Annotated in this window: 53 protein-coding genes, 6 tRNA genes, 1 other RNA gene and 2 pseudogenes (2 of these 62 only partly in view); 25 read left to right on the top strand and 37 right to left on the bottom strand. The window is 53.7% G+C overall.

Translation table 11 applies throughout. From position 1 onward, the window contains the following. The 9 genes and pseudogenes from RAC90_RS10895 to RAC90_RS10935 all read right to left on the bottom strand — a co-directional run. On the bottom strand, nt 1-820 hold the 5' portion of the coding sequence (locus tag RAC90_RS10895; protein WP_283788840.1) for a VasL domain-containing protein. It extends 536 nt beyond the left edge of the window; 820 of the gene's 1,356 nt are visible here — the first part of the coding sequence; its start codon is at nt 818-820; its stop codon lies beyond the left edge, outside the window. A gap of 9 nt (nt 821-829) precedes the next feature. Further along, nucleotides 830-1,360: pseudogene (gene tssK, locus RAC90_RS10900) on the bottom strand (type VI secretion system baseplate subunit TssK); the annotation flags it as partial. Nucleotides 1,361-1,378: 18 nt separating this feature from the next. Continuing rightward, nucleotides 1,379-2,923, bottom strand: a complete 1,545-nt coding sequence (gene tssC, locus RAC90_RS10905) for a type VI secretion system contractile sheath large subunit (RefSeq protein WP_283786070.1) — start codon at nt 2,921-2,923, stop codon at nt 1,379-1,381. A 43-nt stretch (nt 2,924-2,966) separates the two neighbouring features. Next, nucleotides 2,967-3,467, bottom strand: coding sequence for a type VI secretion system contractile sheath small subunit (gene tssB / locus RAC90_RS10910; protein WP_375124335.1), 501 nt, complete (start codon nt 3,465-3,467; stop codon nt 2,967-2,969). 996 nt (nt 3,468-4,463) lie between these two features. After that, nucleotides 4,464-5,165 carry a glycerophosphodiester phosphodiesterase gene (gene ugpQ / locus RAC90_RS10915; RefSeq protein WP_006120339.1) on the bottom strand — a complete coding sequence of 234 codons (702 nt, stop codon included), beginning with the start codon at nt 5,163-5,165 and terminating at the stop codon, nt 4,464-4,466. 19 nt (nt 5,166-5,184) lie between these two features. Then, complete coding sequence (locus RAC90_RS10920) at nt 5,185-6,291, bottom strand: ABC transporter ATP-binding protein (protein ID WP_006120340.1); 1,107 nt, start codon at nt 6,289-6,291, stop codon at nt 5,185-5,187. A gap of 5 nt (nt 6,292-6,296) precedes the next feature. Next, entirely contained in the window at nt 6,297-7,361 is a 1,065-nt protein-coding gene (locus RAC90_RS10925; protein ID WP_172912887.1) for a carbohydrate ABC transporter permease, read from the bottom strand. Continuing rightward, nucleotides 7,361-8,272: a carbohydrate ABC transporter permease gene (locus RAC90_RS10930; protein ID WP_033740753.1), complete on the bottom strand. Its 912-nt coding sequence runs from the start codon at nt 8,270-8,272 to the stop codon at nt 7,361-7,363. The genes RAC90_RS10925 and RAC90_RS10930 overlap by 1 nt, the downstream gene beginning before the upstream one ends. Nucleotides 8,273-8,317: 45 nt before the next feature. Continuing rightward, a complete protein-coding gene (locus RAC90_RS10935; RefSeq protein ID WP_058701253.1) occupies nt 8,318-9,694 on the bottom strand; it encodes an ABC transporter substrate-binding protein in 1,377 nt (458 codons plus the stop codon). Nucleotides 9,695-9,787: 93 nt separating this feature from the next. On the opposite strand from RAC90_RS10935, the gene RAC90_RS10940 reads away from it, so the two are divergent. Then, nucleotides 9,788-10,945, top strand: a complete 1,158-nt coding sequence (locus tag RAC90_RS10940) for an ROK family transcriptional regulator (protein ID WP_172912886.1) — start codon at nt 9,788-9,790, stop codon at nt 10,943-10,945. Nucleotides 10,946-11,116: 171 nt separating this feature from the next. Here RAC90_RS10940 and RAC90_RS10945 read toward each other — a convergent pair whose 3' ends face one another. The 3 genes from RAC90_RS10945 to RAC90_RS10955 all read right to left on the bottom strand — a co-directional run bounded on the left by RAC90_RS10945 (nt 11,117) and on the right by RAC90_RS10955 (nt 13,064). Continuing rightward, entirely contained in the window at nt 11,117-11,647 is a 531-nt protein-coding gene (locus RAC90_RS10945) for an RES family NAD+ phosphorylase (RefSeq protein WP_283786067.1), read from the bottom strand. A gap of 515 nt (nt 11,648-12,162) precedes the next feature. Further along, nucleotides 12,163-12,492, bottom strand: coding sequence for an STN domain-containing protein (locus tag RAC90_RS10950; protein ID WP_033740761.1), 330 nt, complete (start codon nt 12,490-12,492; stop codon nt 12,163-12,165). Between the two features lie 332 nt (nt 12,493-12,824). Further along, nucleotides 12,825-13,064, bottom strand: a complete 240-nt coding sequence (locus RAC90_RS10955; RefSeq protein ID WP_006120349.1) for a hypothetical protein — start codon at nt 13,062-13,064, stop codon at nt 12,825-12,827. A gap of 266 nt (nt 13,065-13,330) precedes the next feature. Here RAC90_RS10955 and RAC90_RS10960 point away from each other — a divergent pair, with 266 nt between their 5' ends. Further along, complete coding sequence (locus RAC90_RS10960; RefSeq protein WP_263757728.1) at nt 13,331-14,551, top strand: MFS transporter; 1,221 nt, start codon at nt 13,331-13,333, stop codon at nt 14,549-14,551. Nucleotides 14,552-14,584: 33 nt separating this feature from the next. Here the strand turns inward: RAC90_RS10960 and RAC90_RS10965 are convergent, their stop codons facing one another. The 5 genes from RAC90_RS10965 to RAC90_RS10985 form a co-directional block, all read right to left on the bottom strand. Then, nucleotides 14,585-15,460 (bottom strand): SMP-30/gluconolactonase/LRE family protein, encoded by an 876-nt coding sequence (locus tag RAC90_RS10965; RefSeq protein ID WP_110268161.1) that lies wholly within the window; start codon nt 15,458-15,460, stop codon nt 14,585-14,587. Nucleotides 15,461-15,919: 459 nt separating this feature from the next. Next, nucleotides 15,920-16,201: a hypothetical protein gene (locus RAC90_RS10970; RefSeq protein ID WP_006120355.1), complete on the bottom strand. Its 282-nt coding sequence runs from the start codon at nt 16,199-16,201 to the stop codon at nt 15,920-15,922. 244 nt (nt 16,202-16,445) lie between these two features. Beyond that, nucleotides 16,446-17,255, bottom strand: coding sequence for a hypothetical protein (locus RAC90_RS10975; protein ID WP_033740770.1), 810 nt, complete (start codon nt 17,253-17,255; stop codon nt 16,446-16,448). Nucleotides 17,256-17,264: 9 nt separating this feature from the next. Next, the gene (locus RAC90_RS10980) at nt 17,265-17,717 is read right to left on the bottom strand and encodes a universal stress protein (protein WP_006120358.1); all 453 of its coding nucleotides are present in this window, start codon (nt 17,715-17,717) and stop codon (nt 17,265-17,267) included. Nucleotides 17,718-17,724: 7 nt separating this feature from the next. Further along, the gene (locus RAC90_RS10985; protein ID WP_033740772.1) at nt 17,725-18,510 is read right to left on the bottom strand and encodes an IclR family transcriptional regulator; all 786 of its coding nucleotides are present in this window, start codon (nt 18,508-18,510) and stop codon (nt 17,725-17,727) included. A gap of 153 nt (nt 18,511-18,663) precedes the next feature. On the opposite strand from RAC90_RS10985, the gene RAC90_RS10990 reads away from it, so the two are divergent. From RAC90_RS10990 to ypdK, 3 genes are all read left to right on the top strand, one after another. After that, nucleotides 18,664-20,265 carry an MFS transporter gene (locus tag RAC90_RS10990; protein WP_033740774.1) on the top strand — a complete coding sequence of 534 codons (1,602 nt, stop codon included), beginning with the start codon at nt 18,664-18,666 and terminating at the stop codon, nt 20,263-20,265. 6 nt (nt 20,266-20,271) lie between these two features. Then, the gene (locus RAC90_RS10995) at nt 20,272-21,300 is read left to right on the top strand and encodes an HlyD family secretion protein (RefSeq protein WP_039339837.1); all 1,029 of its coding nucleotides are present in this window, start codon (nt 20,272-20,274) and stop codon (nt 21,298-21,300) included. Between the two features lie 196 nt (nt 21,301-21,496). Further along, nucleotides 21,497-21,568: a membrane protein YpdK gene (gene ypdK / locus RAC90_RS11000; RefSeq protein WP_006120362.1), complete on the top strand. Its 72-nt coding sequence runs from the start codon at nt 21,497-21,499 to the stop codon at nt 21,566-21,568. 49 nt (nt 21,569-21,617) lie between these two features. Here the strand turns inward: ypdK and alaC are convergent, their stop codons facing one another. Both alaC and RAC90_RS11010 read right to left on the bottom strand, forming a co-directional pair. After that, nucleotides 21,618-22,853 carry an alanine transaminase gene (gene alaC / locus RAC90_RS11005; RefSeq protein WP_006120363.1) on the bottom strand — a complete coding sequence of 412 codons (1,236 nt, stop codon included), beginning with the start codon at nt 22,851-22,853 and terminating at the stop codon, nt 21,618-21,620. 116 nt (nt 22,854-22,969) lie between these two features. Next, on the bottom strand, nt 22,970-23,494 hold the full coding sequence (locus RAC90_RS11010) for a GNAT family N-acetyltransferase (RefSeq protein ID WP_039339839.1): 525 nt from the start codon (nt 23,492-23,494) through the stop codon (nt 22,970-22,972). A 250-nt stretch (nt 23,495-23,744) separates the two neighbouring features. Here RAC90_RS11010 and RAC90_RS11015 point away from each other — a divergent pair, with 250 nt between their 5' ends. Both RAC90_RS11015 and RAC90_RS11020 read left to right on the top strand, forming a co-directional pair. Continuing rightward, nucleotides 23,745-25,415 carry a sensor histidine kinase gene (locus tag RAC90_RS11015; protein ID WP_039340149.1) on the top strand — a complete coding sequence of 557 codons (1,671 nt, stop codon included), beginning with the start codon at nt 23,745-23,747 and terminating at the stop codon, nt 25,413-25,415. Continuing rightward, the gene (locus RAC90_RS11020; protein WP_033740780.1) at nt 25,412-26,140 is read left to right on the top strand and encodes a LytTR family DNA-binding domain-containing protein; all 729 of its coding nucleotides are present in this window, start codon (nt 25,412-25,414) and stop codon (nt 26,138-26,140) included. The genes RAC90_RS11015 and RAC90_RS11020 overlap by 4 nt, the downstream gene beginning before the upstream one ends. A 49-nt stretch (nt 26,141-26,189) precedes the next feature. Here the strand turns inward: RAC90_RS11020 and glk are convergent, their stop codons facing one another. Together glk and RAC90_RS11030 are read right to left on the bottom strand one after the other, a co-directional pair. After that, nucleotides 26,190-27,155: a glucokinase gene (gene glk, locus RAC90_RS11025; protein WP_039339845.1), complete on the bottom strand. Its 966-nt coding sequence runs from the start codon at nt 27,153-27,155 to the stop codon at nt 26,190-26,192. Nucleotides 27,156-27,317: 162 nt separating this feature from the next. Next, entirely contained in the window at nt 27,318-28,970 is a 1,653-nt protein-coding gene (locus tag RAC90_RS11030; RefSeq protein ID WP_375124336.1) for a thiamine pyrophosphate-binding protein, read from the bottom strand. Between the two features lie 217 nt (nt 28,971-29,187). Here RAC90_RS11030 and mgrA point away from each other — a divergent pair, with 217 nt between their 5' ends. Continuing rightward, nucleotides 29,188-30,177 (top strand): L-glyceraldehyde 3-phosphate reductase, encoded by a 990-nt coding sequence (mgrA, locus tag RAC90_RS11035; RefSeq protein ID WP_006120370.1) that lies wholly within the window; start codon nt 29,188-29,190, stop codon nt 30,175-30,177. A 151-nt stretch (nt 30,178-30,328) separates the two neighbouring features. Continuing rightward, nucleotides 30,329-30,679, top strand: a complete 351-nt coding sequence (locus tag RAC90_RS11040) for a DUF2502 domain-containing protein (RefSeq protein ID WP_033740783.1) — start codon at nt 30,329-30,331, stop codon at nt 30,677-30,679. A 40-nt stretch (nt 30,680-30,719) separates the two neighbouring features. Here the strand turns inward: RAC90_RS11040 and RAC90_RS11045 are convergent, their stop codons facing one another. Together RAC90_RS11045 and RAC90_RS11050 are read right to left on the bottom strand one after the other, a co-directional pair. Then, nucleotides 30,720-31,409, bottom strand: coding sequence for an O-methyltransferase (locus RAC90_RS11045; RefSeq protein WP_058701243.1), 690 nt, complete (start codon nt 31,407-31,409; stop codon nt 30,720-30,722). An 87-nt stretch (nt 31,410-31,496) separates the two neighbouring features. Then, nucleotides 31,497-32,741: pseudogene (locus tag RAC90_RS11050) on the bottom strand (Nramp family divalent metal transporter); the annotation flags it as partial. Between the two features lie 357 nt (nt 32,742-33,098). On the opposite strand from RAC90_RS11050, the gene RAC90_RS11055 reads away from it, so the two are divergent. After that, nucleotides 33,099-34,289: a NupC/NupG family nucleoside CNT transporter gene (locus tag RAC90_RS11055; RefSeq protein WP_006120376.1), complete on the top strand. Its 1,191-nt coding sequence runs from the start codon at nt 33,099-33,101 to the stop codon at nt 34,287-34,289. Between the two features lie 175 nt (nt 34,290-34,464). Continuing rightward, on the top strand, nt 34,465-35,226 hold the full coding sequence (locus RAC90_RS11060) for a nucleotidyltransferase domain-containing protein (RefSeq protein ID WP_375124337.1): 762 nt from the start codon (nt 34,465-34,467) through the stop codon (nt 35,224-35,226). A 220-nt stretch (nt 35,227-35,446) separates the two neighbouring features. Here RAC90_RS11060 and RAC90_RS11065 read toward each other — a convergent pair whose 3' ends face one another. The 5 genes from RAC90_RS11065 to RAC90_RS11085 all read right to left on the bottom strand — a co-directional run bounded on the left by RAC90_RS11065 (nt 35,447) and on the right by RAC90_RS11085 (nt 37,432). Beyond that, on the bottom strand, nt 35,447-35,722 hold the full coding sequence (locus RAC90_RS11065; protein WP_375124338.1) for a hypothetical protein: 276 nt from the start codon (nt 35,720-35,722) through the stop codon (nt 35,447-35,449). Further along, a complete protein-coding gene (locus RAC90_RS11070; RefSeq protein WP_375124339.1) occupies nt 35,700-36,206 on the bottom strand; it encodes a DUF2778 domain-containing protein in 507 nt (168 codons plus the stop codon). The genes RAC90_RS11065 and RAC90_RS11070 overlap by 23 nt, the downstream gene beginning before the upstream one ends. A gap of 121 nt (nt 36,207-36,327) precedes the next feature. After that, nucleotides 36,328-36,819: a hypothetical protein gene (locus RAC90_RS11075; RefSeq protein WP_375124340.1), complete on the bottom strand. Its 492-nt coding sequence runs from the start codon at nt 36,817-36,819 to the stop codon at nt 36,328-36,330. A gap of 416 nt (nt 36,820-37,235) precedes the next feature. Beyond that, a tRNA-Ala gene (locus RAC90_RS11080) sits at nt 37,236-37,311 on the bottom strand. Nucleotides 37,312-37,356: 45 nt separating this feature from the next. Then, nucleotides 37,357-37,432 (bottom strand) — tRNA-Ala (locus tag RAC90_RS11085). Nucleotides 37,433-37,793: 361 nt separating this feature from the next. On the opposite strand from RAC90_RS11085, the gene RAC90_RS11090 reads away from it, so the two are divergent. Both RAC90_RS11090 and RAC90_RS11095 read left to right on the top strand, forming a co-directional pair. Further along, nucleotides 37,794-38,582 carry a formate/nitrite transporter family protein gene (locus RAC90_RS11090; protein WP_006120379.1) on the top strand — a complete coding sequence of 263 codons (789 nt, stop codon included), beginning with the start codon at nt 37,794-37,796 and terminating at the stop codon, nt 38,580-38,582. Nucleotides 38,583-38,693: 111 nt separating this feature from the next. Beyond that, on the top strand, nt 38,694-39,047 hold the full coding sequence (locus RAC90_RS11095) for a YfeC-like transcriptional regulator (RefSeq protein ID WP_033740792.1): 354 nt from the start codon (nt 38,694-38,696) through the stop codon (nt 39,045-39,047). Between the two features lie 128 nt (nt 39,048-39,175). On the opposite strand, the gene gltX is transcribed toward RAC90_RS11095, so the two are convergent. After that, the gene (gene gltX / locus RAC90_RS11100; protein WP_039339857.1) at nt 39,176-40,594 is read right to left on the bottom strand and encodes a glutamate--tRNA ligase; all 1,419 of its coding nucleotides are present in this window, start codon (nt 40,592-40,594) and stop codon (nt 39,176-39,178) included. A 269-nt stretch (nt 40,595-40,863) separates the two neighbouring features. Here gltX and RAC90_RS11105 point away from each other — a divergent pair. The 6 genes from RAC90_RS11105 (at nt 40,864) to RAC90_RS11130 (ending at nt 42,062) form a co-directional block, all read left to right on the top strand. Continuing rightward, nucleotides 40,864-40,939 (top strand) — tRNA-Val (locus tag RAC90_RS11105). 47 nt (nt 40,940-40,986) lie between these two features. Then, nucleotides 40,987-41,062 (top strand) — tRNA-Val (locus RAC90_RS11110). Between the two features lie 41 nt (nt 41,063-41,103). Further along, a tRNA-Val gene (locus RAC90_RS11115) sits at nt 41,104-41,179 on the top strand. A 4-nt stretch (nt 41,180-41,183) separates the two neighbouring features. Next, nucleotides 41,184-41,259, top strand: a tRNA-Lys gene (locus tag RAC90_RS11120). Nucleotides 41,260-41,290: 31 nt separating this feature from the next. After that, nucleotides 41,291-41,423, top strand: a non-coding RNA gene (locus tag RAC90_RS11125) — RtT sRNA. A gap of 285 nt (nt 41,424-41,708) precedes the next feature. Beyond that, on the top strand, nt 41,709-42,062 hold the full coding sequence (locus tag RAC90_RS11130; RefSeq protein WP_006117791.1) for a FlxA-like family protein: 354 nt from the start codon (nt 41,709-41,711) through the stop codon (nt 42,060-42,062). Here RAC90_RS11130 and RAC90_RS11135 read toward each other — a convergent pair. Continuing rightward, a complete protein-coding gene (locus RAC90_RS11135) occupies nt 42,059-42,979 on the bottom strand; it encodes a LysR family transcriptional regulator (RefSeq protein WP_033740794.1) in 921 nt (306 codons plus the stop codon). The genes RAC90_RS11130 and RAC90_RS11135 overlap by 4 nt on opposite strands. A 95-nt stretch (nt 42,980-43,074) precedes the next feature. Here RAC90_RS11135 and RAC90_RS11140 point away from each other — a divergent pair, with 95 nt between their 5' ends. Next, complete coding sequence (locus RAC90_RS11140) at nt 43,075-44,082, top strand: bile acid:sodium symporter family protein (RefSeq protein ID WP_006117793.1); 1,008 nt, start codon at nt 43,075-43,077, stop codon at nt 44,080-44,082. Between the two features lie 43 nt (nt 44,083-44,125). On the opposite strand, the gene RAC90_RS11145 is transcribed toward RAC90_RS11140, so the two are convergent. The 3 genes from RAC90_RS11145 to zipA form a co-directional block, all read right to left on the bottom strand. Beyond that, the gene (locus tag RAC90_RS11145) at nt 44,126-44,344 is read right to left on the bottom strand and encodes a DUF3820 family protein (protein WP_039339860.1); all 219 of its coding nucleotides are present in this window, start codon (nt 44,342-44,344) and stop codon (nt 44,126-44,128) included. Between the two features lies 1 nt (nt 44,345). Further along, nucleotides 44,346-46,364, bottom strand: coding sequence for an NAD-dependent DNA ligase LigA (gene ligA / locus RAC90_RS11150; protein WP_375124341.1), 2,019 nt, complete (start codon nt 46,362-46,364; stop codon nt 44,346-44,348). Nucleotides 46,365-46,431: 67 nt separating this feature from the next. Further along, nucleotides 46,432-47,430 carry a cell division protein ZipA gene (gene zipA / locus RAC90_RS11155; RefSeq protein ID WP_033740799.1) on the bottom strand — a complete coding sequence of 333 codons (999 nt, stop codon included), beginning with the start codon at nt 47,428-47,430 and terminating at the stop codon, nt 46,432-46,434. 218 nt (nt 47,431-47,648) lie between these two features. On the opposite strand from zipA, the gene cysZ reads away from it, so the two are divergent. From cysZ to crr, 5 genes are all read left to right on the top strand, one after another. Next, nucleotides 47,649-48,416, top strand: a complete 768-nt coding sequence (gene cysZ / locus RAC90_RS11160; protein ID WP_054687328.1) for a sulfate transporter CysZ — start codon at nt 47,649-47,651, stop codon at nt 48,414-48,416. Nucleotides 48,417-48,557: 141 nt separating this feature from the next. Continuing rightward, on the top strand, nt 48,558-49,526 hold the full coding sequence (gene cysK, locus RAC90_RS11165; protein ID WP_033740801.1) for a cysteine synthase A: 969 nt from the start codon (nt 48,558-48,560) through the stop codon (nt 49,524-49,526). Between the two features lie 390 nt (nt 49,527-49,916). Then, nucleotides 49,917-50,174: a phosphocarrier protein Hpr gene (ptsH, locus tag RAC90_RS11170; RefSeq protein ID WP_003848868.1), complete on the top strand. Its 258-nt coding sequence runs from the start codon at nt 49,917-49,919 to the stop codon at nt 50,172-50,174. A gap of 159 nt (nt 50,175-50,333) precedes the next feature. Continuing rightward, complete coding sequence (gene ptsI, locus RAC90_RS11175) at nt 50,334-52,061, top strand: phosphoenolpyruvate-protein phosphotransferase PtsI (protein ID WP_006117799.1); 1,728 nt, start codon at nt 50,334-50,336, stop codon at nt 52,059-52,061. A 42-nt stretch (nt 52,062-52,103) separates the two neighbouring features. Continuing rightward, the gene (gene crr, locus RAC90_RS11180) at nt 52,104-52,604 is read left to right on the top strand and encodes a PTS glucose transporter subunit IIA (protein ID WP_006117800.1); all 501 of its coding nucleotides are present in this window, start codon (nt 52,104-52,106) and stop codon (nt 52,602-52,604) included. A gap of 50 nt (nt 52,605-52,654) precedes the next feature. On the opposite strand, the gene RAC90_RS11185 is transcribed toward crr, so the two are convergent. The 4 genes from RAC90_RS11185 to cysA form a co-directional block, all read right to left on the bottom strand. Next, nucleotides 52,655-54,004 carry an ATP-binding protein gene (locus RAC90_RS11185; RefSeq protein ID WP_006117801.1) on the bottom strand — a complete coding sequence of 450 codons (1,350 nt, stop codon included), beginning with the start codon at nt 54,002-54,004 and terminating at the stop codon, nt 52,655-52,657. After that, nucleotides 54,001-54,681, bottom strand: a complete 681-nt coding sequence (locus tag RAC90_RS11190; protein ID WP_006117802.1) for a response regulator transcription factor — start codon at nt 54,679-54,681, stop codon at nt 54,001-54,003. The genes RAC90_RS11185 and RAC90_RS11190 overlap by 4 nt, the downstream gene beginning before the upstream one ends. Before the next feature lie 165 nt (nt 54,682-54,846). Next, nucleotides 54,847-55,728 (bottom strand): cysteine synthase CysM, encoded by an 882-nt coding sequence (gene cysM, locus RAC90_RS11195; protein ID WP_033740803.1) that lies wholly within the window; start codon nt 55,726-55,728, stop codon nt 54,847-54,849. Between the two features lie 115 nt (nt 55,729-55,843). Next, nucleotides 55,844-55,911 carry the 3' portion of a sulfate/thiosulfate ABC transporter ATP-binding protein CysA gene (cysA, locus tag RAC90_RS11200; protein WP_375124342.1) on the bottom strand. 1,021 nt of this gene lie beyond the right edge of the window, so 68 of the gene's 1,089 nt are visible here — the last part of the coding sequence; its start codon lies beyond the right edge, outside the window; the stop codon is at nt 55,844-55,846.

A 55,911-nucleotide genomic window follows, 5' to 3' on the forward strand; every position in this document is an offset into this window, starting at 1 on the left:
CCAGAGATGCCGCCAACTGAGCCTGCAGCGGATTTGGCCGGTTTACATATTGCCAGCTTCCCGCTGCGGCCACGCTTATTGCCAGCATGGCACCCATACCGGCAACGAAAGATTTCCACTTTTTTACCGGCGCGGGAAGAGTCGCCAGTACTTCCACATTCGCCTGATATTCAGGGCGGGCAACATACACCCATTTCATCGCGCTGGCGGTTTCTTCTGCACCGTCGGCTGCGAAGGCGGCTGCATCGTTGATCACACTAGCTGGCAGCACAGCTGCCCCTGCCCGGGTTGTGTCGTCACTGTTTTCCAGCCGGACAGCGCTGTTATGCATCAGGATACGTAACGTATCGAGCTGGCTCAGATGTTTAAGCTCCAGGCGCTGCAGCACCTCGCCCATAGCGGCAAGACGTTGCTCTGCCTTGTACAGCTGACCAAGGTCGCTGTAATTCAGCGGGAGCGCGCGCATCCGTTGCTGCAGACGCTGGCTCAGACTGCTGAGGATTTCCATGCGGGCATGTACCGGCTGCGGCCAGAGCGTGCCCCACTGATGGCTTATCAGCGCATCCAGTATCGCCAGACCTTCATTGAGGCCGAACAAGCCGGCCAACTGCGTTCGGGCAAGCGTATACCAGGCCGCCGTTTGCAGTTCCACACCATTCTGCTCAAACAGTGAGAGACAGCGTTTTTCGACATACGGCCAGTTCACATCCGGGCGCGCAGGATGCTTCAGCTTACTTAGCTCATCGCGCAGAGCGGCATAATCCGGTAGCGTGCGCGGGTCGCCGCCGGTTTTGATTTTACGCGGGGTGATGTCATTCATGACCAGTTGCCCGTCCTGCAACAGACGGGCAATGGCACAGGTGTCCCAGGCGTCATTGTCTTCATGTCCGAAACGGAATGCCAGGTTAAACCGGGCCACCGCCATCGACTCTTCTTCCTGACTGAAGCGATCGGCGACCGTCTCCCAGGTTTCCCGATAGCGCAGCGGGCGCTCTGCAGATACCCTGTCTGTCTGCACATTCACGATCCCGGCCTGCATCACCGGTAACGCCACATACACTGTCACCGGGGCATTGCCGGCAGAAGCCGGTGCCTCAATTTCACGTGGCTCCGGAGGCAGGTCACTGAATCGGGTATCAACTAGCGTGTCATCCGGGAGCCAGAGACGAAGTGACTGCGCCTGCACGCGGCCGGAGGCCAGCATCGCGTCATCAAGCTCAACCCGACCAACGCCCCAGGGGAACGCATTTCCGCGGGCGGCAATACCGGCCCGGGAAAATGCATCCCATTCAGACTGCTGCTGGAACTGCTGAGGGGCCAGAAGCGCCCCTTCATTCCATAACGGACGATGAATTTTCATCCCTGATTTCCTCTCGCCTTACGACTTGGCCTTCGGCATCTGGGAAACCAGTGACAGGTTGACGTCCATCCCTTCGACCTGGAAGTGCGGCACGGCATACAGCTTCACGCGGAAGAAGCCCGGATTGTCCTCAATATCTTCCACCACCACTTTCGCGTCGCGCAGCGGGTGAGAAGCCTGCAGCTCGTCGCCGGGATCGGTCATCTCCGTGACCAGACTGCGCACCCAGGTGTTCAGCTCAAGTTCCAGCAGACGACGATCTTTGGTGGTCCCGATATTTTCACGCTGGATCAGCTTCAGGTAGTGAGCGATCCGCGACAGCAGGAAGATGTACGGCAGACGGGCATTGATACGGCTGTTGGCGGTTGCATCCGCGGTGTCGTACAGTGCCGGTTTCTGGGTGGAGTTCGCGCTGAAGAAACAGGAGTAATCTCTGTTTTTATAGTAACTCAGAGGAATAAAGCCCAGGTTCGCAAACTCAAATTCGCGGGTTTCCGGGATCATCACCTCTGACGGGATCTTCACCTGGTTGCCGGTGCCCAGATCGTACAGATGGATAGGCAGGTCCTGAACAGCACCACCGGCCTGCGGGCCACGAATCTGCACGCACCAACCGTTGTTGATAAAGCTGCGTACCATATTGGCGGCAAACGCAAATGAGGCGTTGGTCCACAGGTATTTGTTGTGATCCGGGCCTTTCACCTCTTCCACATAGTTGAAGCTGCGTACCGGCGTGGTATCCGGACCATACGGCAGGCGGCCCAGTACACGCGGCATCACCAGACCGATATAGCGCGAATCATCCGTTTCGCGGAAAGATTTCCACTGTATGTACTCCGCACGATCAAAGTAGTTGCCGATATCCCTGATAGCCGCCACGTCCTCCATTGACTCTTTGAGGAAGAATTTTGGGCCAGCAGAGCCGATAAACGGCATGTGCGCCGCTGCAGAAACTTTCGAAATATTGCGCAACAGGGCAACATCCTGCGCAGAAGCATCAAATTCATAGGCGGAAATCAGCGCGGCAATCGGTTCGCCACCCGGCGTGTCATATTCATCAATGTAGGTGTGTTTATACAGGCCGCTCTGGATAATTTCCGGGCTGTCTTCGAAGTCCTGACGCAGATCTTCTTTAGCCATATCCAGCAGTTCGACTTTCACGTTCTGACGGAAGTCGGTTTTGTCGACAAGGGATTTCACGCCGCGCCACAGGCTTTCTACCGCCTGAAAGTCCTCATGGTGCATAACGGCATCAAGCTGGCGACTAATCTGGTGGTCCAGCTCCGCGATATGATGATCAATCAGGTTTCTGTCGAGTTTCTCCACTTTTGAGCCCGATTTTGTCAGGCATTCCAGAAACACCTGCATCCCGGCCGTCAGACGCTCATCGGCTGTCGCATCCGACATCGCCTGTGCATCCTGCCAGATGTCCAGTGCACTCAACTCGGACACCGGGTTCAGATTGATTTTTTCAAACAGTGACGCATAAACCCCGGCAGCAGGACGCTCCAGCACCACACTCTCGCCACCTGCGGCATTTTCATTTTTTACAGACATCAGCATCTTCCTTATTAATCCGTTATTAATCCGTTAAAGCACCGTGAGCCTATGGCTGTTTCGGGGCCAGCGCAGACAACTCAGACCGGAGTTCGGCGCTTAATGCCGGATCGAGCAGGATTTTTTCCAGCTCTTTTCGGAATGCCTGGTTGTCCAGCAGGTTGGCCTTTAAATCACGAAGTAAATTGCGCATGGAAAGCATGGCTTTGAGCTGAGGTATTTGTCGGGAGACCTGCTCCGGCGAGAAATCCTTCATGCTCTGAAAGGTCAGACGGATATTTTCTTCGCTACCGTCACCAGCAAGCGTGTTTTTAACGGTAAGACTGACTTTCGGGGAATATTCGGAAAGCACAGCGTCGAAATTATTTTTGTTCAGATTAACTTTTTTTCGCTCAGATAACGGTGCTGTCTCCTGCCCATGGCTGAAATCGCCCGCAACCAGCAATTTCAGAAGGAGCTCGGTTTTCTTGCTCGCGCCGCCGGTATGCAGATCAAGTTTCAGATTAATACGTGCTTTGGGTATTTCGGACTGAAAGGAAGAATTAGACATAGCTGTCCCTGTTCTATGAAGTTATAGAAGCGGTCACTGCCAGCGAGAAATTAAAAGAAAAGCAAACCCTTTATTAGCACTATCCCGGTTCCCGTCATCTGACAGGAATCAAAACCCCGGGATGTAAAGCGGGCGCATTCCATTCACCAGCACGTCGACACGGTATTTTTCAGGTACTTTTCAGAAATAAAAAAACGTCCAGCAAGCACCTGGAGACGGAGTTTATGAACGTTTCATGCATGACAGGAAATAAAAATATGTAACTAAAGGTTACAGAGATATGCTTTAACAATATTTTATCATCTTTATGATTTATATGATTTTTATTTAAAAACCCCTTCAGAGCTTATGGAATAAGGATGTTCAGTAAGTGATCAATGCATTTCAGAGCATGACATGTGCAAAATCCCACCAGTCACATGAGAACGTTAATTTTTCATTGTTAAAAAAATAACTTTCAGGAAGCGAGTGTGAAAAGGGGGAATAGGACGAGACCGTCATGTCAGCATAATTTCTTTTATTGACGTAAATCAATTCTGGTTATTTTCGCTTAAAAAAAACTGAAATCAATGTATGTCACCTGTCTGTATAAACGTATTTCAGACATCGGAGAGAGGAAGGATTATCGTTATCTGCGTGCTTGTCACCTGTCACCGCATCTGACCGCGAGTTATGCGATGCCATCACTTACGTCAGCCAGAATAAATCCGGCCGGTGCACTCGCCTGCAGCGATCGCAGACGATAAAGTCAGCTAGTGTCACGATGTTGTTTGCGTTGGGAACGAGAGGTTTACAATTAAACGGAAGGGAACGGTGCAGGGCATATTTACGCGATCAAAACGCGTCGATATAACATCATTGTCAGGCGCCCTCCAGGGCCGGGGCCTGCCAGATAATGTCGAAGGGCAGTACCGCAGCGGCCCTTCTCTGTTTACCCGTCATACCCGTAAACACGGGTAGCGACGCAGAACCTTATCGTTCAGTCGTTCTGTAAACCTATCGCCGTGTGTGGCTAAAGAGATCCGGGCGATTGAGGTTAATATAATCGACGCCCGCCGCCGCAATTTCCTGATGAATCGCTATATCGTCATCACCGTAATAAACCATAATCTCAAGCCCGGTCTTACGGCTTGCTTCAAGAATACCGGGATGACGCATCTGCTCTACGTTTACCTCAATGATCGATGCATGATGCACGGTGGCAACGAGAGAGGGAGACATCGCGATATTGAGGGTCATCATTTTGCGAAAGTCCGGCGCAACGGCCTGAAGGCCAGCGCGCATCGTTTCGGAAAACGAAAAGAAAAACGTATCACGGACCATACCGAGATCGCGTACCAGTGCAGCCACTTTTACCGGATCGCAGTATTTCAGCTCAATATAAACGCCCGCGCGGCCGCGCAGATGTTCGAGATAGGCATCAAGTCGCGGCACCCTGGCGTCTTTAAAACGCTCATCGAACCAGCTTCCCGCATCCAGTGCATCAATATCGCGCGACAGAGCATGCCCAACAGGGCCCGTCCCGTTCGTGGTGCGATCCAGCGTCTCGTCATGGATAACGTAGAGCACACCATCGGCGCTCTCCCGTACATCCAGTTCAATGTAATCAGCCCCCTGTTCAAGCGCCAGATCGGCGGCAAAGAAGGTGTTCTCTGGCGCAAAATGGTTGGCGCCACGGTGTGATACGATTCGGGTCATGGAAATCTTGTCCTGTAATCTAGCCAGCGTGAACCTGTCTGCTGGGGTGGCCGGTTACGGCGAGGTTGGCATGAAGATCGACGATGCGTTTACCGACAGCATTGAAGATCAGAGTCAGTTCGGGTTGGCACGCTACTCCTACCCGGGAACCAGGCGCATGACGCACCGCTTCACCATATTCCAGCGCGCGAAGCGTGCCGGCCGGCGTGTCAATCGTGTAGAAAACTTCACGCCCCATCGGCTCAACGGTCATGATCTCCCCACACAAGGGAGCCTCGTCAGCGGCAATAAGGTTGATATCTTCCGGACGCAGACCAAAACAAACGGGGCCGTCGTATTCGTGGTTCAGTTCGAGTGTCGTTTGCCCCAGGTGCAGAAACCCGCCGACGGCCTGTCCTTCCACAAGATTCATCGGCGGCGAGCCGATAAACCCTGCAACAAAGCGATCGGCCGGACGTCTGTACAGGTCATCAGGTGTCCCAATCTGCACTATCTCGCCATGATTCATACAGATGATCCGATCGGCCATGGTAATGGCTTCCAGCTGGTCATGGGTGACGATCAAGGTGGTGAAGCCGAGACGTTTCTGGAGATTCTTGAGTTCCGTCCGCATGGTGATACGGAGCGTCGCATCGAGGTTAGAAAGCGGTTCGTCAAGTAACAGAATATTCGGTTCCTTGACCAGTGCCCGCGCCAGCGCCACGCGCTGTTGCTGCCCCCCTGAAAGCTGCGACGGGCGTCGATCAAGCAGTGCGCTTATTTGCACCAGATTAGCCGCCTCCTCCACGCGCCTGGCAATGTGCTCCTTACCTGTTTTTTTAAAACGTAACGGAAAAGCGATGTTTTCGCGTACCGTCAGGTTCGGGTAAAGCGCATAAGACTGGAAGACGATACCGACGTTGCGATCGCGGGCATCGATGCGATTAACGTTGTGCCCGTCAAACGCGATCTCACCGCTGGTCGGCGCATAGAGCCCTGCCAGCAGAAACAGCGTTGTCGATTTACCGCATCCTGAGGGGCCGAGAATGGCGACGAATTCGCCGTTCTCAATGGTAAGATTCATCGGTTTCAGGACCTGAGTCTCGCCCCAGTTTTTGCTGACATTGTTAAGAGTGATCGAGGCCATGACAATTATCCCTTGATACCGCCAAAACTCATTTGAGTGATGTATTTCTGCGTAAAGGTGTAGAGAACGAGCACAGGGAGTAAATAAATGATGCCCACAGCGGCGATCATGCCGTAATCCGCACCCGTATTATCCTGTGCGACAAAGAACAGGTAGAGGCTCATCGTCATCTGGCTTTTGTCGATAAGTAACGTCTGAACAAAAACGTACTCCTCCCAACCACGTAAAAAGGTGAAGGTGGCAATCGCAATCAGTCCGCTACGCACCTGGGGCAATACCACCATACGAAAAGCCTGAAAACGGGTCGCACCGTCGGTCACCGCGCTCATTTCAATATCCCAGGGCACTGCGTCGAAAAAGCCCTTCAGGACGAAGATCGCATAAGGCAGCTCCAGCGCACTCATCACCATCACCACACCGAAAAGATGGTTGAGCAGGCCCATATAGTGAAGCTGGATAAAGATGGCAATGGTGAGCGCCAGCGCGGGGAAAGCATGTAACAGCAGCAAGCCGCGCAGAAAATTTTGCCGCCCGGCAAAGGCAAAGCGCGATAACGCGTAGGCGGCTGGGGTAGCGACGATCGTGACAATCAGCGTTTGTGAAACGCCAAAGATCAGCGAGCTTCCAAGTGCCGTCCAGGCCGATGGCATCAGGTCCACGCGCGTGGTGCCCGTATTCGCGATGTCGCGCATCCAGAGAAAACGGTAGTTGTGCAACGTCATGTGTGGCATCAGAAAAATCATCACAAGCAGCAGCACAACGATCCCCAGCGCAGCCCAGGACAATACCGGTCTGCGTAAACGCTCTGCCAGGAAAGCAAGCGCGATCGCTCCGATATACGCGACGCCCGCAATTGCGCTGGTGCGCCACAGAACAAGCCGGCTGACGGACGCATCAGACGTGGTCAGCGATTTGGCCAGAAGCCAGAGGTAAGGCAGCAGAATCGGCACTGACATCACCGTCAGGAAGAGAATGAGCGTAGAAAGGAAGCCGACACGGTTGATTGTGCCTCTGCGTTCAAGACGCGCCCATTTCGATTTGGCCACTGCCGGGTTTGGGACGAGTGACATCACAATACCTCGATTTTCGGCGCGGCAAACGTCGCGCGCATATTACTGACCCGCCATTGCATTAAGGTCACGCCTACGCCGATCACCATCAGGCCAAGCGCCAGCGCCGCGCCATAGGCGTAAGCCCCATTTTCAAAGGCGCGACGGTAGATATAGAGCGCATAAGGCGTCGAATCGTAGACGGGACCGCCACCGGTGATGAGCAGAATGTACTCGTATGTCGTCAGCAAGGAGAGCCCCTGATAGATGGTGATAAACCGAATGGGCTGAGACAGTGCGGGGGCCACTACATAGCGCAGCACGCCCCATTCGCTCGCCCCATCCACTCGCGCCGCATTGGCAAGATGTGCAGGGATGGAACGAATGGATGAAGTCAGAATGACCATGGCAAACGATGCCCCGACCAGGCCATTTGCCACAATGATGAGAAACAAGGGGAAATCATTACGCAGATTCATGAGCGGCAGACCGAAGGATCCGGTTACCTGATTGAGCAAACCAGACGGCGTGGGATCGGCAACCCATATCCACAGAATACTGTAGAGGACGGCCGGTGACATGCGTGGCAAAAGCCAGAGACCGCGAAAAAGATTACCCAGCCTGTCGGGAATGGCCGTCGTTGTTATCGCCAACAGGACACCCAGCCCGACGTTAAAAATAAACAGCGTCGCCGTAACATAAATCAGCGTCGTCAGCAGCACCGCAGGCATGCGCGCATCGCGTAAGACAATCCGCTCGACGTTTTGCAGCGTGAAGTGACCGACCCGCAGATCAGCGCCCATATCGGTAAAGGCGATGACGGTATTGACGATAATGGGCGCCAGGAAAAAGACGGCCAACAGCGCGATAGCAGGCGCGAGATAGAACACAGGTCGGGCCGGCCGGTGCGCCCGAGGCTGAAACTGAGACATGACCACATCTCCCTGGAGAGTAAGCGACGCTTTACAGGCTAAGCACTATTTTTTGGCGACAGAAGACCGGATTTCTATATCGTCGCCAAACTGCAGTTCGAGCTCTTCGGCGATAAAATCAACGGCCTGTTTTGCCGTCATTTTTCCTGTTTCAACCGCCTGGAGACCGCTGAACAGCACCTTGTTATAGCTGCCAAACTGGATATGATTGGGCACGAACTTCGCATGTACCATCATGGGCGAAGCGGCTGACAGCACCCAGTTATCACGGTATTTCGGCATCGCCGTTTGCGCGTTGCTGATGGCCGTGTGATAGGACGTCACAGCATGTTCGTTGTTGAAATAAGGCAACGTCGCCAGTGCCACCAGTTCGGCAGCAATGTCAGCATTTTTGCTTTTGGCGTTCACCGTATAGAGAAGCGGATGCGACAGGTTTGAGGGCTGACCGCCCTTTTTGGCCGCAGGCGCCGGGATCCAGCCTATCTTATGAAAATACCCTTCTTTGTCTGTCGGCCAGACCGCGCCATTTTTGTCGCCCAGTTGCCAGGCAACCGCCCAGACGCCCTGGTGAAAGATAAAGGCTTTCTCCTGCTTGAACGCGTTCTGAATGGCATCCCAGCTCATCGCCGTGTTATCGACCGGCGTCACTCCCTGCTTCGCATTGCGCTCATACCAGCCAAGCGCATCCGCCATTTCTGCTTTAGGGAAGATGAGCTTGCCGGTCTTGTCATCCATAAATTTCACGCCGTAAGACTGAAAAACCATCAGATAATCAATACCGACATTCGGCCGGTGCAACATGCCGTACTGAGCCGCTTTACCGTCCACGACCTCTTTGGCAAGGGCTGTCAGATCGTCCAGTGTAAAATCACCGGACTCCACCCTGGCCGGTATGGCGTTGATAAAGGCTTCATCCTTGCCAATTTTTCTCAACATATCTTTGTTGTAAAAAAACATTCTTATTTCAGCATCCTGCGGTATGCCATAGATCTTTCCATCGTTTGCCTTTGCCGACGCCCACAGGACGGGCAGGATGTCGCCATAGACCCACGGTGCCGCCGCGATCTTATCGTTCATTTGCAAGGCATAGCCGTCCTTCGCAAACTGACCAATCCATTCATGGGGCAGCACATAGATATCCGGCCCTTGTCCGACAGACATCGCCTTCAGCATATCCATGGCGAAGTCGTCCCAGCCTTTGACAGCACTGCTATTGGCCTGAATCACAATATGTTTGTCGACGCCCGCAGCCTTAAATTGCTTGTTCATGATGTCGGCTGCATCTTCAATGTTGGTAATGCGGTTCGGTGCGCTACGCTCGGCGAGCGTGGCGAGTTTGATCGTTATCTCTTCTGCGTGAGTCATGCCAACACACAACGCGGACATCACGAGGGTGGCGAGGACTGTGAGTTTTTTTGACATGGTGTTTATTCCCGTTGTGCCTATTATTTAAGTAAGTTAATTTATTTAAATGACAGGTTCATGACCATGTGAAAACGACAGGGAGAAGGTGCGTTGACTTCATCAAAACATTGGGAAGGAATCGGTACGACGCAGTCGGCCGTACTACGTTATCTGCGTCGCAACGACGCCGCATCACGTGCTGAGATCGCCGATTGTTGCGGGGTGACAGCGGCGGCCGTCAGCATGATGACCCGCGATCTCATCAAGCGAGGTATCATCATCGAAGGAGCCCGGCGTTCATCTGGCCGGGGCGCGCCCCACATTGATCTGATGCTTAATTCCTCCATCGGCTATGCCGTTGGGATTCATGCCAGCCGCTTCTCTGTTACGCTGATGCTGCTTGATTTCAAAGGGAAACGGGTCGACGAAATTGAACTGACCGGCCACTATGATACCTTTGCCCGCGCCCGCTCAGAGATACAGAAGGGCCACAAAACGTTGCTTGAGAGAAACCACATACCGGATCATTTACTGATTGGCGCAGGCATTGCCATGCCGACGCGCTTCCAGCGCGGTCAGGCTCCGCTCCATCTGGCTCCCGAAGTGCTTTCCTGGGATGAACCCGGGCTGTTCGAAGCCATTCAGCAGGCGCTGGGCTGTCCGGTGTTAATCGAAAATGATGCCAATGCTGCCGCCATGGGCGAAATGACGCTGGGTAATGCGGCTAATCATGACGATTTTATCTATCTCTATCTGTCAGAGGGCGTCGGCAGTGGCCTTATCCTGGGCAAACAACGTTATCGCGGTCATCTGGGCAATGCGGGCGAAATTGGGCTGCTGCTGCCACTCGACAGGCCCCGCCCCTCTTTTACTGACCTTGCGGCGTGGTGTAAGCATCGCCTTGGCCAGATACCTGAAGGCCGCGCTGAGGCTGTCTGGCACCATTTTCTTAGCGAAAACACAGCGGTTCTCGACGAATGGATCGCACGTACAGGCCCGGAGATCGCCCGGCTGGGCTTTATGCTGAATGCGGTCCTCGCGCCAGCGGCGATCTATCTGGGTGGGACACTTCCGCAGATGGTGCGTGAACGGCTTGCGGCCTGGCTCGACTTTTCCACTGTGGATACGTTAAACGGCACACCTGTCGTGCAGCCTGAAATCTGTCTGCCGGACGTCGCGGCCACGGATACGGTCGCATTCGGAGCCGCCGCCATGGTCCTGCATAATGTTGCTCAGCAGGATAACGGGCATCGCGACGGGGTTAACTGACCGCTCAGCGGCGGTGACGGAATGAAGGAAACCGACGCGGCAAGCATCGGCGACGGTTCTCTGAGTTGGCCTGCGGATAAACAGGTCTCTGTGAAATGAGAGCCAGTCCGCAGCGAGCGTCGGTTTATTTGCGACCGCAGCGTGGGACAGGTTTGGCTTAATTTGCCCGCACTATAATCCCCATTTGGAGCCAGCCGGTGAAAGCGTGATCGGGATGGGCTTGCCGCATACCGCCACGCGTGGTGCAGAAGGCGTGTTCCACTGAAAAAGACAGATATGCCAGCCGCCGGAATTAAGACGCGAACGGTCAATAATCCCATCCGCGCCTGTTGCTCTGGCTTTATCTGCGTTATGCCATGAATCCGGGATTCGCCCCTGCTGCAGCGCCGTTCGCCAACTGCCATCAGCGGCTTCTGGCAGGATTCCCAGTTGCTCACATTTTGCCCTATCGCGCTGATCTACCAGCCAGGCCCCTGACAGGCGTAGTGGAATCAGGACGCGTGAAAGGCCATCCTCACGCATATAGCCCGATACCGCCATGATGGACCATTCCGGCACCGGACTCATATACAAGGCCGGTTGCCCGTGGCGATGATAACGCCCCGCGCTTTGCGGGCCGGGTGCGGCAAGCACCGCCTGCGCCTTTGCGGTTAACACAGCGCGATAAAAAAGGCCGCCCACGGGCAATAGTGCGTGATGCATGTTTGTCTTTTCTCCCGCAACAACCCCATCCCTGCGATTGCTGAACGCGCCAGTTAATCGCTTAGTGCGTAGCCACGAACCAGCCCGAGCTGTCGGCGCATGTCTGCCTTGCCTGCGCACAAGCCGGTGATACACAGGCGCGGGGCCAGCCGATTATCAGATTCGTTCCATCTGCCCGGACGACACGGTGTGATGCCGTTTAGGATGCGACTTTGGATGCGCCGGATTACATTGCTCATGTGTGCCGGGCAGATAAAATCTGCCGTCCTGAGAGGGCGCAGTACCGCCGGGACAACCATTCATGCCGCGCTGACCATTGTGGCCAGGCAACCCAGCACCGCCAGGTTGATTGTCCATACTTCCGCCGTTACCGCCTGTGCCTCCCATACCACCCGCTCCGCCATTTCCACCTTCCCCACCGTTGCCCCCTGGCGCGGCATAGCAGACTGATGCGGTTAACAACAAAATAAGCAAAGCAGCGCCTCTGCGCATGGTGTGACCTCCGTGATTCGCGATTATTTTTCGACAGTAATGACATCCGGCGTTTGCGCCACAATCTTCAACGGCGTGCCTTTTATAGCCTGTCCGAGCGCTTCACGAAGCGTCATGGTGCCCTCTACAGGATTCACCTGAACAGCCCCAGTGCGCGACAAATCCGTCTGGATAAAACACCCGGTCCCGTGCGCCAACTGTTGCGCCGTTTCGTCAAAGCGCGACAAATGAAGATTGTAGGTCGCTTCCGCATCACATTTACCCGCAGGGATATGACCAGAAGATGACTGGCTGCACGACGTACACGTCAGCGCCAGCAGCAAGCAGGCTGAGTTGAAGGATGTGAAATGCATAACGCCTCCGGGCACAGGAAAACTTGTGTCTTTGTCCCATAGTCAACTGTTTCTGTCAGCGTGCAGAGTATGTCTGAGTGTGATCGCAGGCGAGAAGGTGGGAAATGTTCGGTTCGCTATCGTGCCGCTTCGCACTGGCGGTAATGACCTCTCTTAGCAGAGAAAGCGAGAGCAGCGATGCACAGAGAAAGTCACGTTTTACGGTGTCGTGCTCACCGGGCGCGACGGAACGCGTCTTCGCCGTCCCTGGCGCTACCATGATTTTACGGTGATGTGTCCTGTGTAAACAAAACGGAACCGTAGCGGGCATGGCGCCCTTTCCTGTCTGGGCGTCATGCCCGTTTTTGCTGCGCATTGACAAGATGCTGGGGTTGATTGATCGCTTTGCGCGCAATCCAGTAGAGCAGAACCCGCTCGTCGTCACTGTCGCGGTCCGCCATTGACAATAATTTCAGTGCCAGGGTAGATTTCGTGACAGGCTGCTGTTCTGCGCTCAGTTCGATCACTGCCTGACCGATAATGCAGCAAACTTCATCCTCACTGGTGATGGATTCATATGTCCGGTCTTTCATATTTCCTCCTGTTGAATGGACTTTAAGCCTGGCAAAAAAATGCTAAGCCTGCCGGGAAAACAGGTTGGCCGTAACATTCCCTTACTGCTGTTTACCTGCCTTCATTACCTTGACTCACCTCGTTACATTTATCCCACGCGGCCATTCATTCCGCCCTGACAGCATTTCATTCCGCGTTGCATTCCGTTCATGCGCTTTCCGCCCTCGCGCGTAGGGGTTTTGGTTATTCTGACGCCAGTATTCAGTTTCCCCCTGGGAGTAACATAATGAACGCGACTCAACAGACTGCCCACCAGCGTACACGCTGGCTCACACTTATCGGTACGGTGATAACCCAGTTAGCGCTGGGGTCCGTTTATACCTGGAGCTTATTCAATGGTCAGCTCGCGCAAAAACTGGATGCGCCCGTAAGCCAGATCGCATTTTCATTTGGTTTACTGAGCCTGGGGCTGGCCATCTCTTCTTCACTGGCTGGCAAGCTGCAGGAGCGTTTTGGCGTCCGTAAGGTCACTATCGGCGCAGGTATATTGATGGCGCTAGGATTAGGGCTGACCGCCCATGCAGATAATCTGATGATGCTGTACCTGAGCGCGGGCGTGTTGTTAGGTCTGGCCGATGGCGCAGGGTATCTGATGACGCTATCCAACTGTGTGAAATGGTTTCCTGAACGTAAAGGCATGATATCGGCCTGCGCCATTGGCGCTTACGGTCTGGGTAGTCTGGGATTTAAATTCATTTGCGGGGCACTGTTGGCACGATTTGGGCTTGAACAGACCTTTGTGCTCTGGGGCCTGCTGGCAATGGCGATGATTATTGCTGGCGGACTGATGATGCGCGATGCGCCGCTGCAATCTGCGTCAGCTACTCAGGCAGAAGCGACGCGTCAGTATACGTTGGCCGAATCGGTGCGTCTGCCACAGTACTGGATGCTGGCGTTGATGTTTCTGACTGCCTGTATGAGCGGGCTGTATGTGATTGGCGTTGCAAAAGACATCGGGGAAGGTTTGGTTCACCTCAGCACCCAGACCGCCGCTAACGCCGTCACGGTCATCGCGGTAGCAAACCTGAGTGGTCGGTTAGTACTGGGCGTGCTGTCCGATAAAATGGTGCGTATTCGCGTGATATCACTGGCCCAACTGGTTTCACTGATCGGTATGAGCCTGATGCTGTTTACACAGATGAATCAAACCACGTTTTTCCTGTCCCTGGCCTGCATTGCGTTTAGCTTCGGCGGCACCATTACCGTCTTCCCTTCGCTGGTCAGTGACTTTTTCGGCTTAAATAATCTGACCAAAAATTATGGCCTGATTTATCTCGGCTTTGGCATTGGCAGCGTAATGGGTTCGCTGGTGGCTTCACTGTTTGGCGGCTTTACGGTCACTTTCAGCCTCATTATGAGCCTGCTGGTTATATCACTGGTGCTGTCACTGGCAATCCGCCTGCCGCAGAGCCAGCCAGCCCATGAACCGCTGTTGCAGCGTCAGTAACGTTACAGGGCCAGATAAGCCTGGCCCTCACCATCAGCCGCGAAAACGCGGCTCTTCCATACCGGCCACGTCGACATCCACCGCAAAAATATCGCCCGACTGCGGATAGCGGGCGAGATCTTCTTCGCTGAGGTTTTCGCGTGAGCTGGTGATGAACAGCGTCTTGAGATCGCTGCCGCCAAACGTCACCATGGTGGGCCATTTCACCGGCAGTGTAATCTCATCGACGATTTCACCGTCGTGCGGATCAATACGCACGACGCGTCCGCCGTCAAACAGGGCTGACCAGTAATAGCCCTCACTGTCGACAGCCGCCCCATCGGGCAAGCCACCACGGGCATCAAACCGCCGGAAGATTTCACGCTGCCCCGGCTCGCCCTGAGCATCAAGCGGATAGCGATAGAGCACTTCATTCGGCGTATCGCTGTGATACATCCACTGACGGTCAGGAGAAAAGGCAACGCCATTGGAAATTTTGATGTCGCGTGCCTTCACCTCAAGCGTCAAATCAGGCGTTACGCGACAAAGCAAGCCGCCGTTTTTATCCTGTGGCTCCCATAAACTGCCGCACCAGAAATTACCCCAGGGATCCACACGGCCATCATTGAAGCGGCTTTTCCCGGCGATACCGGGATTATCCGCCACTTTTTTTTGCGGTTTCCCCTGCTCGTCCAGCAGCCAGACGCCGCTACGCAGTGCGGCAATGATACCGCCCTGTTCCCGCAGACCGATGCATCCGACTTCTTCTGCCTGGGGAAATGTGGAGAGCTCACCACTCGCCGGATCGAAACGATGGATGGCCGGTGCCAGAATATCCACACACCACAGCACCTGTTCCTGCACAGCCCAGAGCGGACATTCTGCCAGCTCTGCCTGAAGCGGCAGAACGTTTTTTACCCTATGCGTCATGTTTGTCTCCCTTTAATTGTCCTGATATTACTGTAGCGCTAATTTCCATCTTCACACATGCACGTCAGCCTTGTTTTTAAGACAGGTCTCACGCATATTAATACCTATTCGGTCTATTCCGATTGGAATATGCGATCACCCTCTTTTTCGCGTTCTTTTTTGAAATATCGCGACATATTTATCGAAATAACTCTACACAGGCTGCATTTTTGCTGCACTTTTTCGGCGTATTATCCTGAGTATTGAAAAAGAGGAGGTGCCGTATGCCAGACATCGTTACCGCCGCGCTGTTCCCTCAGTCGGTAGCCTTTATTTCTTCTGGACAGGAGGCGTTATCCGCAGACGTTCCAGCGCAGCAGAAAGGAGGCATAAAACAAAATGATATTCACTGAAGGGCAAAGATTTCACACAGCATAATATAAAAAAGAAGGTGGGATATAATCCCACCTCATTTATTCATTAACTTTTCACTGCGTAATTACACTGATACCAGGTTTTCTTTAAACCTGGTATTGTGCTGTCCTGAACAGGGAGTGACTCTACTTTATCAAAACCTTTATTGCTGCAGTAATTCGCGATATCAATTTCCATTGCATCACGATTCACTTTCAGCGGGTCGAAACGATATTGTACGGTATTTGAACTGGGATCTTCATCAACACGTTCAAACGCCCCGGGTTTACTGGCGGTACAACCGCTCAGAAAAATAAGTGCAAATGCACCCATGATTGCCATTTTCATTTTATTTCCTCACATTTTGACGCAGTGTAAGGCGCTGCAAAATGCGCATCTATAGGATTAGTACGCGAACAACTGCGTATTTACGAAGTTTTACCAATTGATTCAATACGGTTAAACAACTGGCAGGTTATGCCAATAAACTGCGACACTGATTCCAGTGAAAAGCCTCACGAACAACACCAGGAATTACTCTAAAAAAAGCCTCTCTCAGCATTTAGCCCGCCACTGGCGGGCTTTTTTCTTTTTAACCTTCGCCTGAAAGCGCAATCATTCTACGAAGCAGATTGGCGGCTTGCTTGTCCGGGAGTGCGAGGATGGCACTATAAAGATCGACAGACATGGCACACATGGAAGACCGATCAACGGCGGCATCGGCAGGCATATTCAGCTGTTGCAGCTTATTGCCCCACTTCAGGTAGAGATGGTCGACGATGGTTTTGAGATCGTGCTGCGCCTGCTTGCGGTCCAGCGGTTGTTCGTCCCCCAGACTGTTAAGCAGCAAATACTCGGTGGCATCGGCATCTTTTTGGTTCAGGCTGGCGGGCAGAGTTTCAACCAGATTGATACCGCCCTTCACCTGCGGATAAAGGAACTGAAAACAGAGGCCCGGGTCAATTTTATTGAGCGTCTGCATTTCTTCCACCGAGACGCCAATATATTTCAATACGGCCGCGTCAGTACCCCGCATAAGGCGCTGATTGATCACATCCGTCAATAACCCGCGCAGTTCGCCCGTTGCCTGCAACATGGGTTCGCCTTCACGCAGTTTGCGCGCCAGATCGCGCGTCAGTATTTGCCACAGCGCGGGTTCCTGAGTGCGTAGCACCCGATACACCGTAGCCTGTGCCATATAATCTGCCGCGCGCTCGTAGCGTTTCTCCTGCTGCTGCTGAGGCTGGATCCAGCTGAACCATAAAACATTCGACAACAACAGCGGCAGGATAAAAAGAACCACGCCCTGCCACGCTTTAAGCCGGGTGGTTCTGACTAACATAACGATGATAATCGCCAGCAGCACAAAGGCGGCCAGCGTAAGAAAAAGCAGGAGAGTCATACTACGTTGTTAATCCTTACGCACATCGATCAGTACCGGGCAATGCGCGCGTTCAACCACAGCGGCACTCACAGATCCTTTTAATAACCGGTTAAAGGGCGATAAATGACGTCGCCCCATAATAATCATGCTGGCATTGAGCTGCTGGGACTGGGCCACGATTGTCTCCGCCGCTTCGCCGGCCAGAATCATACCTCGCGCCTTAATGCCGGCCTGGAGCAAGGGGGCCAGGGCATGACGCACCACCATTTCAGCGGTATTTTGCTCATCCTGCGCGGCCACAAAATCTGCCGGATCTTCACCGGCATCAATATCAATGGGCTGGCTACAGGATGAATAGGCGGGATCGATACAACACAGCACAATCACTTGTGCATCATGCGCCTGTGCTTCTTCGATCGTTAACGACACCACTTTCTTCGCGACCGGTGAATTATCGATAGCCATTAATACTGTTTTCATTGAGCACTCATCCTTCAACAGCGGCAATTTTGCCAATTTCACGAATCAGAGCCTGTTTGCACTGCAACATTTCTTCACGATAGCGTGATTCATGCTTCTTAAACCGCGCCGTGGGCACCAGTAAGGAGACCGCAAAGCGGCCAAACAGCGTATCGAGCGCAAAGGCCATGGTTGAAACGCCTTCAAGGGTTTCACCACGGTCGTAGGAAATGCTGGTTTCACGCACTTCCCGAAGCATCTCTAACAGTGCTGCCTGCGTCTTAACCGTCTTGTCCGTCAGTTCGCGCCAGGCATCCCCCACCAGCGTCCGGACGTCTTCATCGCTTTCCAGCGCCAGCAAGGCGCGGCCACCCGAGGTGCTGTAGAGCGGCAGCTCCAGTCCGATACGGGGAACCACCCGCAGCTCGCGCGACGCCACAACATAATGAATGACGGCAAGCTGCGCACCACTGGCGCGGGACAGGGAGACCGTTTCATTGGTATCCGCCGACAGTTTTTCCAGCAGCGGCTTGACCAAATCGACCACATCCGTGTTCACGCTGGCGAGCAGCTTCAGTAAAGCTGGCCCGAGACGCAATCCGCCCGCCCCACTGCTTCGAACCAGTTCGGCGCTGTCCAGCGCGGCCACAATGCGCTGTACGGTAGAACGCGGCAGATCAACAGCATGCGCGATTTCGCCCAGACTCATGCCACCGGGATGCTCGCCCAGAGCATTAAGAATTTTAGCCGCGCGCGCAATAACCTGAATACCGCCCGTTTTTTCATCTTCGCGGCTGGATGATTGTTGAGTCATAGCGTCGTCCTTTTTGAGCTGGCTTACTGTAACCCGAAAAGCGCACGTTTTACAGCGTGTACCACATTGCAATACAGCATATTGCCATGTAATATCGCCTCGCCTGTATCGCATCGCAATACATCGAACCAAAAAAACAATGAGACACCTGCTATGACGACCCAGCCTGGCACTGCGCCGCCGCTGCATCCCTTTACCTTACGTCTTGCCCTGGGCCTGCTTGGCGTCTGGATCGCGGCGCTGACCTCCGGGCTCAACGATCGCGTCAGTGATATTGCGCTGGCCGATATTCGTGCTGCCCTCGGTATGGGCTACGACGACGGAAGCTGGATTGTTTCGGCTTATCAGGCTGCCGAAGTGGCCGCCATGATGATTGCGCCGTGGTTCGCGGTGACGTTTTCCCTGCGCCGCTTTACGTTATTTGTTTCGGTCGGCTTTATGCTGTCCGGAATACTGTTACCGCTGATGACCGATCCTGTGCTGTTTATGGCATTACGCGTGATCCAGGGGCTCTTTGGCGGCGCGCTGCCGCCGATGCTGATGACCGTCGCCCTGCGTTTTCTGCCACCGCCGTTCAAGCTCTATGGATTAGGCGCCTATGCCCTTACTGCCACCTTCGGGCCGAATATGGCCGCGTCGCTGGCCGCCTTCTGGACCGATCAGGTCAGCTGGATGTTTGTCTTCTGGCAGGTTGTGCCCGGTATGCTGATTGCCCTCGTATTAACCGGCTGGGGATTGCCCCAGGATCCGTTGCGCACAGAACGTTTTCAGCAGATCGATCTGTTCGGGATGCTCACAGGCTGTAGCGGGATGGCGTTAATCATTCTGGTACTCAGCCAGGGCGAACGGCTTGACTGGCTGGATTCTCCGCTGATTGCCGCTATGCTGCTGGCCGCCGTGCCGTTACTCATCGTCTTTTTAATCAATGAGTGGTTCCATCCCCTGCCGCTGTTTAAGTTGCAGATGCTGCGGCGACCTAACCTGCTGCACGGCCTGCTGGTACTGGCCGGCGTCCTGATCGTGTCGCTGTCCGGCTCTGCCCTGCCTTCCAGCTATTTTGCCCAGGTCGATGGCTTTCGCATCGCCCAGTTCGCGCCGCTGGCGTTGACCATTGGGTTGCCCCAGCTCATTGTGGCGCCGTTGCTTGCCGCCCTGCTGAATATCCGCTGGATTGACTGTCGCTGGATGCTGGCAGTGGGCTTGTGCTTCCTGATTGCCTCCTGCCTGCTCGGTATGCAGATCACAACGGACTGGGCGCGGGATAACTTCTGGCTGATTCAGGCGTTGCAGGCCGTAGGCCAGCCGATGGTGATTCTGCCCGTGCTGATGAGCGCGACCAGCGTGGTAGCACCGCCTGAAGGACCTTTTGCCTCGGCGATGTTCAACACGGTACGCGGGTTTTCCAGCATTGCGGCCTCTACCCTGGTGTCATGGTTTGTCAGCCATCGTGAACAGTTTCACTCCAGTATCCTCGTCAACCAGGCGGGCAGCAGGCCGTGGCTGATGACCGCCCCCAACAGCAGTCAGGCCAGCAGTCAGTTTCCGCTGTTGCCCGATGGCAGCGTGAGTTCCGTCGAGAATCTGCGCGGCTTTGCTACCCAGATAAAGCACCAGGCGCTGGTGCTCGGCCTGAGTGATACCTGGCTGCTGCTGATCGGTTTTGCGCTGCTGCTGCTGGTCGTCACCGCCTGGCTGCCCAAACGCGTCTGGCCGCCCCAAACCTTGATTCAACCTGCAACCTCCACGTCGAGATAACTGTATATGCGTGCTTTAGTAATGAGAAAAACCGTGCTGCTTTCCCTGCTGCTGCTGGTTTTGCTGGCGATGGCGCTGATTGTCTGGTCCGTGATGACCCGTAACGATCACCGTACCAATGATGCCTGGGTCAATGCCGATTACACCCTTGTTGCGCCCAAAGTGTCGGGGTACATCGCCAGCGTCAGGGTGAAAGATAACCAGCAGGTTGCCGCCGGTGAACTCCTGGCGACGCTGGACGATCGCGATTACAAAGTGGCACTGGAAAGCGCGGAGGCCGCATTGCAGGTCAGTGAAGCCAAACTGTTGAGCAGCAAAGCACAGCTGGAGCAGCAGCAGTCGGTCATTGATGAACAGAAGGCCAGCGTTTCCGCCAGTCAGGCTTCGGCGCAGTATGCCGGACAGAGTGCCGAACGCTATAACCGTCTCTATCAGCGCGGCACCGTTGCCGCTGACGAGCAGCAAAAAGCCAGCTCGGCGCAGCGCTCTGCCAGCGCCGCGGTGCGTCAGAGTGAAGCCGCGCTCGCTTCTGCGATTAAGCAGGTTGGCGTGCTGCAGGCAGCCGTCCGATCCGCCGAAGCGGATGTTGCTGCCGCCAGGGCCAGCGTCGACCAGGCACGTCTTAATCTGTCTTACACCCGCATTGTGGCCCCGGTGGCCGGCATGGTGGGACAGCGCGCAGTGCGCCTGGGCGCCTATGTTTCCGCCGGTACCCGTTTGCTGGCGGTGGTGCCGTTACAACAAACCTATATCACCGCGAATTATCTGGAAACGCAGTTGCAGGATGTGCGTCCGGGTCAACCCGTCCGCATCAGGGTAGATGCTTTGCCTGACCAGATTTTTACCGGTCACGTCGACAGTCTTGCCCCCGCGACAGGCGCGACATTTGCGGCGATTGCTCCCGATAATGCGACCGGCAACTACACGAAAGTGGTTCAGCGATTACCGGTTAAAATTGTCCTGGACCAGAACCAGAAAAACCTGGCGCAACTCCGCGTGGGCATGTCGGCAGTGCCGGACATTGACGTTCGATAAAAATGTGAACAAACTCTCAGAACCAAACTATTTATTTTCGGTCTGAATACGCGTAGATTAGCCCCGATCCTGTTCTGAGTTATTCAGTTCGTACGGGAGATCGTTGACCGTAAATCTGAACGGCGACCTTATCCTTTCTGTCCGCGTTGCGCTGGATGGGATCGCCAATATCGTAACCGCTCAGAGGAGTTCGCTTGTGAAATATGCGCTGATGGGAATTTCTTTCTTTGTACTACTTTGGGTCGGCACCTTTGTGCTGATGCTGTAGTCTCTGCAGGCATTCCACAGGGGCGACAGGTGGTCGCCCCAATGGGATGTTAAATCTGTTCTTCCATACTTTTCACGCTGCCCGGCAAAATGCCGTCGGCGCGAAACATCGCCTTAATGCCTCTTACCGCCTGTCGGATACGATCGCTGTTTTCAATCAGTGCAAAACGGACGTGCGTATCGCCATAATCACCGAAGCCCACGCCGGGTGAAACGCATACTTTCGCTTCCTGCAGCATGTGCTTGGCAAATTCCAGCGAGCCCAGATGCGCATAATGATCCGGAATCTTTGCCCAGACATACATCGACGCTTTGGGAATATCCACCATCCAGCCCGCTTCATGCAGCCCTTTCACCAGCACGTCGCGGCGACGTTTATACTGTTCGGCAATATCGCGCACGCACTGCTGATCCCCTTCCAGGGCCGCAATCGCCGCGACCTGTAAGGGCGTAAAAGTGCCGTAATCGTGGTAGCTCTTGATTCGGGCTAAGGCGGCGACCAGCTCTTTGTTGCCCACCATAAAACCTATGCGCCAGCCGGCCATGTTATAGCTTTTTGACAGGGTGAAAAATTCGACGGCCACATCCCGTGCGCCAGGCACCTGCATAATGGACGGCGCTTTCCAGCCATCATAGACGATATCGGCATAGGCCAGATCGTGAATGACCAGCACGTTGTACTGTTTGGCCAGCGCGATGACGCGCTCAAAAAAGTCCAGCTCTACGCACTGAGAAGTGGGATTCGACGGGAAACCCAGCACCATCATTTTAGGTTTGGGATAGCTCTCGCGAATAGCACGCTCCAGCTCATTGAAGAAATCAATGCCCTCCACCAGCGGGACGGAGCGCACCTGAGCGCCTGCGATAACGGCCCCATAGATATGAATGGGATAGCTGGGATTCGGCACCAGCACCGTGTCGCCATGGTCAAGCGTGGCTAACATCAGGTGAGCCAGACCTTCTTTGGAACCAATGGTGACTATCGCTTCCGATTCGGGATCAATATCTACCTGATAACGCTCCTGATACCAGCGTGAAATAGCACGCCGCAGGCGAGGAATACCGCGCGATGTGGAATAGCCGTGCGTATCTTCACGTTGAGCCACCTGGCATAGTTTTTCGACAATGTGCGGCGGCGTCGCGCCATCGGGATTACCCATTGAAAGGTCGATGATATCTTCGCCGCGCCGACGCGCAGCCATCTTCAGTTCAGCGGTAATGTTAAAGACGTAAGGGGGCAGGCGTTCAATACGCGAGAAACGACGAGTGGTGCTGTTATCAGCCATGGTATCCTCTGGAAACGTTAGCGCCCGGACCGTCCGAGCGACGCTGGTCACTGCGGTGACCTCAACAAGAACATAACGCGCTAATAACAACTTTGTCGAGAGGAGCAGAAAATTTTTTATTTTCCCGGATTGAGCCGCTCGAGCAGCCAGTCATTCACCCAGCGGTCATTCAGCAGATAATTATTTTGCAGCGTCCGTTTCAGCAGAAAGCCGTTTTTTTCCAGAATTCGCCGGGAAGCCCAGTTTCCTTCCACCACCAGCGCCCGGAGTTTGAGAAAATCGGCGTCGAACAAACACGCACACAGCGCTTCCAGCGCTTCACTGCCAAACCCCTGACCACAGTGGCGATGCAGCAGCATATATCCCACCTCCGCCTGACGGGCGGGCTGCCATTCAGGCGTACAACCCAATAACCCGATGGCTTCCCCGCTGTCGCGTCGCCTGATGACCAGGCATAACATGTGAAAACTGCCGGGTTGCCAGGGTGCCAGACGCTGACGAAACCGCTCACGGATATCATCTTCATCGGGAATGTCACTTACCCAGCGCATAGTATCGCGATCTTCATGTACCGCACGAAACAGCTGCCAGTCTTCAGGCTGCAAAGAGGTTAACGTCAAACGCGAGGTAGTCAGATGCATACATCACTCCGGGCGATAACACGTAATAAAGTCACCGGGCCTGACCACAGTGGACCGGGCCGCACTGGCAGCGGAAAAACGTTCCTCTTAAATGAGCTCAACATTTCCTCTTTTTCAGCTTTTGAATAAATTGATCTAAAACATGAACTGCCCGGCTGGCTGTCAGGCACGCTGGCACAACATCATCACATTTTTTATCATAACCTTCTTTGACCTCGCTGAAGAGTCGCCTGTGACTTCACACTTTACTATGCTTCTGGCCGTCTTTGACCGTGCGGCGCTGATGCTGATTTGCCTGTTTTTTCTGACGCGAACCCCACCTTTTCGTCAGATCCTGCAGAAAGATGAGCATACGGCGCTGGAAAAAGCGGCCGTGATTGCCATTTTTTCACTGTTTGCACTTTTCAGTACCTGGTCAGGGGTCAATGTCGACGGTTCATTGCTCAACGTACGGGTGATCGCCGTGATGGCTGGCGGTATTTTGTTTGGTCCCTGGGTTGGCATTACCACCGGTGTGATTGCCGGTCTGCACCGCTTCCTGATAGATATTCATGGTGTGACGTCAGTGCCCTGCCTGATGACCAGCATCATCGCCGGCATTGTCGCCGGTGCCATTCATCGCCGGGTGCAGCGCGAACGGCGCTGGCTGGTAGGGATTCTGGGCGGCATGTTTTGCGAAAGTCTGACCATGCTGCTTATCGTGTTGTGGGCCACGCCCACCGCGCTCGGGCTGACCATTGTTTCTGAAATTGCCCTGCCGATGATTCTGGGCGCCGCCAGCATTGGCTTAATCGTGTTGCTGGTGCAGAGCGTGGAAGGTGAAAAAGAGGCTATTGCGGCACGTCAGGCAAAACTGGCGCTGGATATCGCTAACCAGACCCTGCCGCTGTTCCGTCAGGTCAACAGCGATTCCCTGCGCCGTGTCTGTGACATCATTCGACGGGAAATCAAGGCCGATGCCGTCGCGATGACCAACAAGCAGAAGATTTTGGCCTATGTTGGCTACGGTGAACACAATTACCAGCATGGTGACGACGGGATCAGCCCGACGACGGCGCAGGCGATGCACAGTGGGAAGATCATCATCAAAAACAATGACGAAGCCCACCGGACGAAAGATATTCACTCCATGATCGTCATCCCCTTGTGGGAAAAAGGCAAGGTGACCGGCACGCTGAAGATTTATTACCGTCGTGCGCACCGCATCACCGGCTCGCTGAAAGAGATGGCGGTAGGCCTGTCCCAGATTATTTCGACGCAGCTGGAAGTCTCGCGTACGGAGCAACTGCGCGAAATGGCCAATAAAGCGGAACTGCGTGCCCTGCAGAGCAAAATTAATCCGCATTTCCTGTTCAATGCGCTGAATGCCATTTCGTCATCTATCCGGCTCAATCCCGATACGGCGCGCCAGTTGGTCATCAACTTATCGCGCTATCTGCGCTACAACCTCGAACTGAATGACGATGAGCTTATCGATATCAAGAAAGAACTCTGGCAGGTAAAAGATTATATAGCGATTGAGCAGGCGCGCTTTGGCGACAAGTTAACCATGATTTATGACATTGACGAGGATTTGCATTTTTCCCTGCCCAGCCTGCTGATTCAGCCGTTGGTGGAGAATGCTATTGTTCATGGCATTCAGCCCTGTAAAGGTAAAGGTGTGGTGACGTTAAGTGTGCGAGACCTGGGCGACCGCGTGCGCATCGCCGTGCGTGATACCGGTAAAGGGATCAGTGACGAGGTGATTGATCGTGTGGCTCGCAACGAAATGCCCGGCAATAAAATTGGCCTGTTAAATGTCCATCACCGGGTGAAGTTACTCTCGGGCGAAGGGCTGCACATTGCGCGTCATCAGCCCGGCACCGAAATCGCGTTTACCCTGAGCAAAACCGGGCAGTTACTGGTGGGGAACCTTGCATGAAAGCCATCATCGTCGAGGACGAATTTCTGGCCCAGCAAGAGCTGAGCTGGATGATTCAGCAACACAGTAAGATTGAGATAGCGGCCTGCTTTGATGACGGTCTGGATGTCCTCAAATATCTGCAGCAGCATCGGGTTGATGTGATCTTTCTCGACATCAATATTCCCTCTCTGGATGGCATGTTACTGGCAAAGAGTATTCATCAGTTTGTTCATAAGCCCCTGATTGTGTTTATCACGGCCTGGAAAGAGCATGCCGTGGAAGCCTTTGAACTGGAAGCGTTTGACTATATTCTGAAACCGTATCATGAATCCCGTATCGTCACGATGCTGAACAAGCTGGAAGCCACCTGGCAGCAACAGCACGCGCCCACTCAGACGCCAATGGCGCAGAGCGTACTGACCGTGAATCTGACCAAAGATGAACGCATTATCGTGACCGACGTGAATGACATTTACTACGTTGAGGCGCACGAGAAGTTAACCTTCGTCTATACCCGCCGTGAAGCCTATGTGATGTCGATGACAATGACGGAATTCTGCTCACGCCTGCCCGAACACCTGTTCTTTCGCTGCCACCGGTCCTACTGCGTCAACCTCAACAAAATCCGGGAAATCGAACCCTGGTTTAACAATACCTATCTGCTGAAGTTGCGGGATATGGAAGTACAGGTACCGGTCAGCCGCAGCAAAGTAAAAGCGTTTCGGCTACTGATGCGGTTGTGAGAGGGAAAGGCGGCTCTGCCCTTGCGTCGGGCAGGACAGAGCCTGCAAACTAGAGAATACGGCCCAGCGTCTGGCGCAGGTGCGCACCGGCACCCAACAGCCCGGGTTGGTCATGCGTGATCATATAAACCGGGATATCGGCAACATAGTCACGGAAGCGCCCTTTGTCTTCAAAAGCGGCACGAAAACCCGAGGCTTTGAAGAACTCCAGGAAACGCGGCACGATCCCGCCCGCGATGTAAACGCCACCGAAGGTCCCGAGGTTCAGCGCCAGATTACCGCCAAAACGCCCCATGATGACGCAGAACAGCGATAAGGCACGACGGCAGTCGGTGCAGCTGTCCGCCAGGGCGCGCTCACTGACTTCGCGTGGCTTCAGATTCTCCGGCTCACGGTTATCGACTTTTACAATCGCACGGTAGAGATTGACCAGACCAGCGCCTGACAACACACGTTCTGCTGAAACATGACCTAATTCTTCCCTTAAGACTTCCAGAATTTGATCTTCTTCTTCGCTGTTAGCGGCAAAATCAACATGTCCCCCTTCACCGGGTAAACTGACCCAGCGCTGGTCGACGTGTACCAGATGGCTGACGCCGAGGCCGGTTCCCGCACCGTAAATCGCGATCGGTTTATCCTTCACCGCCGATTTACCGCCAAACTGGATGACATGCTCTTCGCCGAGCATAGGAATCGCCATGGAGACAGCGGTGAAATCGTTAATAATTTCCAGGTGTTCAAAACCGATGTTCGCCTTCAACTTTTTAGTCGAGAAGGCCCAGTCGTGGTTGGTCATTTCAACCCAGTCATCGGTAATCGGGCAGGCAATGGCGATACAGCCGTCTTTAATATCCTGCTTTTGTTCATCAAGATAATGGCGGATGACGGCTTCGAGGCTGTCGTAGTCTGATGTTGCGAATGTTTTGGTCTGGGAGATGCTGCCGCTTTCCACCTCACACAAAGCGAGGCGGGCATTGGTGCCGCCGACATCGCCGACCAAGGCATAAGTTGTCATTCTTCTGGTGCTCCGCTTGGGGGTCTTAAAGAGTTGGAGGACACTATAAAATCCTGCCGATAAAACAACAACGCCCACCGAAGCTTGAGGTGAGCGTCTGACTCGTGTGTGCAACAGCCTAACCGCGTTAGTCTGGCCTGCACAGAGGCAACTTTCCGAATCTCATCCGCCGTTGCGCTGGCTCAGACAGGCTGAGACTTTACGTAACAGGGGCGGCAGGTCATCTTTTTGCATCACGACTTCAATAAACGACAGTCTGTGTTGTTGTGTCAGTTGCGCCATCAGTGCGGTCAGTTGCACGGTTTCACTGATGCGCCAGCTTTGTGCCTGACAGTGTAAACTGAATGCCTGCGGCAGCGCTGTCCAGTTCCACTGGGCAATATCATTATAACGCTGGTCTGCGCCATGAATGGCCCGCTCCACAGTATAGCCTTCATTATTGAGCAGAAAAATGATTGGATGCTGATCATCCCGCAGCATCGAGCCGAGTTCCTGAATGGTCAACTGTGCCGAACCATCGCCAATGATCAGGATGACGCGCTGTGACGGGCGTGCCGTCTGGGCACCAAACGCGGCTGGCAAAGTATAACCGATGGATCCCCATAACGGCTGTACCAGCAGCTGCGCCCCGGCAGGCAGGCGCAGCGCCGCCGCGCCAAACGCCGCGGTGCCTTGATCCGCCAGAATAATATCGCCGGGCTGGATAAAAGACTGCATGGCCTGCCAAAAGGCAGACTGGCTGATGATAGTCGCGTCAGGGACAGGCGCCGCCGGTTTCACTGGCCCGGCGGACTGCCAGCCTGCGCCATAGCGTTCGAACAACGGCAGTAATGCCTGCAACGCATCGGCCATCGACAACGGGGCAAACGTCTGTCCCGCGACGCTGGCGCTGTGTGGCTGCACGTCGATCAGCCGATCGGGGCGAAATTGCTGAGTGAATCCAGCGGTAATCGTATCCGTAAAGCGCACGCCGACGCAGAGCGTGACGTCTGCCTCTTCAATTTGCTGGCGTACCCGGCCTTCACAGCCCTCACCTGCGTAAGTGCCCACAAACCCCGGCTGCTGCTCATCCAGCACGCCTTTGCCCATCAGCAGTGTGGCGCACGGAAAAGCACGCCCGGCACGTAACGCAGCCAGCGCCGGTTGCTGTTGCCAGCGCTGCGCCAGGAAATCGGCCAGGAGTGAGACGCGTTGCGCCGGTGCCAGTAACCGCTCGGCGGCCTGGCGAAACGCGCTGCGCAGGGATTCAGGTGACGAAGCCGACGATACCAGGGGATGAACGGGCGCAGCGGTTTCGGCCTGGGCAACATCGACAGGCAACAGCAGATAGCCCGGACGATGTTGCTGGATAACGCTGCTCAAAACCCGGTCAATTTCGGCGGTGGCATTCTCAGCGGTCAGTTGCGCGGTGGCGACGTTAACCTCTTTTGCCATGCGGATGAAATGGCCAAAATCGCCATCCCCTAAGGTGTGGTGCACGCTGTCTCCCTGCTGCATCGCCTGGCTCGACGGCGCGCCCACGATATGAATCACGGGCACGTACTCTGCGAAGCTGCCTGCCAGACCGTTGATTGCGCTGAGCTCCCCTACGCCAAAGGTAGTCAGCAACGCCGCCATACCCGAACAGCGTCCATAGCCATCCGCAGCGTAAGCGGCATTCAGCTCATTGGCACATCCCACCCAACTTATTGTCGGATGCGCAATCACCCGATCCAGAAACTGCAGATTAAAGTCACCCGGTACGCCGAACAGATGTCGAATACCGCACGCCTGCAAACGCGCCAACAGATAATCACCAACCGTATAAGAGGACATAGCGAATTCCTTTAGGGGAGTGTTTTGATAAGTATCTGACATGGCGTTAATTTAGCGAACAGTGCCTGTCATTTAGCCAACGGATTACATGGCAAGCAAGCGTTACGACCGTGGATTATTCGGCAGATATGCGATCTGACACGGATTAATCCTGAGTGTAACCGTATACACTCCCACTGTTTTGGCACATTTAATCGTTTTCACTCAGGACTTTTCTATGACAGCTTTTCCTCGCCCCGACAGGTATCAGCATATGCAATGGCGTCGAAGTGGACGCAGTGGACTGAAGCTTCCTGCGATTTCACTGGGCCTGTGGCATAACTTTGGTGACAGCACCCAATTAGCAACCAGCCGGCAGTTGCTGCGCCATGCGTTTGACTGCGGCATCACCCATTTTGACCTGGCGAATAACTACGGTCCGCCGCCCGGTTCCGCAGAAAGCAATTTTGGTCGCATTATGCGCGACGATTTTCAGGCGCATCGCGACGAGCTGATTATTTCAACCAAGGCTGGTTATACCATGTGGGAAGGCCCTTACGGCGACTGGGGTTCGCGCAAGTATCTGGTCGCGAGTCTGGACCAGAGCCTGCGTCGAATGGGCCTGGATTACGTTGACATCTTTTACCATCACCGTCCCGATCCGGAAACGCCGCTGGAAGAAACCATGCGGGCGCTGGATCACGTTGTCCGTCAGGGCAAGGCGCTGTATGCCGCCATTTCCAACTATCCGGCAGAGCGGGCTGCTGAAGCGATGACGATTCTGCGCGATCTGGGGACACCCTGCCTGATTCATCAGCCCCGCTACTCCCTGTTTGAACGCACACCGGAACAGGGCTTATTGCAGACGCTGGATGAGCATGGCACAGGCTGTATCGCATTTTCGCCCCTCGCGGGTGGTGTGCTGACCGATCGCTATCTGCAGGGTATTCCCTCCGATTCCCGCGTCGCCAGCGGCAGTAAGTTCCTGAATGAAAATCAGCTGACGGAAGAGAAAATGGCCAGGGTGCGTAAGCTGAACGATCTGGCAGAACAGCGTGGGCAGAAACTGGCGCAAATGGCGTTAACGTGGGTGCTGCGCGATCCGCGCATTACCTCCGTGCTGATCGGGGCCAGTAAAACGGCACAAATTGACGACGCGGTGCAGATGCTGACCCAGTCACCGCTCTCGACAGACGAACTCGCCGCCATTGAGGCGATACTGGCCTGATACGGGTTGCCCGCGTACGCGGGCGGCTGTGCCAGAAAACTCTCAAAGCCCTGTTTTTCGCGTATTTTCAGACAACATGTGCAGGCTTCTTTGTGCAATACCGTCAGAATGACGTGACAGCAGTAATCATAAGCTGCTGCAGGAGAAGATAATGATACGTGGAGTATGCTTTGCTGCTTTCATAGCAGTGTTAACGCCGCTGGCGATGCACACAGCACAAGCCTCGGGAAATGAGATACGCCTGGCTCCAGGCGTCACGCTGCATCTGGGCGACCGGGACCGCCGGGGTTATTACTGGGATGGCGACCGCTGGCGTGAACCGCGCTGGTTTAACGATCGCTACGCTTATAAGGAAAGACGCTGGTGGCGGCATGATGCCTGGCGACGTCATCAGGAAGCGGAACGGGAACGTCGCTGGCACGCGCGTGAACGGCAACGCCAGTGGGAACATGAACGACGCCACTGGCGTCATGCGCACCCTGAGCCGCATCGCTACCGCTAACCGTCCTCTGCCGGCCTGCGTGCCGGCAGACAACCTGCGGTTACTCCTCGCGGCTTTTCACCCGGGCGAGCGCAAAGCCATCCCAGCCTTTTTCGCCCACGGTCTGAATCGCGGTCGCCTCCAGTCGGGGATCGCTGGCCAGCAGCCGCAGACACTCACGTACGCCCTGCACGTTGCCGTCGGTAGAACCGGCATCAATCACGGCACCGCCGCGAACAATGTTATCGACGATAATGAGACTGCCGGGCCGGGAGAGCCGAATGGCCCAGCGAAGATAGCCGGGATTATTTTTTTTGTCCGCATCAATAAAAATGAGATCAAAGGGAGCCTGCAGATGCGGCAGGACATCCAGCGCCGCCCCCACATGCAGCGTAACCCGTTCGGACAGGCCAGCCTGATGAATATTTTCGCGGGCAACATCCGCATGGCGGGGATCGGCTTCTATCGTGGTGATGGTTCCCCCCTCGCCCAGCGCCTGCGCCATCCAGATCGTGCTGTAGCCGCCGAGTGTGCCGATTTCGAGCACACGTGAGGCATTCTGAATGCTGATTAACAGCGCCAGCATTTTACCTTGCACCGCCGAAACATCATGAGCTGGCAGCCCGGCCTGACTGTTTGCCTGGAGGGCCGCGCTGAGGTGGTTATCGGGCGGCGCTAACAACTGTGAAAAATAATCGTCAACGGCGGCCCATTTCACATGGTCGTCTGAAGGGTAATCTGGCGTGCGCATGATGTCACTCCTGACTCGGGAAGAGAGTGACATTATAAACTGTGGCATTCAGCGCTTAAAGCCGTGCCCGATCGCTGCCGGGTAAGGCTACATGCCCATGGCCTGTCCGACGAGCAGGTAAATATTCAGGCTGACCACCAGCACCACAATGATTCGACCGGTGTTCTGCATCAGACGACTGTTTACCAGGGCTTCGCCCATCAGCTCACGGTTCCCCGTAAAGACCAGCAAAGGGATTAGCGCCAGTGCAATACCAAAGCTCAGCAAGACCTGGCTCATCACCAGCACACGCGTGGGATCCCAGCCCGCCCAGATCACGATAAATGACGGCACCATGGTGACGGCACGACGCACCCAGAGAGGGATATGGAAATTGATAAAGCCCTGCATTACCACCTGGCCCGCCAGCGTACCCACCACGGTGGAGGATAACCCCGCCGCGACCAGGCTCAGGCCGAATACCGTCGCGGCAGCATGACCGAGCAAGGGCTGCAAGGTGGTGTAAGCCTGATCGAGTTCCGCAATACCGCTGTGGCCGCTAAAGTGAAAAGCCGCAGCGGCCGTGGCCATCATCGCCAGATTAACAAAACCGGCAATGGTCATCGCGATCGCCACATCCAGCTTAGTGGAAGAGTAACGTTGCGCCTGGCTGTCGCGGCTTTTTCCCTGCGTTAAGGCAGAATGCAGGTAGATGACGTGCGGCATAATGGTTGCACCCAGCACACCGGCCGCCAGGAAAACCGCATCGGCATTCGGCAGTGAAGGCAGCGCCATGCCTGTCACCAGTTCGCTGACTTTTGGCTGGGAAAAAAACAGTTCAACAATATAAGCTGCCGCAACAAACAGGAGTAATCCGCCGATCACCAGCTCCAGCGGCTTTTGCCCGCGGTTTTGCAGCATCAAAATCAGAACGGTGGCCACACCGGTAAGGACCGCGCCCTGCATCAGTGAGACGCCCAGCAGCAGTTTGAATCCCAGAGCCGCGCCAATAAACTCCGCCAGATCGGTCGCCATCGCGATGATCTCTGCCTGCACCCAGTAAAACCACACGGCCGGACGCGGGAACCGATCGCGAATGTGTTCCGCCAGATTCTTGCCCGTGGCAATACCGAGCTTTGCTGACATCAGCTGGATAAGCATGGCCATAATGTTGGCCCACACCACCACCCACAGCAACTGGTAGCCATACGCGGCACCGGCCTGAATATTAGTCGCGAAGTTGCCCGGATCGATATAGCCGATCGCGGCGATAAAGGCAGGCCCCAGTAAAGCGAGTTTGATTTTTCTGGCGCCACGCGCTGCGCGTTCTGCGGCACGGCTTTCTAGCATATCGGGTACCCTGTCTGAGTTAACCTGTGTAGCTTAAGGCGACACAGGTACGAGTGAAATTCGGTTTCGCTAATCGCTATGATAGATAATGCTATAAAGTATAGCCATTGCTATAAATCAGGACTAAGAAAGCCCTACTTATACAACGTATTTTAGTCACTCTACGTGTTGTGCAAATTACAGACAATAGATTTAAGTGAAATCCATGTGAATATTTTGGTTACAGGACGTGATCGCTGAGAGTTTTCTGAGAAATTTGGCGATAGTGAATACTTATATTGTGGATGAGATCTCGTTTTTCGGTAAGCCGTTACATAGAATACGCAGCAAAATACAATCCTCCTCAAATTTGGAGCAAACATGTCCCATATTTTGCAGTTTCTTTTAGCACTAGTGGTAGTCAGTGTGCTGGCCTTGCTGGTCAGCCACGACAGAAAAAGTATTCGGGTTCGCTACATTATTCAGCTTCTGGTTATCGAAATCATTCTGGCCTGGTTCTTCCTGAACTCAGAAGCCGGTCTGGGATTCGTCAAAGGCTTCGCCGGTTTCTTCGACCATCTTCTGAAATATGCGGCTCAGGGCACCAACTTTGTCTTTGGCAACATGAACGATAAAGGTCTGGCCTTCTTCTTCCTGAACGTCCTGTGTCCGATTGTGTTCATTTCGGCGCTGATCGGGATTCTTCAGCACTTCCGCATCCTGCCATGGGTGATTCGCGGCATCGGTACGGTGCTGTCTAAGATCAACGGCATGGGTAAACTGGAATCGTTTAACGCCGTAAGCTCTCTGATTTTGGGACAGTCTGAGAACTTTATCGCGTATAAAGACATTCTGGGCAAAATGTCACAGCGTCGTATGTACACGATGGCGGCGACCGCGATGTCCACCGTGTCCATGTCGATTGTGGGTGCCTACATGACCATGCTGCAGCCTAAGTATGTGGTTGCTGCGCTGGTGCTGAACATGTTCAGTACCTTTATCGTACTGTCGCTGATCAACCCTTACCGCGTCGATAACGAAGAAGACCTGCAGTTGCAGGATCTGCACCAGGGTCAGAGCTTCTTTGAAATGCTGGGCGAATATATCCTGGCTGGTTTCCGTGTAGCCATCATCGTCGCAGCAATGCTGATTGGTTTTATCGCCCTGATTTCTGGCCTGAATGCGCTGTTTGACTTCATTTTCGGTATCACGTTCCAGGGCGTGCTGGGTTACGTCTTCTATCCTTTTGCCTGGGTGATGGGCGTGCCATCAGGCGAAGCGCTGCAGGTTGGCAGCATCATGGCAACGAAACTGGTTTCCAATGAGTTTGTGGCGATGATGGATCTGCAGAAAATCGCCAGCCAGCTGTCGCCAAATGCCGAAGGTATTCTGTCGGTTTTCCTGGTGTCTTTTGCTAACTTCTCGTCTATCGGCATCGTCGCGGGCGCGATTAAAGGCCTGAATGAAGAGCAAGGCAACGTCGTTTCGCGCTTCGGCCTGAAACTGCTGTATGGCTCAACGCTGGTCAGCGTGCTGTCCGCAGCCATTGCAGGCCTGGTGCTGGCATTCTGATTCCGGGCTTACGCAACAGACAAGGCGAGCCAACTGGCTCGCCTTGTTGCTTTTAACCAGAGACGGTTTAACGCTTACGCTTTACCCTTCCTGAGTCACCCTGCTACTTTGCATTGACAGCAGTTTGCAGTCTGCCCCTTGCCACACAGTCCTCTCTCTTCTTAAAGGAGCGTTTATGGCGTTGGATGCCGAGGGTTACATCGCCGTTCCACCTGTGACCGCCTTTCAACCGGCTTTTCAGGCAATCGTTGACGATACCCTTCATCAACTCCGTCTGACCGTCGGCGATGATCTTCACAGCCTGTGGCTCTATGGCAGCGTTGCGTTTGGCACAGCCGTCGAAGGGCAGTCTGATCTGGATGTCTGCCTTGTCTTTCGTCATCCGCTCGCGCCCGCTACGCGCGACAGCCTGGCGGCCGTAAAAGAGAGGCTTACGGCAAGGCATCCTGTCGTCAGTAAAATTGACGTTGATAAAGGCACGCTAAGTGAGGTGATGGATCCGAACAACCTTAATACATGGGGATACTGGCTAAAGCATCACTGCCGCTGCCTTTACGGTGAAGATTTATCGGTGCGTTTTAACCGGTTCAGACCCTCGAAAGCGCTGGCGAGGGCACTAAATGGCAATTTCACAAAGGTTTTAGACGAGTATGTCGCGAAACTGTCCTGCGCCTTGCCCGGCCGCCAGCTGTGGCAACGCGCCGCCGCCAGAAAAGTTATTCGCTCAACGAATATGCTGCGACAGGATAGCGACGCGGACTGGCCTGCAACGCTTGCCGAGCATGTATCGCGCTTTGTTCTGCGTTATCCCGACCAGGAAGCTGCCATCGCCTTCTTTCTCGCCGAAAGTTATCAGCCCGGCGCATCAGCCAGGGAATTTATCTCGCAGCTTGACGCGTTCAGGGGATGGCTGGTTCAGCAGTTAGAACAATCGTAACGAGAACGTACGAGGGAAATATGAAAAGCGCCCGATAAAACGAGAAGGCGATGCAGGCTCAACTCACCCGTCCGTATGAGCCAGGCCGTGTTTTAAAGTGAATAGTTAATTTACAGGTGAAACTGAGAGATTACACCACCATTGAAGTTACGGACTCTTATTAGACCTTGTTCTCAACAGCATTTATACAGAGTGTGGTCATCCACACTCATTTAGCGATTTATTTATATCTTTTTTTCACTATCCTAATTATAAAAAAAATCGCTATAGATAATATTAGAGGAATACCAAAAATAACCCATAACCCGGCCGGGTCACATTCACCATCGGCCATCGCAACACCTGTTGCATTCAATATGTCATCAATGTAGTAGGACAGTTTCTCTGTAAACTGCCAAACGGGGCGGACAAAAAAGACAATGGCAAGGCAAGCCACGTATATCAAAATGAAAAGTAAAACAGAATTCCTGCGATTAGTTGATTTTGCAATTGTCATAATCTGTTCTCCCTTTAACAGTCACACGTCCATATGCTTTAACACCGGCTTTCACCTGCATCATTTCTGTCTTAAGTAATGCATTACGAAGAATGTTGAACTGTGGGATTTTATAGAATGTTATACATCCCCATGACTCCCCACTTCCATCCGGTCTCAAAGGATGCAGCCTGAAACCACCACGCTCAGAGCCATGTATATAGAGATGGTCACTCATAGTAGCGTCATTATAAAGACCAAACCACTCACTGTGATCGGTGCCGTTACGCCAGTCTTTAATTGCACTAAGGACACGGTTACTCATACTGCCTGTCGGGCGGGGAACAATCCAGTATGTGCCCGGAGGAAGCGCAGCTTTATTCTTATATGCGCATTCGGCAATGTTAGTCGTCGGGTTTTCGCCCGAGAAGACATCAAAGGTTCCTACACCATAACAAAGTAATTTAACAGTTCTACCGTCAGCACTTACCTTGCTGTAATCCATCTCGCACTCGATCATTCGTGCCCCCTACCTTTCGATGAAAAAATCATACTTAGATTGAATTTTCCAATCAAGCGAGTTTGGAGGGGAACCGAAACCCTCATTAAAATCCATAAGATAAAGACTAATATGGATTATGTTTATAATCCTCTTTGAATCGCATTATCTCACTCTCCCAGAAAGTAAAAACAAATTTAATCGCTGATTTGAGTTCGACGCGTTCAAAATCTCGTCCATCATGCGACTGTGGTTCATCCAAAATTAAATAAATGCCATTAGCTTCAGTGAATACACCGTCACCAAAAGGCGCACTAAAAAGTCCTTCGTTATGATCAGATGCAATCTGTTCAACGTGCCGTGCGATTGCGTGCTGATGTAACTGAAAATGTTTTGATGCATTCGCCACAGCATGAACCACTTCATATAACATCTTATTTTTACCCTGCAATCTATCACCTGGTTTTCCAAAACCATTGGATTTTGCGTAACCATAAACATGGTAGAGGACGATTGCTGCTATACGTCCTCGACGCATGTTCATCTCATCTGCATAAAACTCGTCCACAGTTGGCCGAACTGTTTGCTCAAAGTAATCAATCACGGGTCTGAGGTTCATACTTTCTCCTGAATTGAATCCTTGCAGAATGAAAGGACAGTCCCCCTTTCTTCAAACCCCAGTCCTTGAAGCAGTCACAAATATAGCGACGTGAGCGGCTGTCCAGGGAGACACGTGTTCTCGTGCTACTGGTGCATCTGAGGCGTGAGCAAAGAGCTTAGGATTATGTTCTCGAAGCAAAACAGGGTAACGCATCGCGCCTGAATAATGCGGTCAGACGGTGCTGGAAGAGATGCTGAAGGCGGATGTGCGTCAATCTCGCTGACGTCTTTAATCGCTGCTGAGCCGAGTGGCAAAGTCAAAAGCTAAAGAGAGGCGATTTTCACATGACAGCACGAACAAGATTGGAAATAAGATGAGAAAAACCAGCACATTGCGTTCTGATGACTTATTGATTTGATGAACAAGCAGAAAGTTGGTGGAGATAAGCGGGATCGAACCGCTGACCTCTTGCATGCCATGCAAGCGCTCTCCCAGCTGAGCTATACCCCCACATCTGGAAATCGTTTTTTCAGTGCCAAACTTTTGGGAGAAGTTTGGTGGAGCTAAGCGGGATCGAACCGCTGACCTCTTGCATGCCATGCAAGCGCTCTCCCAGCTGAGCTATAGCCCCGAACCGAAAAAACCGTCGTGTTACGCGACGGACGGCATAATATGAAACCCCCCAGGGAGTGTCAACGGCAAAATCACATTCTGTGTTTGATCGCTGAAAAAGACGGCAAACTTAACGCGATGACGTCCGTTTGCGCAGAAAAAGAGCTTGTTAATATGATGTAAGGTGTCTGGTCGGGGTTAAACCTTTTTGATCGGCGTTAAGTTAATGCATCGTTAAATATGTTATAGGAATTATCTTGTCTTCCCTGTAATGTCGTGTAAAACTTAGCCCGCTATTTAATACGGCTGCATGGTTTTCTCCAGCGCACCGTTCTTCAACCAGGCGTTTTCGCTCCACCACTAAAATCAATAGAGAATATATGTCGCTGCATACACCTAAAGAGATCGCCCAACTGGCGATTCAGGCAGGGGTGGCCAAAAGCCATGCCTCCATTAGCTCCCTTATCATTCTTGGTTTCATGGCCGGTGCCTTTATTGCTACAGGGTTCCTGCTGGATGTTCACGTCATTAACTCTTTACCCGCAGACTGGGGGTCATTTGGTGGCTTTTTAGGGGCTGCCGTGTTCCCGGTGGGATTGATCCTGACCATTCTGGCCGGGGGCGAGCTGCTAACGGGTAATATGATGACGCTGCCCATTGCCTGGTTTGCCCGCCGTGTTAGCGGTTACAGCGTATTACGTAACTGGTTCTGGGTAACGATTGCGAACTTCCTCGGCAGCATCGCGATTGCCTGGTTCTTTGGTCACATGCTGGCCATGACCGAAGGTGATTACCTGAAAAAAACGCTGGCGATTGCGAATGCGAAGGTGCATGCCGATTTCCTGCATGCCTTTATCTCCGGCATTGGCTGTAACTGGCTGGTGTGCCTGGCCGTCTGGCTGGCATTCGCCAGTAAAGATGTCGTCGGTAAAATTTTTGGCATGTGGTTCCCGGTGATGGCGTTCGTGGCGATTGGTTTCCAGCACGTTGTCGCCAACATGTTCATTATTCCTGCGGCGATTTTCGCCGGTCAGATGACCTGGGCTGAATACTTCCCGAATTTTGTGGCGGTATTTTTAGGTAATGCTGTAGGCGGTGCCGTCTTCGTGGGTCTGGCTTACTTCCTGGCGTTCCGCCCCGCTGCCGAACAGGCACACACTGCGCAATAATTCCTCATTGCCTTTTGTTGAGAGACAAAAGGCAATTTCGTTTTCCGTTACTTTCACCCGTTACGATTTCCTGTAATATGTATAGCTAATGTATTGAACAGGGACAGCATCGTGAAAAAGGAATGGCTTACTCCGGAAGAACTGGCAATCGAAACGGGCTACAGTCGGCAGACGGTGAACAAATGGATCAAACGCGAGAACTGGACGACGACGCCAAAACCCGGCGTTCAGGGCGGAAAAGCGAGACTGATCCACATTGATGAGCGCGTAAAAAGCTTTATTCAGTCGACACGTAATCTCAATGAACCTACAGGCAATTATACTCCTCCACCTAATTCATTACCTGCGTTATTAATAAGTTCTGTCCAGCAAATGAGCCAGAATGAACAGGATCAACTTATGGCCCTGATTTTGCGGGAAGGGATAAAAGGTGTGCTTGAGCGTCTGGGCATTCGTGAAGAATAAGAAAACCGGAAGCGCGAGGCTTCCGGTTTTTTTGCGCCGCTGACAATCACGTCCCGCGGCTCAGACTTTAGTCGGGTGTTGTCAGTAAGTGTCCTGATAACATCACCGCCTGCCGTCAAAAAGAAAGATTATTCGCTCTGCGCTTCGCGCTCAGCAATAAAGGTCAGCGCTTTCTCAATACGCTCAACGCTACGGCTGCGGCCAATCGCTTCGACCGTCACATCCAGTCCCGGTGACTGCCCTGCTCCGGTAACGGCTACACGCAATGGCATACCGACTTTACCCATACCGACGCCTAACTCATCGGCAGCCTGCTGGATAGCGGCATGCACCGTTTCGGCATTCCAGTCAGTCAATGCAGCCAGTTTATCGCGAACCAGTTCCAGTGGCTGGCGGGCGACCGGACGTAAATGCTTTTTCGCGGCATCCGCATCGAACTCTGTGAAGTCCTGGTAGAAATAGTGGCAGGATGCCGCCATCTCTTTCAGCGTTTTGCAACGTTCACCCAACAGCGTAACGAGTTTCGCCAGCTCCGGGCCGGTACGTGTATCAATATTTTGCTGCTCGATGTGCCATTGCAGATGCGTGGCAACGTACTCCGGTGGCAGCGCATTAATATAATGATGATTTAACCACTGCAGTTTTTCCGTATTAAAGGCGCTGGCAGATTTGCTCACCGCGTCCAGGCTAAACAGCTCTGTCATTTCTTTAACGGAGAACACTTCCTGATCGCCATGGGACCAGCCCAGACGCACCAGATAGTTGAGCAGCGCTTCCGGCAGGTAACCATCATCACGGTACTGCATAACACCGACTGCACCATGGCGCTTAGACAGTTTTTTACCGTCATCGCCCAGGATCATGGAAACATGCGCGTAAACCGGTACCTGAGCCCCGATGGCTTTCAGAATGTTGATCTGACGTGGTGTGTTATTGATATGGTCTTCACCGCGCACAACATGCGTAATGCCCATATCCCAGTCATCAACCACGACACAGAAGTTGTAGGTTGGCGAGCCGTCGGTACGGCGAATAATCAGGTCGTCCAGTTCCTGATTACTGAATTCAATCGGGCCACGAATCTGGTCATCAAAAATGACCGAGCCTTCCTGCGGGTTACGGAAGCGCACCACATGAGGTTCGTCTGCGGCATGGTGCTCGTGGCTGTCGCGGCAACGGCCGTCGTAACGCGGTTTTTCACCGTTCGCCATTTGGGTTTCACGCAGCGTTTCGAGACGCTCTTTAGAGCAGTAGCATTTATAAGCCGTGCCTGCTTCCAGCATTTCATCAATGACGGCGTTGTAGCGATCAAAGCGTTTGGTCTGATAATACGGGCCTTCATCCCAGTCCAGACTCAGCCAGTTCATACCGTCCATAATGGCTTCAATGGCTTCCGGTGTTGAACGCTCCAGATCGGTATCTTCGATGCGCAGCACAAACTCGCCCTGATGATGACGAGCAAAGAGCCATGAATAGAGTGCGGTACGAGCACCGCCTACATGTAAAAAGCCAGTAGGGCTTGGCGCGAAGCGAGTTTTGATTTTCATTCAGTATTGCCTTAAATGCGCGGGTTCTTGTCTGGATGACAAAAAACAGGTTAGACGCGAAAACAGTGCGCACATTCTAGCATCTGATGATGAATCCTCAATGCATGCAACGTAGCAGAGCGGCAGCAAAGCCCGCATTTCTGCTAAGAAAACCAGCATATTGGATAAAATCCCTGCGAGATGTTTAAAATTAAACCGAACGCACAATTAAGTTTTAAAAAGCGTTGACTCAAAATCAACTATCCCTATAATGCGACTCCACACAGCGGGGGTGATTAGCTCAGTTGGTAGAGCATCTCCCTTACAAGGAGGGGGTCGGCGGTTCGAACCCGTCATCACCCACCACTCTTAAGAAGGTTTAAGATGGCCCGCAGTGACAAGAGATAAGATATGGGTGATTAGCTCAGTTGGTAGAGCATCTCCCTTACAAGGAGGGGGTCGGCGGTTCGAACCCGTCATCACCCACCATATCTTAGTCAGATGACACTCTTGTGAAGCAGTACCGAAGTGGGTGATTAGCTCAGTTGGTAGAGCATCTCCCTTACAAGGAGGGGGTCGGCGGTTCGAACCCGTCATCACCCACCACTTCGGGTCGTTAGCTCAGTTGGTAGAGCAGTTGACTTTTAATCAATTGGTCGCAGGTTCGAATCCTGCACGACCCACCAATGTAGAAAGGCGCCCTAAAGGCGCCTTTTTGCTATGCGCAAAAAGTGCAGGATGAGAACCTGCTGCAGGTTCGACTGAATCGCGCAGCGGTTCAGGCTGATGCGCCAGCATCACCCGAAGGGCGAGGCCCGCCGGGCCGAAGGCAATCCTGCAAGACCCACCAAATTCAGGAAAAAGCGCCTTCAGGCGCTTTTTTCGTTTCTGCGCTCCGCTGCCTGACGTGCGGAATGAGAATCTGCCGCAGGTTCAGTTACCCGCCCTGCTTTTTCCCACTGCCGAAATAATGAAACCAACAGCCGTATCCGCCACCGTTACCCGTCTACTCAACTGAATGGTAAGGACTAACGTTAATCTGTAAAAATCTTTTCGTAAATTTAACATTTTGAGGCATTAAGCTTTTGCCGCGCGCATCCGATAACCTAAAACGTCTAATTGCAAGGAGATCATCATGACAACTATTTCAACCAGCACACCGAGCATCGGCAGTGGCTCAACGTCAGATACGACAAGCGCCTCATCAGACACGGCAGCACAAATTGCCAGTCTGAATAAGCAGATTTCGCGCCTGAACGACCAGTTAAAAAGTCTGGGCGATGATAAAACACTGACCACCGAAGAAAAGAAGAAGCAGCAGGATACAATCAAAGCGCAGATTCAGGTTTTAGAAGCGCAAATCCAGCAGCTGCAACGCAAAGAGCAACAAAAAGCCGAAGCGAAACAGGCGGAAAAAGAAGGTAAAACCGTGTCAGCCGATGGCGTCAATCGCCCTACCCAAAATAATCAGCTCGACGTCTATATTTAAAACGCAGGACTGGAAGCACGTTGTTGCGTCAGCAGAGCTCCCTGCTGACGCACCTCCTGCCATATGGCCTCGCCCGCAGGCGTTAACGAGCGATTCTTGCGCTTAATTAATGTCAGGCTGCGATTGATCTCAGGATAGAGACGTCTTACCGTTAACGCGCGCCCCGCAGGAAGCGGTAACGCCAGCGCGGGTAAAATGCTGATCCCGATACCTGCATCCACCATAGGAAACAGCGTGGCCGGATGACCGATTTCCTGAACCACATTGATACTGATGTTCTGCTGACGTAACGCCGCGTCAATTAATATCCGGCTGCCCGACGCATAATCCTGAAGCACCATCGTACGTCCCTCCAACATCGGCCACCTTGCCTGCCCGACCTCAGCAAGCGGATCATCCTCCCGGCACAGCAGTAAAAAGGGTTCATCCAGTATGGCGCAGCAGTCGAATTCACTGTCATTCAGCGGGCCAATCACAATGCCAAAATCGACCTCGGCGTGACGTACGCTCTGAAGCACGGCCTGCTGCACCCGATCGTGCAGGATGATCTTTATTTCCGGGTAGCTCTGCTGACTGGCGGCAAGGCATTGCGGCATCAGGTGGGCTGAGATCGTCTGACTCGCCGCGATGCGTACCGTACCACTGCGTTGTTCGCCATAGCTACGAATATCCAGCAGCGTGGTGTTTATCTCTTCCAGCAACCTTTCCATACGTGAAGCCAGCTGCTGCCCGGCTTCGGTCAGCACCACCTCGCGCGTCGTGCGGTCCAGCAAGCGGACGCCCGTTTCCGCTTCCAGCTCTTTAATGCTGTGGCTGACCGCAGACTGACTCAGCCCAATCGCCTGCCCTGCCTGGCTAAAGCCACCATAATGCGCAACGGCCACAAAGGTGCGTAACTGACGTAGGGAGTAATTCATTAATTTCTCGCATAGATTCATTTAATAAATCAATTTTATTTCTAAACCCTCATCACGCACAATCACTCCAGACTTAATTTAACCGGATTTTAACGATGGGATTTCTCCGTATTGACCCGATGATGATCAAGCTGATCATCACTGTACTTCTGGCCTCTTTCATTCCGGCGAGAGGCGGCTTCGTGGACTTTTTCACGTACCTGACCACCGCCGCCATCGCCCTGCTGTTCTTCATGCACGGTGCCAAACTGTCACGCGAAAAAATCATCGCAGGCAGCAGCCACTGGCGGCTTCACCTTTGGATCATGTGCAGTACGTTTGTTATGTTCCCGGCGCTGGGGCTGCTGATTGTCTGGTGGCATCCGGTTAACGTCGGCGCAGAAATTTATACCGGCTTCCTTTACCTCTGCATTTTGCCTGCCACCGTCCAGTCGGCCATCGCCTTCACCTCAATGGCTGGCGGCAATGTGGCTGCGGCGGTGTGCAGCGCATCGGCATCCAGCCTGTTAGGTGTTTTCGTCTCCCCGCTGCTGGTTAATCTGGTGATGGACGTCAACAGTAACGGGCCAGGCGATGGCCTTGAGCAGGTGGGTAAAATCATGCTGCAACTGTTAGTGCCGTTTGTTTTAGGTCATCTGTCACGCCGCTGGATTAGCGGTTGGGTGGAAAGGAACCGTAGCCTGATTGGCATCACCGATCAGACGTCCATTTTGTTGGTGGTTTATTCCGCGTTCAGCGAAGCGGTGGTGAACGGCATCTGGAAACGCGTCGGGATTGATACGCTGCTGTGGATTCTGGCGGGCTGCATTCTGCTCCTGACGCTGGTGCTGATTATTAACTATCTTGCTGCGCGCCTGTTTGGCTTCAGTCGTCCCGATGAAATCGTGGTGTTGTTCTGTGGCTCGAAAAAGAGCCTGGCGAACGGCGTGCCGATGGCCAATATCCTGTTCCCCGCCAGCGCGGTGGGTATCATCGTCCTGCCACTGATGATTTTTCACCAGGTTCAGTTGATGGTGTGCTCGTTTATTGCCGGACGTTACAAGCGAACCAATGCGTTGCAGGCGGAGAAAAGCAAAGCGGCTGTCGTGGAATCGCAGAAATAACGGAAACACGTTCAGACACGCGGCCTCATGCGAGGCCGCGAACTCAGTCACCACGCTTTAAAGGTTTAACTAACCCTTCCAGCCCTTCAATTTTTATCGCCAGGGTAAGCTGCATCAGCTCCCCCAAACGACCAGCCGGAAACTCGCCGCTACGGGCGAACCACAGCAGATAGGGCTCTGGCAAATCAATCAGCATCCGGCCTTTATATTTGCCAAACGGCATGGCCGTATTCGCAATCTCGATCAGCGCCTGCTTATCCATCTCAGGTACCGAGTCGCCGGATCATTTCGGCTTCATCAATGATCTCAATGCCCAGCTCCTGCGCTTTTGTCAGCTTCGAACCCGCAGCTTCTCCTGCGATCAGCAAATCGGTTTTCTTCGATACGCTGCCGCTGACTTTGGCACCGAGTTCGATCAGTCGCGCTTTGGCATCGTCCCGGTTCATCTGCGAGAGTGAGCCCGTTAACACTACGGTCTTGCCTGCAAACGGACTGTCGATCTCGCCGGGGTTCACCGCCACCACCTGGGGCCAGTGGATGCCAATATCTTCAACCAGTTGCCGGATCACCTCGCGGTTGCTCTCTTCTTCCATAAAGTGCCGCACGTGCTTCGCGACGACCGTGCCCACATCCTGAACCGCAATCAGCGCGTCCAGATCGGCATCCATGACCTTTTGCAGATCGCCAAAATGACTGGCCAGGTTTGCCGCCGTGGCTTCGCCGACTTCGCGAATACCCAGCGCATAGAGGAAACGCGCCAGCGTAGTGGATTTGGCTTTTTCCAGCGCGTCGACCACATTCTGCGCCGACTTCGCGCCCATACGATCTAACCCGGTCAGGGTTTCACGGCTGAGCCGGAACAGATCGGCCGGGGTTTTGACGTACTCTTTCTCGACCAGTTGATCGATAATCTTGTCACCCATGCCGTCAACGTCCATGGCGCGCCGCGACACAAAATGCTTCAGCGCTTCTTTGCGCTGTGCGCCACAGATTAAGCCACCGGTACACCGCGTGACCGCCTCGCCCTCAACGCGTTCAACATCGGAACCGCATACCGGGCACTGAGAGGGAAACACGATCTCACGGGCATTGTCAGGCCCTTCGGTGGTTACAACGTTGACCACCTGAGGAATCACATCGCCGGCACGACGAATCACGACTTTGTCGCCAATGCGCAGGCCAAGGCGTTCAATTTCATCGGCATTATGCAATGTGGCATTGCTGACCATCACGCCTGCCACCTGAACGGGTTCCAGCCGGGCAACAGGTGTAATAGCGCCCGTCCGCCCCACCTGGAACTCGACGTCACGCACAATCGTCATCTGCTCCTGTGCAGGAAACTTGAACGCCACGGCCCAGCGCGGCGCGCGCGCGACAAAGCCCAGCTTTTCCTGCAATTCCTGCGAATCGACTTTAATCACCACGCCGTCGATATCAAAACCCAGCGTGGCCCGCTCTGATTCAACCTCGTGATAAAACGCCAGCGCTTCATCGGCGTTCTGCACCAGACGAATACGGTCACTGACCGGCAGGCCCCAGGCTTTGAACTGTTGCAGTCGCGCCATGTGGCTGCGGGGCATCTCGCCCCCTTCCAGCAGGCCCAGTCCATAGCAGAAGAACGTTAGCGGTCGTTTCGCGGTGATACGGGGATCCAGCTGGCGCAACGAGCCCGCTGCCGCATTGCGTGGATTGGCAAAGACTTTGCCCTCTGTACGGCGCGCCTCGGCATTGAGTTTTTCAAAGCCGCTTTGCGTCATAAACACTTCTCCACGCACTTCTACTCTGGCGGGAATATTGTCCCCTTTGAGGCGCAGCGGAATGGCACGAATCGTCCGCACATTCGTCGTGATATTTTCGCCTGTTGTGCCATCGCCGCGCGTCGCCGCGCGCGTTAATAAGCCATCTTCATACAACAGGCTGACCGCCAGGCCATCCAGCTTGAGTTCACAGCAATAGGTGAGATCGTCGGTGCTTTTCAGACGATCCTGGACACGCTTATTGAAGGCCCTGAAGCTGGGTTCATCGAACGCGTTATCCAGTGACAGCATCGGCACTTCATGGCGTACCTGCTCAAATACCATCAACGGGGCGGCCCCTACGCGCTGCGTGGGGGAATCAGGCGTGATCAGATCAGGATGCTGTGCTTCCAGATCCCGCAGTTCCCGCATGAGGCGATCGTATTCCGCATCTGGCACTTCCGGCGCGTCCATAACGTGATACAGATATTCGTGATGGCGCAACGTGGTGCGCAGTTCAGTGATGTGTTCCTGGACGGATTTCATATAACCCCATCAGATAAAAAACCCCCGACAGGCGGGGGTTCATCATAATAATTTGAAAAAGTGTGGATTACTCGCGGGATTCGACCACATCGCGGATACGCGCTTTGTAAGTTTCCAGCTTTTGCGGCGTCATCATCCGGCGTTCGTCATCCAGTACCACACCGCCCACATCGTCCGCGATACGCTGCGCGGACTGTAGCATCAGTTTAAAGTTCTGATTCGCATCGCCATACGACGGCACCATCATGAAAATGGAGACGCCAGGCGTGGTGAAGTCGGTCATTTCGTCAGGATTGAAGGAACCGGGTTTCACCATGTTAGCCAGACTAAACAGCACAGGACCGCTGCCTGCCGGACTGAGATGACGATGGAAAATGTTCATTTCACCAAACTGAAAACCGGCCTGCAAAATGCCCTGTAGCAAGGCTTCACCATTCAGCTGACCGCCTGAGTGCGCCGCGACATGCAGCACAAGCACCGCTTCTTTGGGCTTACTGCTGGTCTGCGGACGAGGTTCAGGTTGTTTCGGCTGCGGCGGCGGACTGACCACCTCAGGTTCAGGCTCATAGTCAGGCTCAGGTTCGGCCTGATAAACAGGATTAGGCTGAACGCTGTCCAGCGGATCGCTATCCAGCAACGGATCGGCCTGAACCGGCGGTGCGGTGAAGGCTGGTGGCTGGCGAGTCGGTGCAGGCCGTTGTGGCGCACGTTCCGGTTGCGGTGCCGGGTCAAAAAGAGGATCGCTTTCAGGCTGCGGCGCAGAAGGCTGACGCGGGCGCTCCTTAACAGGCTCACGCCGCACTTCAGGCTGTGGCTCGCGGATGTCGTCAAAATGAGGCTCCTGGTGCCCGCGCGTATTACGCACACGCACTTCACCGACGCCGTCATCAACGTCGTCGGTCAGCGTCTCATCATCATGTTCATCACGTTGTTTCAAACGTTTGTGCGGGCGATCGCGGAAGACTGAAGAGCGTTCTTTACGGCTGGTCCACAGTCCGTGAATAAGAAGCGCTATAATGGCGATCGCGCCAACAACGATTAATATCAGACGCAAATCCTGCATCATTGTATTCTCTGTTGTTCCAATACCTTGCCACCGCGGCAAACTTTATTCTCTAACTGTATTTGCCCTGCCAGATAAGTGCAAGTCTGTGCAGTATTTTCTCACAAATAAGATAGCTCACCGCCACTTTTTCGCTGTTTTTTTACCCAAACGGCACCTGGTCAGCAGAAAAAGCCAGGTTATAGTAGGCGCGCCTTAACATCTTCAGGAGAACTGGCTCGATGGCTGTGAATAATTCCGTTTCCTCTTTTAATGGCGTGCACTATTTTAGCCAGGGCTGGAAGCTAATCAGGTTACCGGGCATACGGCGCTTCGTCATCATCCCCTTGCTGGTCAACATCCTGCTGCTAGGCGGCGCCTTTGTCTGGTTATTTTTCCGTCTTGACGAGTGGATCCCCAAACTGATGTCGCATGTGCCGGACTGGCTGCAATGGCTCAGCTATGTGCTGTGGCCGCTGTCGGTGATTTCGGTGGTGCTGGTGTTTAGCTATTTCTTTTCAACGATAGCCAACCTGATTGCCGCGCCGTTTTGCGGCCTGCTGGCGGAACAACTTGAGGGGCGGCTGACGGGTAAACCACTGCCTGACAGCGGCTGGCTGGGCATGGTTAAAGACGTGCCGCGCATCATGAAACGCGAATTACAAAAGCTGGGCTACTACCTGCCCCGCGCACTGGGCCTGTTATTACTTTATTTAGTTCCGGGTTTTGGGCAGACGGTGGCACCCGTGCTGTGGTTTATGTTCAGCGCCTGGATGTTGTCTGTTCAGTATTGCGACTATCCTTTCGATAACCATAAAGTCAGTTTTCAGCAGATGCGTCATGCCTTACGCCAGCACAAGACAGCCAATATGCAGTTTGGCGCGCTGGTGAGCCTCTTTACAATGATTCCCGTGGTGAACCTAGCCATTATGCCGGTCGCCGTGTGCGGGGCCACCGCGATGTGGGTTGATCGCTACCGGGCGAACCTGGCTCGTGAAAGCCTGCGCTGAACATATCAACTATCCTTATGCAATTTTCGGCAGGTCTTATCGCCATGAGACATATAGATATATGATTTCTTTCCTTCCGCCACGGGGCAGAACAGGTATGCTCAGAGGGTTCCCAATAATTCATACAGTTAAGGACAGGCTATGAGTAAGATCTATGAAGACAACTCTTTGACAATTGGTCATACGCCGCTGGTTCGACTGAACCGCATCGGTAACGGCCGCATCCTTGCGAAGGTTGAGTCCCGTAACCCGAGCTTCAGTGTGAAATGCCGTATCGGTGCCAACATGATTTGGGACGCAGAAAAACGCGGTATTCTTAAGCAAGGTATTGAACTGGTTGAACCGACCAGCGGTAACACCGGTATTGCATTAGCCTACGTGGCCGCCGCGCGCGGTTACAAACTGACGCTGACCATGCCGGACACCATGTCTGTTGAGCGCCGTAAGTTGCTTAAAGCCCTGGGCGCAAATCTGGTCCTGACCGAAGGCGCAAAAGGCATGAAAGGCGCGATCGCCAAAGCCGAAGAGATCGTGGCCAGCGATCCCGACAAGTATTTGCTGCTGCAGCAGTTCAGTAACCCGGCCAACCCGGAAATTCACGAGAAAACCACCGGTCCCGAAATCTGGGAAGACACGGATGGTGAAGTGGATGTGTTCATTGCCGGTGTGGGGACCGGCGGCACGCTGACAGGCGTAAGCCGTTACATCAAAAACACCCAGGGTAAGAAATCCTTGATCACCGTGGCCGTAGAACCCACTGACTCACCGGTGATTGCGCAGGCGATGGCGGGCGAAGAGCTCAAACCCGGCCCGCATAAGATTCAGGGGATTGGCGCGGGCTTTATTCCGGGTAACCTGGATTTGGCGCTGATCGATTTAGCTGTCGGCATCACTAATGATGAAGCGATCGCCACGGCCCGTCGCCTGATGGAAGAAGAAGGCATTCTGGCCGGTATCTCTTCGGGTGCCGCCGTTGCCGCCGCGCTGAAGTTGCAGGAAGATGAAGCCTACGCCAACAAAAACATCGTTGTCATTCTTCCTTCTTCCGGTGAGCGCTATCTCAGCACCGCGCTGTTCGCCGATCTTTTCACGGAAAAAGAGCTGCAATAGCCCGTAGTTCGCCCTGGACAAACGCTTAAAAAGCACCCTGACGGGTGCTTTTTTGTGGCGCAGATCTCACTTTTACCATGCAGCCAATTGATTTCAGTCGTGTGGCTCTGGTATTTAGACTGCCAATTATTTCGATGCCTGAAATTAATCCTCCTTTGAAGTGGATCAAGCTGAATCAAGTTTCAGATTTAGTGAAAGGGCGAATCACGGCATAATTACCCGGTGACGTGCTCAACTCGTGTTTTGACACGCAGCGGGAATGAAACACTCATTCAAGCGCATTTGTTCGATTGTAAGTTGTATACCCGCGCACCTACACAGGCTAAAGTTACGGCTCCAGGCTAGACTTTAGATCCATAACACTCATCCTGAAAACGTTGGGGAAATAGAATGTTCCAGCAAGAAGTTACCATTACCGCACCAAACGGACTGCATACTCGCCCTGCTGCGCAATTTGTCAAAGAAGCTAAAGCCTTCCAGTCAGAAATCACCGTGACCTCCAACGGCAAATCGGCCAGCGCCAAAAGCCTGTTTAAGCTGCAGACTCTGGGTCTGACTCAGGGCACCGTTGTCACACTTTCTGCGGAAGGTGAAGATGAGCAAAAAGCCGTAGAGCATCTGGTTAAGCTGATGGCGGAACTGGAGTAATCTCCTTTCTGCTCCGCTTAAAACGACTCTTCTGCGCCATTGTGTGCAACATCTTGATCGCGGACAACCTGTCCGCGTTATTGCTTTCGTAGAGTACGTGTCACACGACTATGGCAACGCAACGAGTCCAGTCAGCCATCGTGATAAAAAGGTAGGGTTATGATTTCAGGCATTTTAGCATCACCAGGTATCGCTTTCGGCAAAGCTCTGCTGCTGAAAGAAGACGAGATCGTCATCAACCGTAAAAAAATTTCAGATGACCAGGTTGAGCAGGAGGTTCAGCGCTTTCTGCAAGGGCGTAGCAAAGCGGCTGAGCAACTTGAAGCTATTCGTATCAAAGCCAGCGAATCCCTGGGTGAAGAAAAAGCAGCCATCTTCGAAGGCCACATTATGTTGCTGGAAGACGAAGAGCTGGAGCAGGAAATCATCGACCTGATCAAAAAAGATCACGCCACTGCTGATGCTGCTGTGAACTCCGTCATCGACGCCCAGGCAAAAGCCCTGGAGGAGCTGGACGACGAATACCTGAAAGAGCGTGCGGCAGACGTGCGTGACATCGGTAAGCGTCTGCTGCAAAACATTTTAGGTCTGCACATTGTCGACCTGAGCGCAATCCAGGAAGAATCTATTCTGGTGGCGAAAGATTTAACGCCATCCGAAACCGCACAGCTGAATCTGAAAAAGGTGCTGGGCTTTATTACCGATTTGGGTGGCCGTACCTCGCACACCTCAATCATGGCACGCTCATTAGAAATCCCGGCGATTGTCGGCACCGGTAACGTGACCGCCACCATCAAAAACGGCGATTTCATCATCCTGGACGGGGTGAACAATGCGATTCACGTTAATCCGTCTGAGGCGGTTCAGGAAGAGCTGAAAGCGGTTCAGAATCAGTATCTGTCTGAAAAACATGAGCTGGCGAAGCTGAAAGATCTGCCGGCTGTTACGCTGGATGGCCATCAGGTTGAAGTCTGCGCCAACATCGGTACGGTACGCGATATCGCCGGTGCCGAGCGCAACGGTGCAGAAGGTGTTGGCCTGTACCGCACTGAGTTCCTGTTTATGGATCGCGACTCACTGCCGACTGAAGAAGAGCAGTTCCAGGCGTATAAAGCGGTCGCAGAAGCCATGGGATCGCAGGCCGTGATCGTCCGTACCATGGATATTGGCGGTGATAAAGACCTGCCTTACATGAACCTGCCTAAAGAAGAAAACCCGTTCCTGGGCTGGCGCGCCATCCGTATTGCGATGGATCGTAAGGAAATTCTGCATGCACAGCTGCGTGCTATCTTACGTGCCTCTTCTTTCGGTAAGCTGCGCATCATGTTCCCGATGATCATTTCGGTTGAAGAAGTGCGTACGCTGAAAGCGGAACTGGAGCTGCTGAAAGCGCAGTTACGCGAAGAAGGTAAAGCGTTTGACGAGTCAATCGAAGTGGGCATTATGGTGGAAACGCCTGCCTCTGCCGTGATTGCACGTCACCTGGCGAAAGAAGTCGACTTCTTTAGCATTGGGACAAACGATTTGACGCAGTATACTCTTGCAGTAGATCGTGGTAATGATTTGATTTCGCACCTGTATAACCCGATGACGCCTTCGGTACTGAACCTCATCAAGCAAGTCATTGATGCGTCTCATGCTGAAGGTAAATGGACTGGCATGTGTGGTGAGCTGGCAGGTGACGAACGTGCTACACTACTGTTACTGGGAATGGGGCTGGACGAATTCAGCATGAGTGCCATTTCTATCCCTGGCATCAAGAAAATTATTCGTAATACACATTTCGAAGATGCGAAGGCGTTGGCAGAGCAGGCACTGGCTCAACCTACGGCGGAAGACTTGATGAACCTGGTGAACAAGTTCATTAAAGAAAAAACGCTCTGCTGATCCACGAGATGCTGGCCCCAAATTACTGCTTAGGAGAAGATCATGGGTTTGTTTTCTAAACTTTTTGGCGAAAAAACAGATAGCGCTGGGACAATTGATATCGTAGCGCCTCTGTCTGGCGAAATCGTGAATATTGAAGACGTACCAGATGTGGTGTTTGCAGAAAAAATCGTGGGTGACGGTATTGCGATCAAACCAAGCGGCAACAAAATGGTTGCGCCGGTTGATGGGACTATCGGCAAGATTTTCGAAACCAACCATGCCTTTTCAATCGAATCCGATAATGGCATTGAGCTGTTCGTGCATTTCGGCATCGATACCGTCGAACTGAAAGGCGAAGGCTTCAAACGCATCGCCGAAGAAGGTCAGAAGGTTAAAAAAGGCGACGTGGTGATCGAATTCGATCTGCCGCTGCTGGAAGAGAAAGCAAAATCCACACTGACCCCTGTTGTCATTTCCAATATGGATGAAATCAAGGATTTGACAAAACTGTCTGGTCAGGTCGTCGTGGGTGAAACCCCGGTGATTCGCATCAAAAAGTAATACACAAACGGCACCTCAGGGTGCCGTTCTCTTATGCTTCACGTCTCTGCTTAATGCGGCTGCCAGCGGGGCAAACGCAGTGTCAGCTCCAGTCCGCCTTCAGGCCGGTTAACCGCCCTGACCTCGCCATGATGCGCCAGTACCACTTTACGCACAATTGCCAGCCCCAGCCCGTAGCCTTTACCCAGTAACGGCGAATTGACCCGGACAAAGGGATCAAAGATGCTGGACAGCTTATTCTCATCGACGCCTGGTCCCTGATCCCGCACCTGAATCGCCAGCCACTGTTGCTCAACCTGCAGGCTGACCTCAATGCGCTGACCCGGCAGCGAAAAGCGTAAAGCATTACGCAGCACGTTCTCAATGCCTCGCCGGCATAACTCAGCATTCCCGCGTACGGTATGATCGGCCTGCTCATCAACGTTAAACACGACCTCGACGCCGGGGATCTGCGCTTCATAACGGAGATCGGTAACCACCGCCTCTAATAAGCCGGCCAAATCAAAATAGTGTTCGCCCGGCACACTTTCATGCTCGGCACGCGCCAGGGTTAACAGTTCACCAATCATCTTATCCAGCCGCTGTGCCTCTTCGTCGATGCGATCCAGCGAGTCATTCACGTTTTCTGGCCGCTGTCGCGCCAGGCCCGTTGCCAGCTGCAGACGGGCAAGCGGCGAGCGCAGTTCATGAGAGATGTCATGAAGCAGGGCTTCACGGGCACGCACCAACGTGTCCAGGCGTTCAACCATGGCATCGAACGCCTGCGCCACGCTGGAGAGCTCGTCATGACGCTTACGCAGCGCAGGATAGAGCCTGATGCTTAAGTCGCCATTGGCTACCCGCGAAAAACCTTCACGCAGTTGTCGCATAGGGCGCGTCAGGTTCCATGCCAGCAGCAGGCTAAACAGCAACCCCACAGACCCGGCGAAAATGAACATGGGCTCAGGAATATTCAGGAAATTATGTGGCCGCCCCTCCCGGCTCATTGTGCGTATGCCTTTCAGATCGTACAGCAGCTCATAGCTCTTGCCGTCCGGGCTCTGTGCCTGGCGCACAAGATGGTCGGGAAAAAAGGATTTTTCGGGCGTTTCGGGCGCAAGCGGCGGTGCCTCTGCGTTGCGGAGATTATCCAGTGCGCGTACATGCAAAAACGCCCGATCTTCCGGGGCCCACTCCGCCATCATCGCATCCAGCGCTGACGGGCCGCCCCGCTCCAGCACCGACACGGCTGACGCCATCAGCGCGTCAGCCAGCCGCTGGGTGACCAAATATTCAGGGGGATGATGCCGTGTACCGGAAAGTGAGAAACCCAGCCAGATCAGCTGACTGATAATCAGGAAAACCAGCCAGAACCCCAGCAGGATCTTCCAGAACATGCGCCCACGGTAAGTTTGATTCATCGAATGCGATAACCAATGCTGCGAACGGTTTCGATGGTGATGCTGTCGGCGGTGAGCGCGCTGAGCTTCTGACGGATATTACTGATATGCACATCCACGCTGCGATCGTACGCTTCACGCGGTCGTCCCAGGCCTTTCTCAGACAGCTCGTCTTTCGTCACCACCCGGTCCGGTGAACGCAGCAGCAAATCCAGCAGATTAAATTCAGAGGCGGTCAGATCAAAGGCTTTCCCCTGCCATTCCGTCACGCGGTTGGCCGCATTGAGTGTTAACTCTCCCCATTGCAGCGTCTCTTTTTTATCCTGCAGAGGCGCATGCTCTTCAATCCGACGCAGTACGGCACGCAAGCGCGCCACCAACTCACGGGGATAACACGGCTTGGGCATATAGTCATCGGCCCCCATTTCCAGGCCGATAACCCGATCAATATTGTCGCCCTTGGCCGTCAGCATAATCACCGGCAGACGGCTTTGCTGGCGCACCTGGCGCAGGACATCGGTGCCGCTCATATCCGGCAGCATAATATCCAGAATCATGGCGCTGTACTCACCGGACAGCGCCCCCTGCACACCGGCAGTGCCGGTTAACACCAGTTGCGTATCAAAGCCTTCCGTGATCAGATACTGGCTCAGCATCGTGCCTAATTCTACGTCGTCATCTACCAGCAGGATTTTCATTGTTATCTCTCTTACGTCACTGGCGCTATTTTGAACCGGGCCAGCGAAACGCGCAGCCAGTTTTACGCGATCCTTACAGATGCCAGTAAGCTTAGCCAAATAAACAAGACTCAGGCAGCCGACGGCGCAGCATAAGCCTTCAGAGGGCGTAATGGCTGCGTGACGTTACTGATAAACGCCGGTAGAGAGATAGCGATCGCCACGGTCACAAACAATGGCCACCACGACGCTTCCAGGATGGGCGCTGGCAATACGCAGTGCGCCCGCGACCGATCCGCCTGAGCTGACGCCGCAGAAAATACCTTCACGCCGGGCCAGCGCCCGCATGGTCTCTTCGGCTTCCTGCTGCCCCATATCAATTACCTCATCCACCAACTCGGGCCGGTAAATGCCGGGCAAATACGCCTGAGGCCAGCGGCGAATCCCAGGAATGCTACTGCCTTCTTTAGGCTGCAGGCCAATCACTTTCACGCCCGTCTTATGTTCTTTTAAAAACCGCCCTACGCCGGTAATCGTGCCGGTGGTGCCCATACTGGAGACAAAATGCGTCATGCGCTGATTCGACTGGGTCCACAGCTCCGGTCCCGTGGTCTGGTAGTGGCCCAGTGGATTGTCTGGGTTATTAAACTGGTCCAGCACCGTTCCCTCACCGCGCGCCGCCATCGCCTGGGCTAAATCACGCGCGCCCTCCATGCCCTGCTCCCGACCTATCAGGACTAACTCGGCCCCATAGGCACGCATCGCATCCTGCCGCTCCTGGCTCATATTATCCGGCATCAGTAAGCGCAACCGGTAGCCTTTCATCGCCGCGATCATCGCCAGCGCGATACCGGTGTTGCCACTGGTGGCCTCAATCAGCTGATCGCCCGGTGTTATCTCGCCTCGCCGTTCCGCCTGATGAATCATCGACCAGGCTGCGCGATCTTTGACGGAACCGGCGGGGTTGTTGCCCTCCAGTTTCAGCCAGATCTCACTGCCATTGTCAGGCGTCAGGCGCTGTAACCTGATAAGCGGTGTATTACCGATTGTGTGTTCCAGAGTGGTCACGGTGCATATCCTGGCGAAACGATACCGTTACGAATCAGGCCAGAGCCTGAGGTATGGCGGTATAAACATTAAAAAAGGGCGGGACATTGTCCCGCCCTGCGTGAAAAAGAAAATATCAGGCGCTGTGCGCAAAGGCAACTGCCCGCAATGGCGTGGCGCCCTGATAGAGCCGGGCCTGTTGCA

This window comes from Pantoea sp. CS_6 (assembly GCF_041954745.1).
In the GTDB taxonomy this organism is placed as follows: domain Bacteria; phylum Pseudomonadota; class Gammaproteobacteria; order Enterobacterales; family Enterobacteriaceae; genus Pantoea; species Pantoea stewartii.

What these genes read in the sequence shown, in the direction of transcription:
- RAC90_RS10990 (WP_033740774.1), top strand. Translation starts at nt 18,664, where the DNA reads ATGACGACCCAGCCTGGCACTGCGCCGCCGCTGCATCCCTTTACCTTA.
- ligA (WP_375124341.1), bottom strand. Translation starts at nt 46,364, where the DNA reads ATGAAATCCGTCCAGGAACACATCACTGAACTGCGCACCACGTTGCGC.
- mgrA (WP_006120370.1), top strand. Translation starts at nt 29,188, where the DNA reads ATGACAGCTTTTCCTCGCCCCGACAGGTATCAGCATATGCAATGGCGT.
- RAC90_RS11065 (WP_375124338.1), bottom strand. Translation starts at nt 35,722, where the DNA reads ATGACAATTGCAAAATCAACTAATCGCAGGAATTCTGTTTTACTTTTC.
- RAC90_RS10930 (WP_033740753.1), bottom strand. Translation starts at nt 8,272, where the DNA reads ATGTCTCAGTTTCAGCCTCGGGCGCACCGGCCGGCCCGACCTGTGTTC.
- gltX (WP_039339857.1), bottom strand. Translation starts at nt 40,594, where the DNA reads ATGAAAATCAAAACTCGCTTCGCGCCAAGCCCTACTGGCTTTTTACAT.
- cysK (WP_033740801.1), top strand. Translation starts at nt 48,558, where the DNA reads ATGAGTAAGATCTATGAAGACAACTCTTTGACAATTGGTCATACGCCG.
- RAC90_RS11045 (WP_058701243.1), bottom strand. Translation starts at nt 31,409, where the DNA reads ATGCGCACGCCAGATTACCCTTCAGACGACCATGTGAAATGGGCCGCC.
- tssC (WP_283786070.1), bottom strand. Translation starts at nt 2,923, where the DNA reads ATGCTGATGTCTGTAAAAAATGAAAATGCCGCAGGTGGCGAGAGTGTG.
- RAC90_RS10960 (WP_263757728.1), top strand. Translation starts at nt 13,331, where the DNA reads ATGAACGCGACTCAACAGACTGCCCACCAGCGTACACGCTGGCTCACA.
- RAC90_RS11015 (WP_039340149.1), top strand. Translation starts at nt 23,745, where the DNA reads ATGCTTCTGGCCGTCTTTGACCGTGCGGCGCTGATGCTGATTTGCCTG.
- RAC90_RS10995 (WP_039339837.1), top strand. Translation starts at nt 20,272, where the DNA reads ATGCGTGCTTTAGTAATGAGAAAAACCGTGCTGCTTTCCCTGCTGCTG.
- RAC90_RS11145 (WP_039339860.1), bottom strand. Translation starts at nt 44,344, where the DNA reads ATGGATAAGCAGGCGCTGATCGAGATTGCGAATACGGCCATGCCGTTT.
- RAC90_RS11140 (WP_006117793.1), top strand. Translation starts at nt 43,075, where the DNA reads ATGGGATTTCTCCGTATTGACCCGATGATGATCAAGCTGATCATCACT.
- glk (WP_039339845.1), bottom strand. Translation starts at nt 27,155, where the DNA reads ATGACAACTTATGCCTTGGTCGGCGATGTCGGCGGCACCAATGCCCGC.
- tssB (WP_375124335.1), bottom strand. Translation starts at nt 3,467, where the DNA reads ATGTCTAATTCTTCCTTTCAGTCCGAAATACCCAAAGCACGTATTAAT.
- RAC90_RS10970 (WP_006120355.1), bottom strand. Translation starts at nt 16,201, where the DNA reads ATGAAAATGGCAATCATGGGTGCATTTGCACTTATTTTTCTGAGCGGT.
- RAC90_RS11060 (WP_375124337.1), top strand. Translation starts at nt 34,465, where the DNA reads ATGGCGTTGGATGCCGAGGGTTACATCGCCGTTCCACCTGTGACCGCC.
- RAC90_RS10950 (WP_033740761.1), bottom strand. Translation starts at nt 12,492, where the DNA reads ATGCATTTCACATCCTTCAACTCAGCCTGCTTGCTGCTGGCGCTGACG.
- RAC90_RS10935 (WP_058701253.1), bottom strand. Translation starts at nt 9,694, where the DNA reads ATGTCAAAAAAACTCACAGTCCTCGCCACCCTCGTGATGTCCGCGTTG.
- RAC90_RS11040 (WP_033740783.1), top strand. Translation starts at nt 30,329, where the DNA reads ATGATACGTGGAGTATGCTTTGCTGCTTTCATAGCAGTGTTAACGCCG.
- alaC (WP_006120363.1), bottom strand. Translation starts at nt 22,853, where the DNA reads ATGGCTGATAACAGCACCACTCGTCGTTTCTCGCGTATTGAACGCCTG.
- RAC90_RS11185 (WP_006117801.1), bottom strand. Translation starts at nt 54,004, where the DNA reads ATGAATCAAACTTACCGTGGGCGCATGTTCTGGAAGATCCTGCTGGGG.
- crr (WP_006117800.1), top strand. Translation starts at nt 52,104, where the DNA reads ATGGGTTTGTTTTCTAAACTTTTTGGCGAAAAAACAGATAGCGCTGGG.
- RAC90_RS11020 (WP_033740780.1), top strand. Translation starts at nt 25,412, where the DNA reads ATGAAAGCCATCATCGTCGAGGACGAATTTCTGGCCCAGCAAGAGCTG.
- RAC90_RS10980 (WP_006120358.1), bottom strand. Translation starts at nt 17,717, where the DNA reads ATGAAAACAGTATTAATGGCTATCGATAATTCACCGGTCGCGAAGAAA.
- RAC90_RS10965 (WP_110268161.1), bottom strand. Translation starts at nt 15,460, where the DNA reads ATGACGCATAGGGTAAAAAACGTTCTGCCGCTTCAGGCAGAGCTGGCA.
- RAC90_RS11130 (WP_006117791.1), top strand. Translation starts at nt 41,709, where the DNA reads ATGACAACTATTTCAACCAGCACACCGAGCATCGGCAGTGGCTCAACG.
- zipA (WP_033740799.1), bottom strand. Translation starts at nt 47,430, where the DNA reads ATGATGCAGGATTTGCGTCTGATATTAATCGTTGTTGGCGCGATCGCC.
- ugpQ (WP_006120339.1), bottom strand. Translation starts at nt 5,165, where the DNA reads ATGACCCGAATCGTATCACACCGTGGCGCCAACCATTTTGCGCCAGAG.
- RAC90_RS11070 (WP_375124339.1), bottom strand. Translation starts at nt 36,206, where the DNA reads ATGGATTACAGCAAGGTAAGTGCTGACGGTAGAACTGTTAAATTACTT.
- RAC90_RS10945 (WP_283786067.1), bottom strand. Translation starts at nt 11,647, where the DNA reads ATGCATCACGCACTATTGCCCGTGGGCGGCCTTTTTTATCGCGCTGTG.
- RAC90_RS10925 (WP_172912887.1), bottom strand. Translation starts at nt 7,361, where the DNA reads ATGTCACTCGTCCCAAACCCGGCAGTGGCCAAATCGAAATGGGCGCGT.
- RAC90_RS11055 (WP_006120376.1), top strand. Translation starts at nt 33,099, where the DNA reads ATGTCCCATATTTTGCAGTTTCTTTTAGCACTAGTGGTAGTCAGTGTG.
- RAC90_RS10985 (WP_033740772.1), bottom strand. Translation starts at nt 18,510, where the DNA reads ATGACTCAACAATCATCCAGCCGCGAAGATGAAAAAACGGGCGGTATT.
- ptsH (WP_003848868.1), top strand. Translation starts at nt 49,917, where the DNA reads ATGTTCCAGCAAGAAGTTACCATTACCGCACCAAACGGACTGCATACT.
- RAC90_RS10920 (WP_006120340.1), bottom strand. Translation starts at nt 6,291, where the DNA reads ATGGCCTCGATCACTCTTAACAATGTCAGCAAAAACTGGGGCGAGACT.
- ptsI (WP_006117799.1), top strand. Translation starts at nt 50,334, where the DNA reads ATGATTTCAGGCATTTTAGCATCACCAGGTATCGCTTTCGGCAAAGCT.
- RAC90_RS11090 (WP_006120379.1), top strand. Translation starts at nt 37,794, where the DNA reads ATGTCGCTGCATACACCTAAAGAGATCGCCCAACTGGCGATTCAGGCA.
- RAC90_RS11010 (WP_039339839.1), bottom strand. Translation starts at nt 23,494, where the DNA reads ATGCATCTGACTACCTCGCGTTTGACGTTAACCTCTTTGCAGCCTGAA.
- RAC90_RS11030 (WP_375124336.1), bottom strand. Translation starts at nt 28,970, where the DNA reads ATGTCCTCTTATACGGTTGGTGATTATCTGTTGGCGCGTTTGCAGGCG.
- RAC90_RS11190 (WP_006117802.1), bottom strand. Translation starts at nt 54,681, where the DNA reads ATGAAAATCCTGCTGGTAGATGACGACGTAGAATTAGGCACGATGCTG.
- RAC90_RS10975 (WP_033740770.1), bottom strand. Translation starts at nt 17,255, where the DNA reads ATGACTCTCCTGCTTTTTCTTACGCTGGCCGCCTTTGTGCTGCTGGCG.
- RAC90_RS11135 (WP_033740794.1), bottom strand. Translation starts at nt 42,979, where the DNA reads ATGAATTACTCCCTACGTCAGTTACGCACCTTTGTGGCCGTTGCGCAT.
- cysZ (WP_054687328.1), top strand. Translation starts at nt 47,649, where the DNA reads ATGGCTGTGAATAATTCCGTTTCCTCTTTTAATGGCGTGCACTATTTT.
- RAC90_RS11075 (WP_375124340.1), bottom strand. Translation starts at nt 36,819, where the DNA reads ATGAACCTCAGACCCGTGATTGATTACTTTGAGCAAACAGTTCGGCCA.
- RAC90_RS10955 (WP_006120349.1), bottom strand. Translation starts at nt 13,064, where the DNA reads ATGAAAGACCGGACATATGAATCCATCACCAGTGAGGATGAAGTTTGC.